This window comes from Bacillus pumilus (assembly GCF_038738535.1).
Classification (GTDB): Bacteria; Bacillota; Bacilli; order Bacillales; family Bacillaceae; genus Bacillus.
Window position 1 is genome coordinate 1,606,407 of sequence record NZ_CP046128.1, and the last position, 57,671, is coordinate 1,664,077.

Consider the following 57,671-nt stretch of genomic DNA (forward strand, 5'->3'; position numbering starts at 1 on the left):
AAAGACCATACAGACGTGTTTGAATGGATGTTTACAGGAAGCCGGTCGGGCATTCGAAAGCGCGCTGTGAAATACGGTCTGCATCACTTGCTCAATTTATTAAAAGAGAGTTAATTTTGTTTTTTGTTAGGTTTACTCCTTTATAAAAGAGTGTTTTTTCTAATAGAAATCACTCTTTTCTTAAAAATCTGCCAAGAAAAAATCGAATATGTGTTCGTTTTTTTCTTGGCAAATGACGTAAAACAAGGTATAGTATAGATAGTGGAATTGATAAAGGAGGAAACAATAGAATGAGTGATCGTCAAGCAGCCTTAGATATGGCTCTTAAACAAATAGAAAAACAGTTTGGTAAAGGCTCTATTATGAAACTAGGAGAGCAAACAGATACACGCATTTCAACAGTACCGAGTGGTTCGTTAGCACTTGATACTGCACTTGGAATAGGTGGATATCCTCGCGGCCGTATTATTGAAGTATATGGTCCAGAGAGTTCTGGTAAAACGACAGTAGCACTTCATGCCATTGCTGAGGTTCAGCAGCAGGGAGGACAAGCTGCATTTATCGATGCAGAGCATGCGCTCGATCCAGTTTACGCTCAAAAACTAGGTGTCAATATTGATGAGCTGTTACTTTCTCAGCCTGATACAGGAGAACAAGCACTTGAAATTGCAGAAGCTCTTGTCCGTAGTGGTGCAGTTGATATTGTTGTCATTGACTCAGTAGCTGCTCTTGTACCAAAAGCAGAGATTGAAGGGGACATGGGTGATTCACATGTTGGTTTACAAGCACGTTTGATGTCCCAAGCACTTCGTAAACTATCAGGTGCCATTAATAAATCGAAAACCATTGCCATCTTTATTAACCAAATTCGTGAAAAAGTTGGGGTCATGTTCGGTAACCCTGAAACAACGCCAGGTGGACGTGCGCTTAAGTTCTATTCGTCTGTTCGTTTAGAAGTGCGCCGTGCTGAACAGCTGAAGCAGGGCAATGACATTATGGGGAATAAAACGAGAATTAAAGTGGTGAAAAACAAAGTAGCACCGCCATTCCGTATTGCAGAAGTAGACATTATGTACGGTGAAGGAATCTCAAAAGAGGGAGAAATCATCGACCTTGGAAGCGAACTAGATATCGTACAAAAGAGCGGTGCTTGGTATTCTTATCAAGAGGAACGTCTTGGGCAAGGCCGCGAAAATGCGAAACAGTTCCTTAAAGAAAACAAAGATATTCTTCTCATGATTCAAGAACAAATTAGAGAGCACTACGGTTTGGACACAAACGGAGTGAAAGCAGCTGAAGAAGAAGAAGGACAAGAGGAATTGGAAATTTAAAGACTAAAAGACGCTGAAAAGCGTCTTAGATGGTTGACAAAGGGCTAAAATGATCTTTATTTTAGCCCTTTGTCTTCTTTTCAGCGTGATAGAAAACCTTTGAAGTCTAGGAAGGGCGAGTACCGGAGCGGAGCGAATTAAACATTCGTGAGCACCGGAGCGCAGACCTGACACCGAATGCGAGGGTTTGTCTACACGCTAAAGACGCTGAAAAGCGTCTTTTTTTTACATTTACATGACAGCTAGCAGGTCAAAAGTTCTGTCTTTGCTTGAAATAACGACTTACGCCTCAGTCTGACTAGCTTGACAAGTATTTCCGACACAATTACAATGGGAATGTATCACTTGTTTTTCTTAACATGATTGATAACTAATTTAAACTTGACAAGGGCAGTGAGGATCTCATTCCCTGTGAAGGCCCTGTATGTTGAGACACAAAACAATGTACATGCCGACACTTTATTTGTAAAACCAAGTTCATAGCAAGAGGAGGTGAAAATATGTCGCCTACGATGTTTACGATCATCTCCATTTTGCTGAGCCTAATCTGTTTAGTTGTTGGCTACTTTGTTCGTAAAACCATTGCAGAAGCAAAAATATCCGGCGCAAGAAACATGGCCGAACAAATTGTTGAGGATGCAAAGCGTGATGCGGAAGCATTGAAGAAAGAAGCGCTCTTGGAAGCGAAAGATGAAATTCATTCCTTTCGTGTAGAGGCGGAGCAAGAAGTTCGTGAAAGACGTAATGAGCTTCAAAGACAAGAAAACCGTTTACTTCAAAAAGAGGAAAATCTTGATCGCAAAGACGAATCTTTAGATAAACGGGAGTCCCTGTTGGAGAAGAGAGATCATTCTCTGAATGAACGACAACAACATATTGAAGAGATGGAAAGCAAAGTGGATGATATGATTCGTTTGCAGAAAGCCGAGTTAGAACGCATTTCTAGTTTAACTCGAGATGAAGCGAAACAAATCATTCTGGATCAAGTTGAAAATGAGCTTTCCCACGACATTGCAGTCATGACGAAAGAATCTGAAAACCGAGCGAAAGAAGAGGCTGATAAAAAGGCGAAAAACATTCTTTCACTTGCGTTACAGCGTTGTGCAGCTGATCATGTAGCTGAAACGACGGTATCTGTAGTCAATCTTCCAAATGATGAGATGAAAGGTCGTATTATCGGACGTGAAGGACGAAATATCCGTACGTTAGAGACGTTAACAGGTATTGACTTGATCATAGATGATACACCTGAAGCTGTTATCCTATCGGGCTTTGATCCGATTAGACGTGAAACAGCGAGGATAGCTCTGGACAAGCTAGTCCAGGATGGCCGCATTCATCCTGCACGAATTGAAGAAATGGTGGAAAAATCACGCCGTGAAGTCGATGATTATATCCGTGAGATGGGTGAGCAAACGACATTCGAAGTCGGAGTTCACGGTCTGCATCCGGATCTCATCAAAATTCTCGGTCGCTTAAAATTCCGTACAAGTTATGGACAAAATGTCCTGAAGCATTCAATTGAGGTTGCACATCTTGCAGGTCTCATGGCTTCAGAGCTTGGAGAAGATGCAAAGCTTGCAAAACGAGCAGGTCTTCTGCATGACATTGGAAAAGCCATTGATCATGAAGTAGAAGGAAGCCACGTAGAAATTGGCGTTGAGCTTGCGACGAAATATAAAGAGCATCCTGTTGTCATCAACAGTATTGCCTCTCACCACGGTGACCAAGAACCGACATCTATTATCGCTGTTCTTGTTGCGGCAGCAGATGCATTATCTGCAGCACGCCCTGGTGCAAGAAGTGAGACGCTTGAAAATTACATTCGGAGACTTGAGAAATTAGAAGATATCTCTGAATCTTATGAAGGTGTTGAAAAATCGTTTGCGATACAGGCTGGACGTGAAGTACGTATTATGGTGAAGCCAGATTCAATTAATGATCTTGAAGCTCACCGTCTAGCAAGGGATATTCGTAAGCGGATTGAGGACGAGCTCGATTACCCTGGTCACATTAAAGTGACGGTCATTCGAGAAACTCGCGCAGTAGAGTATGCAAAATAGAGCGGTGCGCTTAGCGCCGCTTTATTTTTTTGTGTAAATATGCAACACTGATAAGAAGTCAATTTATAAGAGAAAGGGTTCAAAGCGCATGAAAATATTATTTGTTGGAGATATCGTCGGTTCACCTGGACGAGACACACTGAAAGAATACTTGCCAAAGTTGAAGAAGAAATATCAGCCCCACTTTACCATTGTCAACGGAGAAAATGCTGCTCATGGGAAAGGGATAACTGAAAAAATCTATCATGAGCTGCTGCAAGCAGGAGCTGACGTGCTTACAATGGGCAACCATACATGGGATAAAAGAGACATTTTTGATTTCATCGATGACGCAGCCAACATGGTTCGTCCGGCGAACTTCCCAGAAGGCACACCTGGTAAAGGTCTTACGTTTATAAAAAAACAAGGAAAAGAACTGGCCGTCATCAATTTACAAGGACGCACTTTTTTACCGCCAATTGACTGCCCGTTTCAAAAAGTAGACGAGTTAATTGCGGAAGCATCCAAACGTACACCGTTCATTTTTATTGATTTTCATGGTGAAGCCACAAGTGAAAAGCAAGCGATGGGCTGGTATACAGACGGCCGTGCATCATGTGTCGTTGGAACGCATACACATGTTCAAACAGCAGATAACCGCGTTTTGCCAAAAGGAACTGCGTATATTTCAGATGTGGGAATGACAGGACCTTATGATGGCATTTTAGGTGTTGATCGGGAGACGATTATTAAACGATTCAAAACGAGTCTTCCAGTCCGTTTTGAGATTGCAGAAGGACGCACAACACTAAGTGCAGTAATCGTAGAAATTGACGAACAGTCGAAAAAAGCTGTCAAAATTGATCGAATTTTGATAAATGATGACCATATTTTCTTTGAATAAATGTTCACATATTTATTTCAGAAAAATATTAATCAGAAAGAAGGAATATGCGCCCTCTATCGTGAATATAGTAAAAATGGTAGGTAGCCTGCTATTTTTGAAAAACATTTTGGGGATGGATTTTCAAAAAATAGCATCATCTAACAAAGATTGTTCTAATGAACACTCACTTATCCATTGTAAATTTAAGGGGGAGCAGAAATGGAAATTTTAAAAGTTTCAGCAAAGTCAAATCCGAATTCAGTAGCAGGAGCATTAGCAGGCGTTTTACGTGAACGCGGTGCAGCGGAAATACAAGCAATCGGCGCTGGAGCGCTGAATCAGGCGGTCAAGGCTGTAGCCATAGCAAGGGGATTTGTTGCACCAAGCGGAGTGGATTTGATATGCATTCCAGCCTTTACTGACATTCTTATCGATGGAGAAGAAAGAACAGCAATCAAATTGATTGTTGAGCCGCGATAATTCTAATTTTATTATTTTCAACCTGCTTACATCATGTGAGCAGGTTGTTTTTGTTTACCACTATACATTTCTTATATAACATATTCAGTTCATGAAATAGATAAAAATGACATATTAGAGCTTGCATTTTTTCACCAGAATGATAAATTAAGATGAAGTTAAAAATACTTCATCAAAAATAAATATTTAAGTAGGTGAAATAATGATTGAAGCTTTTTTGAAAAGAGGAAAGCTTGTTTTTATTTTATTTTTTATTGTTCTCATTGCTGGCGGCTATTTATTCGCGCAGCTCCCTAAACGAGAACTGCCAGAATTCCAAGCGAATATCGTCACGATTTCCACCGTGTTTCCTGGTGCGGATGCAAAACAGGTGGAAAGTAATGTAACCAATAAGCTCGAATCAGCCATATCTGATATCAATGGTGTAGAGAAAACGAGCTCTGTTTCTGCCATTGGTTTTTCAAATATTGTGCTTGAAATTGATGATCAAGCCGACTTTCAAAAGGTGGCAAGTCAAATTAAGAATGAAACCAGGAGTGCTGCGTCGTCCTTTCCTAATGGAGTGATGGAGCCGGATGTAAAGGATGAGTTCGGCAACGTGCCGGTTGGTTCTTATATGGTTGTGGCGAGTCAATTAACGGACTTGGCAAAAAGTCAGGAATCGCTGCGTGCGTTGAAGGAAAAGGTTGAGGACATCAAAGGGGTAGACAGTGTCGTCATCAAAGGATTCAATGACAAACAAGCGGTATTAAACTTAGATTCAAGTAAATTGGAGGATGAAGGGTTAAATGTAACGGATGTCACAAATGCCATCAATCAGGAATTTGACACATCTCCACTAGGCGACATTCGGGCAGGCGGCGAGAAGGTTAAGCTGTCCATTGATGCCTATGACCGTTTGGATCAAGTGAAAAAGATTGAGCTTTTCTCCAAAACGAACCGTGAGCCGGTCACAATCAGTCAGCTTGGCAGCTTAAAAGAAGTAGAAAAAGAGAAAAGTGACATTGTGTCGTATAACGGAAAGCCCGCCTATTCATTTACAGTCAATATCAAACCCGGGCTGGATATTCCTAAAATGTACGACAAAGTCAGTGATGTTATTAAGAAAGAGAAGCAGCTTCCAAATGGTGTGGAGTGGGTAGACTACTATTCACAAAAAAGTGATGTGGATGCTATTTTTAATGATTTGATAAAAGAAGCCATTGTTGCGGTCATCGCTGTCATTATCGTCACCACACTTGGTCTTACCATTGGCGGTGCGTTCATCGTTTCACTTGCCATCCCATTATCGATCACAATCGGAACGATTCCGCTGCCATTTTTACAAGTAGACCTCAATCAGATTTCGATTATCGGCTTTATCATTGCCCTAGGAATACTTGTCGATGATGCCATTGTCGTCAACGATAATATTTTAAGGCAGATGAAAAAATACGAAAGTCCGCTTAAAGGAACGATTGCAGGTGTGAAAGAAGTTGCAGGGTCTATTTTGACTTCAACACTTGCGGTTGTGTTTGCTTTCTTGCCACTTGTTTTCTTATCAGGTGCAAACGGTTCATTTATACGAGCATTACCGTCTGTCCTAGTCACGACTGTACTTGCGTCTATGGTGATTTCTCTGACACTAGTGCCAGTCTATCAATATACCGTGAACCGAAAAAGAAAGAACAAGAAAATTCAAAAAGAGCCAGGATTCCTAGGCAAACCGTTAAAAAAATTAGCTGATTTTTATGCAGACCGTGTGCTGACGAACATTGTGGAGCGTCCGCTGCTTATTGGCCTAAGTGGTTTGCTCGTTGCAACGCTTGCCTTTTTACTGATTTTCGTCACACCATTTGAATTTTTCCCTGCAGCGAATAAAAAAGAAGTGGTTGTCACTGTCACTCTTCCAAGTGAAACAACATTAGACAAAACAAATGAAACATTAGAGAAAATAGAACAAGAGATGAAACAGCAGAAAGGCATTGAAGAGACGGCGATCTTTGCAGGCGGCGGTGTACCGAACCTGTTTAATGAAAGTATCTCAAATTCAAGTGATCATACTGGTCAAGTTGTCGTGAGAGTAGACAATGATCAAATGACGAGTAAACAATTGATAGATCGTATGACAGAGCCATTGCGTAAGAAATTCAAAGATGCTGATATTTTTATGAAAACCATTGTTCAAGGGCCGCCAACCGGTGCGCCTGTGACAGTAACCATTGCGGGTGACTCTTTTGCAAAGCTCATTAATATCAAAGAAACGCTCACAAGTGAAATGAAAGAAAAAGGAGCGAGCTTGATCACTGACGATGTCAATCAGCCGGTAAAAACCATCTCCTTTGAGTTAAACCGTGACCGAATGGCAGAGGATGGTCTCAGCGCTCAGTTTGTCAGCAAACAGCTCGGTCTAGTGACAGAAGGCATGCCATTAGGCAGCTTTAAACAAGGATCAAATGATATCGACCTAGTGGTCAAACAGGATATGGCTACACACCAAAATGGATTAAAGCTAAAAGAAATAAAAGTGCCTGTCAATTCAAATGAAGGTGGTATGCCTTCACTCGAGCCGCTTAGCCGATATGTAAAAGAAAAAGAAACAGAGCAGTACGAAAGCATTCCACATGAAAATGGAATTCCGACCATTACGCTGAAGGCGTACCCTGGCACGTCAGAGTCGTTTAAAGATGACATGAAAGAAGTCGTCAATCAAGTAGGAAAAACGGATGCAGCGAAGGAGCTAACCATTTCTCAAGGTGGAGAAAATGAAGATCAAACCCAGTTCTTTATTGAAATTAGTCTCTTATTTGGGGTTGTCTTGCTGCTCATTTATGTGACCATCGCTTTTCAGTTCAATTCATTGATGCTTCCATTGTTAGTTCTAGGTACGGTTTACTTAGCGATATCTGGAGCTGTAATAGGACTGTTTGTCACACAAACACCGTTCAGCTTCATGGCAACAATGGGAATTGTCTCATTAGCTGGTATCGTGGTCCGAAATGCGGTTGTCTTGTTCGAATTTATTGAGCAGCGGCGTAAGCAAGGATTCGATCAACAGACAGCTGTCATTGAAGCGGGAAGAGCTAGGATTAGGCCAATTTTACTAACAGCATTTACAGCACTGGTTGCCCTTATGCCTGTAGCATTAAGTAATGATCCGCTCTTTAAGCCGCTGGCAATCTGCATAGTTTCGGGTGTCTTTTTCTCAACGATTCTCACACTCTTCATTGTGCCAGCCTTATATATTGCCGTTTCAAAAAGACGGTGACGCAAAAAGCAAATCTCCTTCTCTACGGGGATTTGCTTTTTTTTTTAGAAAAATATCCAAAAAATATGTGGAGTGTTCATTTGTCTTTTTACAGTAGACAGTGGTATTTACGTCTAAAATAAGACGTGTTAAAATCTCATTGGGAGAAGTTTTTTAACAAAGGGGTTGTACGTCATGTGTGGAACGATGAAAGCAATTGTTAAAAAAGAAAGCGCTTACGGGGCGGTACTGATGGAAATGCCGATTCCAGAAATCAATGATCATGAAGTATTGATTCAGGTGAAAGCCACTTCGATATGCGGAACAGACGTGCATATTTATAACTGGGATGACTGGGCAAAGGGAAGAGTTAAAGCGCCCTACATTTTTGGACATGAATTTACAGGAGAAGTTGTCAAAGTAGGGAAGCAAGTCTCACGTGCAAAAGTAGGGGATTTTGTATCGGCAGAGACGCATGTTGTATGTAATCAGTGCTATATGTGTTTAACCGGTCAGCAGCATTTATGCAGTGAAACAAAAATTTTAGGGGTAGACATTGACGGCTGTTTTGCTGAATATGTCAAAGTACCTGAACAAAATGTGTGGCACAATCCAGCTCAAATGCCAGTAGAGCTTGCATCTATCCAAGAGCCGCTTGGAAATGCCGTTCATACAGTGCTGCATACACCTGTTTCAGGTAAGTCAGTGGCGATTTTTGGCTGCGGACCAATCGGTTTAATGGCGATCGCCGTCGCGAAAGCTTCCGGTGCTGTTCAAGTGTTTGCCGTCGATCAAAACGAATACAGGCTGGATCTTGCCCGAAAAATGGGGGCAGACCATATTGTGGATATTGGAAAAGATGATCCTGTTGAGGTGATTAAGCAGTTCACACGGATGGAAGGAGCAGATGTGATATGCGAGATGTCAGGACATCCAGTTGCCATTAATCAAGCTCTCGAAGCTTGTGCAAATGGAGGGAAAGTCAATATACTAAGCTTGCCAGAACGGCCAGTGACAATTGATATTACGAATCAAATTGTTTTTAGGGGATTAACCGTCCAAGGAATCACGGGGAGAAAAATGTTTGAGACGTGGCGTCAAGTATCTGAGTTATTAAGAACGAATACCATCGATGTCCAGCCAGTTGTCACCCATACGCTGCCATTTGAACAGTTCGAAAAGGGATTTGAACTCATGAGAAATGGTACGTGCGGAAAGGTCGTACTGATGATGGCATCAAATCAAAGGGGGAAGAAATGATGAAAGAATTCACGTATTTACAAGATGAATTGGAAACAATGAAGCAGCAAGGCACCCACCAAACATTGAAAGAGATCGACTCAAAACAATCATCCACTGTGACATTAAATGAACAATCTGTCATACAGCTCTCCTCAAATAACTACTTAGGCCTCACCTCACATCCAAGGCTGATGAAAGCGGCAAAAGAGGCAATTGATGAATTTGGTGCTGGCACAGGGTCTGTACGAACCATCGCCGGCACAATGACGATGCACGAACGTCTTGAAAAAAAGCTCGCTGCATTTAAAAAGACAGAGGCAGCCCTTGTGTTCCAATCAGGCTTTACGACCAACCAAGGGGTCTTATCAAGTATCCTGACAAAAGATGATATTGTTATTTCAGATGAACTGAATCATGCCTCAATCATTGACGGCATCCGATTAACAAAAGCAGATAAAAAGGTATACGGTCATTCCAATATGGAAGAGCTTGAGAAAATTTTAAAGAAATCTATGAATTACCGCGTGCGTCTCATCGTCACAGATGGTGTGTTCTCGATGGATGGAGATATTGCGCCACTTCCTGAGATTGTGAGGCTCGCAGAAGCATATGATGCATTTGTGATGGTAGACGATGCGCATGCCTCAGGCGTGCTTGGTGAAAATGGCCGCGGGACAGTCAACCATTTTAAACTCGACGGCAGAGTGCACATTCAGGTTGGGACACTTAGTAAGGCTGTCGGAGTGCTCGGCGGCTATGTAGCGGGATCAGCCGTTTTAATCGACTACTTAAAGCATAAAGCAAGGCCGTTTTTATTCAGCACCTCACATCCGCCAGCTGTGACTAGAGCCTGTGAAGAAGCCATTGAAGTGCTGTTAGATGAACCAGAGCGAATTAGCACACTCTGGGAAAACGCCGCCTATTTCAAAGAAAAAGTCGTCAGCCTTGGGTTTCAAGTTGCTCCGACAGAAACACCGATTATTCCAATTATGATTGGAGACGAAGCCCTTACTTTCCGCTTTTCAAAGGCTTTAATAGAGCGAGGCGTGTTTGCTCAAGGCATCGCCTTCCCAACTGTGGCAAAAGGAAAAGCGAGAATTAGAGCCATCATCACAGCAGAGCACACAAAAGAAGAACTAGACCGTGCACTGACGGTGATCGAAGAAGAAGCAAAAAAACTGAACATACTTGATTGAGAGAGCGCAGGCTCTCTTTTTTTGCACTATTCTTTCCATATTTCATCAAATCTACCGTTTGTTATGTATAATGTATGTAAAAAGATCTTTTGAGGTAAGTGATGAGAGAAATGTTATTTAATAAAGATGAGTTTTATAAGCAATTTTTAGATTATAAGAACAATGCAAGAACAGATAAGAATCACCCTTTTCACAAAATGTTTAATAAAGAAATACCAAACAAAATTCAATGTGAATTAGAAAAACGTCATATGAGGAATTTGGATAGGATCGATATTAAAGCATCTACAGGAAATGGAAAAGTTGCGGAGTCTATTTGGATAGCATTTCTAGACCAGCTCTTAACAAAGAATCAAAAAACAAATAAAACAACTACACAAAAAGGATTATATATAGTCATTTTATTCGCTAATAACGGCAAAGATTTTTATTTATCGATTGGATTAGGTACTGAAAATTTATCTCTCAAAAAGATTAAATATGAAGCAGAAGTTTGGCGAGAACGACTAAAACCACAATTGAAGACTAGTGCTAATTTAAATGGATTTGAAATAGGAGATTTTTATCTAGGAGAATCTGATAGACCTAAAAAGTATGCAGCAGGTTCATTGGTATTTAAAAGGTATAATATCAATACATTTAATCAACATAAATTTTTAAAAGATATATATAACTTGAATGAATTTTTTTATGATTTTATTTTCGAAATTTATTCGAGTCCTGATCTTCATATAGACACAAAAAATAAAAAAAGTATAAAAAGAAAAAGAATCATTCATAGAGATGTTTATAAACAATTAAGAGAAGAAAGAGCAAAGCAAAACGAAGAGACAGGTAGAATAGCTGAGAAATTTGTTTATCATATGGAAGTAGAGCAATTAAAAGCAGCGGGTCAGGAACAATTAGCGGAAGCTGTCAATTGGGTGGCTGAAACGGAAGATGGTCATGGATTTGATATCAAATCTTATTACCCCGATGGAAAAGAGAAACTCATAGAAGTAAAAGGATCTAAACTGACTCATCAAGACTTTCCATTTTTCTTATCTGAACAAGAAAGAATGGTAGCAGAAGAGGAAAAAGAATCATATGTGATTACTTTAGTTGAGAGTGTCGGTACAAAGCAGATGAAAATTGTCAAAGAAATACAAAACCCTTTAGGCAAAGACGATCTACATCTGAAACCTACTCAATATTCATGCAGAATTCGTGTGGATTGAAAAGTGATGGCACATATGAATTTATTTTCAATTCATCACAAAATAGTCTATACTGTAGGGTGGAGCTTGGTTTGAAAGGAGTACAAATTCATGAATGAAGAGCAGAGAAAAGCGAGCGGACAAGTAAGTTCATCGGACAAAAAATCCGAGAAGGACTACAGCCAGTATTTTGAAGCTGTGTACATTCCGCCTTCCTTAAAAGAAGCAAAAAAACGGGGTAAAGAAGAAGTCGAATACAATCAATTTCAAATTGACGAGCGGTTTCAAGGGTTAGGGAACGGCCGCAAGTTTTATATTCGCACATATGGCTGTCAAATGAATGAGCATGACACAGAAGTGATGGCTGGTATCTTTATGGCGCTTGGTTATGAGCCAACAAACTCAACGGAAGATGCAAATGTCATCTTATTAAACACTTGTGCGATTCGTGAAAATGCGGAAAACAAAGTGTTCGGAGAGCTTGGTCATTTAAAAGCATTAAAGCGTGAAAAGCCAGATTTAATTTTAGGTGTCTGCGGATGTATGTCGCAAGAGGAATCTGTCGTCAACCGTATTTTGAAGAAACATCCATTTGTTGATTTGATTTTCGGTACACACAACATTCACCGCCTGCCAGAGTTGTTATCTGAATGCTATCTTTCAAAAGAAATGGTCATCGAGGTTTGGTCAAAAGAAGGCGATGTAATTGAAAACCTTCCGAGAGCCCGCCAAGGAAAAATTAAGGGCTGGGTGAATATTATGTACGGCTGTGATAAATTCTGTACATACTGTATCGTCCCTTACACGCGCGGTAAGGAAAGAAGCCGCCGCCCGGATGAAATTATTCAAGAGGTCAGACGTTTAGCGGCAGAAGGATATAAGGAAATTACCCTTCTTGGTCAAAACGTGAATGCGTATGGAAAAGATTTTGAAGACATGGAATATGGTCTTGGACACCTAATGGATGAGCTGCGTAAAATCGATATTCCGCGTATCCGTTTTACAACAAGCCACCCGCGTGACTTTGACGATCACTTAATTGAAGTGCTTGCTAAGGGTGGGAACCTTCTCGATCATATTCATTTGCCAGTTCAATCAGGCAGTTCTTCTGTCTTGAAACTTATGGCGAGAAAATATGACCGTGAGCGTTATCTTGATCTTGTGCGCAAAATCAAAGAAGCCATGCCAAATGCTTCATTAACAACGGACATTATTGTTGGGTTCCCAAATGAGACAGATGAGCAGTTTGAGGAAACACTTTCCCTCTATCGTGAGGTTGAGTTTGATGCCGCTTATACGTTCATTTACTCTCCAAGAGAAGGAACACCAGCAGCGAAAATGCAAGACAACGTGCCAATGCATGTGAAAAAAGAACGTCTGCAGCGCCTGAATGCCCTCGTGAATGAAATTTCCGCGAAAAAAATGAAGGAATATGAAGGGCAGACTGTCGAAGTATTAGTAGAGGGTGAAAGTAAAAACAACCCTGAAATCCTAGCCGGATATACAAGTAAAAGCAAGCTTGTGAATTTTAAAGCACCAAAAGAAGCGATTGGCAACATCGTCAAAGTGAAAATCACACAAGCCAAAACTTGGTCTCTTGACGGAGAAATGGTTGGAGAAGCTATCGAGGTGAATTAAAATGACGCTTTATTCAAAAAAAGAGATTGTCGAGCGTGCAAGAGAGCTCGCTAAAATGATTTCTGAAACAGAAGAAGTTGATTTCTTCAAGAAAGCAGAAGCGCAAATCAATGAAAATACAAAAATTTCAACGATTATTAATCAAATTAAGGCGCTTCAAAAACAAGCTGTGAATTTAAAGCATTACGGCAAACATGAAGCCTTAAAGCAAGTGGAAGAAAAAATCGATGCCCTGCAAGAAGAACTGGATGAAATCCCGGTGATTCAAGAATTCAAAGAATCACAAGTGGAAGTCAATTCCCTGCTTCAGCTCGTAGCGCATACGATTTCTAATCAAGTAACAGATGAAATCATTCTTTCAACCGGCGGTGATCTCTTATTAGGAGAAACCGGTTCAAAAGTGAAAAACTCATCACCAAGTTGCTCCATTAAATGAGAAAACCCCGCAGATGCGGGGTTTTTATTATATAGAATATATGTAATTTGTATTTTGCTACTGCATCAACAACAAAATGTTGATGCAGTAGCCCTGTATTTCGTAAAAAATGTATTGATTTATTTATTCAAAATATTATAGTGATACGTTATAAACTAAAAATTAATTGATTTTACAGATTAAAAGATTTGAATTGAAGCTCAATGCTAAATCCAAAAATGTTTATTATAATATTAAATTGTTTCATAAGATCTCCTCCTTATATAAAGAAGGGCTACTATCTTTATTACATCAAATGACACCATTACAGTCAACCCCAAACTCTCACTCTCCAACTTTTCCAATTTTCAAGGCAAGTTTATGGGCGACCATGCATACACTGAAACAGAAATGAATTTAATTGAACATGAAGTTCAAAATCGTGACACACTAGACGAATGCCCAGCATAAGATAAAACGATCAAGAACAAGGAGGCATGCCGAAATGTCTGAATACAGAGAGATTATTACAAAAGCGGTGGTTGCAAAAGGGAGGAAATTCACCCAAAGCACACACACCATTTCTCCATCGCAAAAACCAACCAGCATCCTAGGTGGTTGGATCATTAATCATAAGTATGATGCTGAAAAGGTCGGTAAAACTGTTGAGATTGAAGGAACCTTTGATATTAACGTATGGTATTCTTACGCTGATAACACAAAAACAGAAGTCGTCACAGAACGGGTGAAATATGTAGACATCATCAAACTGAGATATAAAGATAAAAATTTCCTTGATGATGAGCATGAAGTGATTGCAAAAGTGCTGCAGCAGCCCAATTGCCTAGAAGTGACCATTTCACCAAACGGCAATAAAATTATCGTTCAGGCAGAGCGTGAATTCATTGCTGAAGTGGTAGGAGAAACAAAAATTGTTGTAGAGGTCAATTCAAGCTGGAAAGAAAAAGATGATCACGAGTGGGAAGAAGAGGTGGATGAGGAGTTAGAGGATATTCATCCAGAATTCCTAGCGGGTGATCCAGAAGAATAATTCATGACTAGGGCGCATATCCCCCTAGTTTTTTTGTGCCCTTATCTAGGAGAAAAAAGGTGATTTTTTATGCTATAATGGAAGATGGTATGAATTCGAATGTAGTATAGTGAGGGATTAGAAATATGGCAAGTTATACGCCCATGATACAGCAATATTTAAAGATCAAGGCAGAGTATCAAGATGCCTTTTTATTTTTTCGCTTAGGCGATTTTTATGAGATGTTTTTTGATGACGCAAAAGAAGCGGCACAAGAATTGGAAATTACGTTAACAAGCAGAGATGGCGGGACAATACCAATGTGCGGTGTTCCTTATCATTCTGCTTCTGCATACATAGAACAATTGATTTCAAAAGGCTACAAAGTCGCGATTTGTGAGCAGGTGGAAGATCCTAAAACGGCAAAAGGTGTAGTCAAAAGAGAAGTCGTTCAACTCATTACACCAGGTACGGTGATGGATGGTAAAGGATTAAGTGAAAATGAAAACAACTTCATTGCCTCTGTGACAAAGTTTGAAAATGGATATGGACTTGCACTTTCCGATTTATCTACCGGTGAAAACATGGCGGCGTTCATTGATCGATTAGATGAAGTCGTGTCTGAAATTTATTCTGTCGGTGCAAAAGAAATTGTGGTGTCAAAGCAGCTGGATGAAGAAACAGTCAAGACCTTAAAGGAACGGTGCCAAGCGACCATTTCATACGAAGATAGTGATGAATTGATCGATGAAGCTGAGCGACTCGTGTCCCGCCTGAGCGAGCAACTAAGATCGGCCTTTTTGACATTATATGCCTATTTAAGAAGAACGCAAAAAAGAAGTCTCGATCACCTTCAGCAAGTTCAAGTGTTTGAGCTCGAACAAACAATGAAAATTGATCTTTACTCAAAACGAAATCTTGAACTAACAGAGACGATCCGCTCAAAAAGCAAGAAGGGCTCTTTATTATGGCTGCTAGATGAAACAAAAACAGCGATGGGCGGAAGGCTGCTCAAACAATGGATCGACCGGCCGTTAATTCGCCTTTCGCAAATTAAAGAGCGTCAGGAAATGGTGCAAATTTTGATGGATCATCTCTTTGAACGAGAGGATCTGCGAGAACGGTTAAAGCAAGTATATGATCTCGAACGTTTAGCTGGCCGTGTCGCATTTGGCAACGTGAATGCCCGTGATCTCATTCAGTTAAAAGAATCCTTAAAACAAGTGCCAGCCATTAAAGAGCTTGTGCATTCATTGCCAGAGGAAATGGCGAAATCAAGAGCGAATGATATTGACCCTTGTGGTGACTTACTTGATTTATTAGAAGATGCGCTATATGAGAATCCGCCGATGACGTTAAAAGAAGGCAATTTAATTAAAGACGGCTACAATGCAAAATTAGATGAATACCGTGATGCCAGCCGAAATGGGAAGGACTGGATTGCACGGCTTGAACAGCAAGAAAGAGAATACACAGGCATTCGCTCCTTAAAAGTCGGGTTTAATAAAGTGTTCGGTTATTATATCGAAGTGACACGCGCGAATACGCATCTTCTGGAGGAAGGGCGTTATGAAAGAAAACAAACGCTTGCCAATGCAGAGAGGTATATTACACCTGAATTGAAAGAAAAAGAAGCGCTGATTCTTGAGGCAGAATCAAATATAAGCGAACTGGAATATGAACTATTCGCAGCTCTCAGGGAACAAGTGAAAGTCTATATTCCGAGATTACAGCTGCTCGCAAAACAAATGAGTGAGCTGGATGCCCTCCAATGTTTTGCGACTGTCAGTGAAAAGCGCCGTTATATCCGTCCGGAATTCTCAGAGGATGAGGTGGATGTCATAGATGGCCGTCACCCAGTCGTTGAAAAAGTGATGGATCATCAGGAGTATGTGCCAAATGACTGCCATATGGGAAAAGGCCGGCAAACCTTACTCATTACTGGACCGAATATGTCAGGGAAAAGTACGTATATGAGACAAATGGCGCTTATCTCAATTCTTGCGCAAATTGGCTGCTTTGTGCCGGCATCAAAGGCGACCCTTCCGATCTTTGATCAAATCTTTACACGCATTGGTGCGGCAGATGATTTGATTTCTGGTCAGAGTACTTTTATGGTAGAGATGCTTGAAGCAAAAAATGCGATGGTGCATGCAACGAAAAACAGCTTGATCTTATTTGATGAAATTGGACGCGGGACAAGCACTTATGATGGAATGGCTCTTGCGCAGGCAATCATTGAATTTGTTCACGATCATATTGGTGCCAAAACGCTATTTTCTACACATTACCATGAGCTCACAGTCCTGGAGTCTCAATTAAGCGAGCTGAAAAATGTCCATGTACGTGCTGAAGAGCATGAAGGCACGGTCGTTTTCTTACATCAAATCAAAGAGGGGGCAGCTGATAAAAGCTATGGTATTCATGTAGCTCAGCTTGCTGAATTGCCTGATGCCATCATCGATAGGGCCCAGACCATTTTGACGGAGCTTGAGAGCGGTTCACATGAAGTGACCCCGCACGTATCTGCAGCCCCAAAAACAGAAAAGACCGAGGAAAAACAGCAGCTTTCTTTCTTTGAAGTAGAAGAAAAACCGCAAACTAAACCAGTTCTAAAACAGAAAGATCAAGCGGTGATCGAGGAATTAAAGTCATTCAACCTAATGGACATGACCCCGCTCGAAGCGATGACAAAGCTATATGAATTGCAAAAGAAATTATAATATAAGGTGAGGTGAGCAAAATGGCAAAGATTATTCAGTTATCCGATGACCTATCCAATAAAATTGCTGCAGGTGAAGTAGTCGAGCGTCCGGCTTCTGTCGTAAAGGAGCTTATGGAAAATGCAATTGATGCAAGCAGTACAGTGATTGAAATCGATGTAGAAGAAGCAGGTCTTTCCTCTATTAGAATGATTGATAATGGTGTTGGAATCGATGCTGAAGATTGTAAGCTCGCCTTTCAGCGCCATGCAACGAGTAAAATCAAAGATGAAAATGATCTGTTCCGTGTCAGAACGCTCGGATTCAGGGGAGAGGCGCTGCCAAGTATCGCATCTGTCTCTCATCTAGAAATGAAAACAAGTACTGGTGAAGGAGCTGGAACGCACCTGGTACTGCAAGGCGGAAAGATCATTTCAGAGAAAAAAACCTCTGGCCGCCGCGGTACCGAGATTGTCGTTACCAACTTATTTTACAATACGCCTGCCCGCTTAAAATACATGAAAACCGTTCATACGGAGCTTGGCAATATATCGGATGTCGTCAATCGAATTGCGCTGGCTCACCCAGAAGTATCGATTCGCTTGCGACATCAAGGGAAAGTCCTGCTTCAGACGAATGGAAACGGGGATGTGCGGCATGTGCTTGCGGCCATTTACGGGACAGCTGTTGCGAAAAAAATGGTGCCGCTTCACGTGCAATCACTTGATTTTGAAGTGAAAGGATATATCTCCTTGCCAGAAGTGACAAGGGCATCACGGAATTATATGTCTTCTGTTGTAAACGGCAGATATGTTAAGCATTTTCCGCTCGTGAAAGCGGTCCATGAAGGGTATCACACCCTGCTGCCGATTGGCCGCCATCCGATTACATTTATTGAGATGAAGATGGACCCCATTTTAGTGGATGTGAACGTTCACCCTTCGAAGCTTGAAGTGAGACTAAGTAAAGAGCAGGAACTTCATGAGCTAATCAAACAAGGAATTAAGGAAGTATTTCAAAAGCAGCAACTCATTCCAAGTGCTTCGGTACCAAAGAAAGCACCAATGCCAGCTATCAAAAATGAGCAGCAATCCTTAACCTTTGATGCGAAAAAAATAAACACAAGCGTGTCGGAAACGCCGCTATCCTATCAGCCGGAGCCTCTCGAATCGGTTGTATACGAGACAAGTCAGACGGGTACATATGGGACGCCTGAGCAGGAAAAGACTGAGGCGTCATCACCCGTATTTTATGAAGATGCTCCATCTGAGCGTGTTCAGTTAGAGGAATCCGCCGCTTCACTAGAATATGAAGAGTCGGTACTGAGAGAAGATGTTGCAGAAACCATTTCAGAAAACGAACGTGTTCCAGTCATGTATCCCATCGGGCAAATGCACGGCACATATATTTTGGCTCAAAATGAACGAGGGCTTTATATTATCGATCAGCATGCGGCCCAGGAGCGAATCAAGTATGAGTATTATCGTGAGAAGGTAGGAGAGATCAAGCAGGAAGTGCAAGAAATGCTCGTCCCATTAACATTCCACTACTCGAAAAACGATATGCTGATTATTGAAGAGCATAAAGAGATACTAACGAAAGTGGGCGTCTTCTTAGAGCCTTTCGGTTCAGGAAGCTACATTGTTCGGTCGCATCCGCAGTGGTTTCCAAAAGGGGAAGAGGCTGAACTGATCGAAGAGATTATAGAGCAAGTGCTAGATGAGAAGCGTGTTGATATCAAAAAATTGAGAGAAGAAGCGGCGATCATGATGAGCTGTAAAGGTTCTATCAAAGCAAATCGCCATTTGCGTCATGATGAAATCAAAGCCTTATTAGATGAACTCCGGCAGACAAAGGACCCCTTCACTTGTCCGCACGGCCGGCCGATCATCATTCATCACTCGACATATGAAATGGAAAAAATGTTTAAACGGGTCATGTGATCAAATGAAAAAAAGACAAAGGGCTAAAATAAAAATCATTTTAGCCCTTTGTCACAATCTGAAGCGCTCTTATAAGAGCGCTTTTTTATTTAGCATCCACAAGGATTTGGCGGTGTGACCACAACTGGTCGTGTTTGAATATCAAGGGTGTCCTCTGCATAAAATTTAGAACCAATGCTAAGCGCACGGTTTTCTGCGCGGAACGTGTATGTACCTGCAGCAGGAAGTACTTTATGAGAAAGTTGTAATTTATATTGTGAAATTCCTAATAAATCGATTCTAGCTGGAATGCGGACAGTTTTTCCACTGTTCAAAATGTAGCTGTCTTTTAATGCTTTTCCATTGAAGATGTCTTTTGTTGTCGCTTGAAAGCCTGCAGGCAATGTGAACTCAATGGCACCGATACTTAAAACAGAATTTGGGCGGTATGTCAGCTCAATGTCAGAAAAAGACCATTCCTGCTTACTTGTACCTGTAATTTTTGCATAAAGTTCAGCTGGTCTTGCATTCGTTGATGCTTTGCCTTCCTCCGTTTTGACTCCTTCTGCGGATGCGGCAATCGGTACCGATAGTGCCATGACCAGTGTAAGCATTCCCATCATGATCATTGTCCATGTTTTTTTCATTTCTTCCTTCCCCCTTGTTGAATATAGGTAAATAATAGATGATTACACCCATTATTTACCTACAAGGTTACCATATTCCTATATGGTATTAAATGGTATATTATACCCTTATTTTGACACTTGTTTAGTAATAACGGGGGAAAAACGCATTTGGTTGGTTCATTCCATAACCATGGCCTGTCATTTGCTGATTTGGCATCATCATATGCATATCTTGATATCCGTATGGATGATATGGCATCATTCCGTATCCACCATAGTGGCCAAGATGATGGTGATCTTTCATTGGAACATGTGAAAAGGCATCATGCTGATTTGGAAACGGCGAATAGGTTGAATGATGATGCGGATAGTGTCCGCTGTACATATCTTTTTTACCGGTATGATCATGCTTTGGCATATTCATAGGATCCTGCATGTTTGGCGCGACCACATGCTCATGATTGGCTGTATACACATTCTCAAATGTATGATAGGGATTTTCTTGGTGATGATGATTCATTGGGCTATTCATATTGTTCATTTGATATCTCATCCTTTATGTCAGGTTGCCATATCCTATGAGCATGATCCGTTTCATGAGCCTATCCATATGAAAAAAACCGGCTTTTCAGCCGGGAAAACGAAAAACAGGTGAAAGCGTCAATTGCTAATATGAGAAGCCATGTCTTCTTCTACGACGCTTCTTACAGCTGCTGCAGACACTTTTAGGACAGTAATAGGGATCGTAGCTTCTAGAAGTATCCCAGAAATCGCTCTCAAACCATTTATCTTTTTTATGATGAAACTTTTTTTCTTTACATGGATCCTCATGGCAATGATCGTCATGCTTTTTATAACAGTTTGAGTGGGAATGTTTGCACTTGCACTTGCATTTGCACATTGTCATCCCTCCTAAATGTGACTCAATGCTAGTATATGCAAGAATAAGACAAGGGGACTGGATGATGGCGCTTTTTTTGTAAAAAAAGGCTTTTTCTGAAAAACTCAAATAAAAAGAATTGACTAGTGCTAAAATAACATGATAGAATATAAATTTTTATCCACCGATGAAATGTGTTATAATCATAATGTGAATACTTTCGGAGGTGGCGGATTTGTTTCAAATAGGTGATAAAATTGTTTATCCTATGCATGGTGCCGGTGTGATTGAAGGAATGGAAGAAAAAGAGATTTTAGGTAAGACGGAGGAATATTTTCTGATTCAAATGCCGAATATGCAGATGATGATCCCAAGAGGCAGAATCAATCAACTAGGTATACGTCCGGTAGCAGATCAAGCAACGCTAAAAGTTGTGATGAACAATTTTGCAGAAGAAACAAACGACGACACGCTTACTTGGAAGCAAAGATATGATGAAAATCTGAAAAAGCTAAAAACAGGTGCGATCGAAGATGGTGCAGACGTTGTCAAAGATCTGATGAGACGCAATCAGAAGAAAGCATTAAATTCAAGTGAAAAGAAGATGCTTGAAGATGCACGAGGCATGTTAGTGAGTGAGATTTCTCTTGCACAAGGACTGTCGCAAGATGAAGTCCTTTCAGCTTTAGAGAATGAACTAAGAGTTTAATGATGGATATACAGTAATTGGCTGTAAACAGAAGGGCATACCTTTTGTTTACGGCTTTTTTTGTTTGAAATCAGAAGAATATGTCCATTTTTGTAGGTGATTTTAACTAAAGCTAAAATAAGGTCATACGATGCAGTTTTTATTCAAGCAATGAATGATTCAAAGAAGTCAGAAATACCTAGGGCAGCATAAAAAACAGGTAAGTTCTCCTGATTCGTTCAAATGAGCCGGACAACCTTTGAATTCTGTTAGCCATTGATAGTAAAATAATGCGATAAGATGACACCTAAGAGAATGAAAAGGAGCGGTGAAATGAAAAGGCTACTGATATGTGGATTCATCTTTCTGATCCTGTGTGCTCTTTTAATGGTGAAATGCAGCCATTCTGTTCAAGAAAAAAAAGAGCAAAAGCAATATCAAGAAGAGGTAGAAAAGTATCAAAAAGAGCGAAAAAAAGGGGATCAATATGAAAGCTTTAAACAGCTTATCCGACATGAAAGAGAAGGCTATGAAATAGAATTTCACGAAAAGGGTGGAAGTGATTTACTCGTCTTTTCTCCTCATGGAGGGGAAATTGAACCAGGAACAAGTGAAATTGTAGAAGCATTTCAAGAAAAGTACTCTACGTATTTGTTTGAAGGAACAAAACAAGACAATAATCGTGATTTGCATATTACAAGCACCAAGTTTGATGAACCGATATTGGTTCAAATGATTAAAACGTACCCCTTCTCCATTTCCATCCACGGCTATAAAAGTGATAAAAGACACACGCTAGTTGGCGGGACAAACGAAAAAATGCAAAGAGCAGTTGTACGAGAATTAAAGGATCGAGGATTTTCTGCAGAAATGGTGCAAGAAGGCGAACGGCTTTCAGGAACAGATCCCAAAAATATTAATAATCGAAATGCGAGTGGTGAAAGTGTTCAGCTAGAAATTAGTACGGCGCAGAGGGAAGCCTTTTTTGACAATTTTGATACGAGAAAAGGAAAGAAAAAAGCATTCAGACGTTATATCAGTGCTTTAAAAGAAGTATTAAGAGAATTTGACCCATCTTCGTAGAAAAACCGTTTTGATGGGCAAAATTACTCCATTTAAACTTGGTAAAAAAGATAGAAATATGCGAAATGAACATAAATTATGTAATAACTTACAATTTGCCTTAAAAACATAAATTATGTAAAATAATAGTTATCAGTTTGATATGATAGAATGGGGCTGAAGTGGATGGCACACAAAATACCATCTTCCGAAGTAGGTGTAAAGATCAATCAATGGTACACGCATATTTGCAAATTTGAAGTCGAACAAGCAAACGATATGAAGCGCCTTGTTGAAGAAGAAATTCATGAGATGGAAGAGGATCAAGATTTACTTCTATATTATTCTCTAATGGATTTTCGCCATCAAATGATGCTTCAGCATTTAACGCCAGTCCATGCAGGGAGTGAAACGCTTCAAGCCGTGTCTTTTCCGAAAGAAATGGAAGATGGAGAAGATGAGATGACAGGCTTGCTCGGCTATTACTTTCATTTTTTCCATGGAATGTATGCGTTTATCCAGCGCCGGTATATCGAGGCTATTTCCTATTACAAGCATGCGGAACATCAACTGATCTTAGTGACAGATGAGATTGAAAAAGCGGAATTTTACTATAAAATCGCTGAAGTATACTATCATATGAAACAAACTTATTTCTCCATGCATTATGCTAAAAAGGCGAGAGACATTTATAAGAAACATCAGCTTTATGGAAAAAGAAGCATTCAATGTGATTTTGTCATGGCAGGTAATTGGATTGATGTGAGTCAGCACCAAAAAGCGCTTCCTTATTTAGAAAAAGCGTTAAAGGTCTGTGAAGTGATGGAACGGCAAGAATGCACATCTTATTTTAAAGCGATGGCTCTTAATAACTTAGGTGCTTGTCATTATAGTATGGGAACGTATCATACAGCGACTGTCTTTTTTGAACAAGCCATTTCCCTTTATCAAAAAGATCAAGCATCCACGATGATCAAATCATTATTTTCACTTGCCCTTACTTGTTTTAAACTCGGAGATATCCAGCGGGCGGGCGAGGCTATACGTAAAGGAATGAAAGAGGCTTGTTTATTGGAAGATGAAATTTATCAGTTGAAATTCCAATTTTTGCAGGCGCTTTATATAGAAAAAGACAGCTGTGAGCAATTAAGGTCGGCCCTTTTTGGTCTGCGAAGCAAAAAAATGTTTGCTGATTTAGAGGAATTAGCACTTGATGCGGCTAATTATTATAAGGAACGCGACATGTACAAGGAATCTTCCACTTTTTTTGAGATTGTGATCGAAGCGCGTACGCACATTCAAAAAGGAGATGAGATGTATGAGAACGAAGCATAACATGTCAGCTGCTCAAGTAGATGAAAGACTTCACACGTAATAACAGACAAACAACACCCTTTACGAATCAACGTAAAGGGCTTTTTTAATTTATTCTTTGATGGCCTTTTCTGCGTCAATGGCACCTGCTCCGTAAATCATCGGGTCATCTCCAGACCACTTACTTGTATTTTCTTTTAACAGGGTTTTGACATTATCGGGCGTTAAATCTGGTGAATGCTCTAAAAGAAGAGCGCAAATACCAGCACAAATCGGTGTTGCCATAGATGTGCCAGATAACGTCGTGTAATCGTCATCGACTCTGCTTGATTTATCGAGTTTATCTAGAAAGGACCTTGGTGATCTAAGAGAGACGATGTTTACTCCTGGTGCGAGAATATCAGGCTTTGTTTCACCATAAACAGTAGGGCCTCTGCTCGAAAATGGTGCCACGATATCATCGTTTGATTCTGGTGTATTCCGGTCATCAAAAGCGCCAACCGTAATAACTTTTTGACTGACGGCAGGGCTCGCAATCGTTTGGCTGTTAGGACCAGAGTTTCCGGCAGCGACGCATACAACAATGCCTTGATCCCAAGCAGCATTGACAGCGCGCACCATCGGATCGTCTTGTTCGTCATCATAACGCTGGGCATCTCCGCCTAGTGACATACTCATAATATGAATCGGATCATCAGGATGATCTTCATTGAACTGGATGCACCATTCAACCCCTTCTATAATAGTAGAAAGTGATCCAGCCCCTTGTTTATTTAACACTTTCACGCCAATTAAATTAGCTTTTGGAGCAGGTCCTTTGTACAAGCCATCTGAGGCAGCTCCGTCTCCAGCTACATCTCCAGCGCAGTGAGTGCCATGCCCGTTATCATCATAAGGCTTTGTTTTTTGCTTGACTAAATCCACAAAATCGCGAATTCTTCCTTCTAGATCTTCATGCGGATAAATCCCTGTGTCAATGACAGCGACCGTAATACCTTCCCCTGTTAAGGTTGTACCGTTTCGGATGACTTCATCAGTATGACTTGCTTGTGTGGCCACATCCAGAAGTGCATGAACTTTCCGGTCTAAATAAATTTTACGAATATGCTCACCATTCGCTAACAGCTCCTCTAAAGCAGCCGGTGTTAGGTCAGCAGCGCAGCAGTCGATATGTGAAAAGTGCCGTTTAATTTTTGTTTTTCTATTTTTTTTCATGAACTGTTTTGCGCTTTGAATACCTGCTTCGACCGCACCTTCCTTAAATTCAATGATCACACGAAGCTTCTTTCTCTTCTTTAATCTTCCTTCCAAGAAACGATGAAGAAAGCATGGCGTCCATTTAAAAGGTTTATAAAGGTGAAGGACGGTTTCTCTTAAAGGCTGATCCAGTTTACTAGCTTGTGTTCTGACCATTTGCACCATAGAAAATCCAAACATGTAATGCCCTCCATTCTAGCTATCCATTCTTGTACACTATTACGTTATGAGAATGAGAGCTGCTTGGTTCGGATTCATGCCCCTCCTTTTCTTCATATTGGCGGCTGACTGATTTCTCTTTAAAAAGAAAAGCGCTTACATTTTGTAAAATAATAGAAAAAGGTGAAAAACATGTAGAATCTGCCGATGATAGGTGGGAGAGTTCTTCAAAGAGAACCGGTGAAACAATCGATTTTGCAGAAAAAAGGGAGGGATAAACAGGGTCAATGCTCATACAAATGTGACTTGTCACAGAGGAAAAAAATCAAATCCATATAAATACAAGCCGAATTAAAGAAAACAGACTGGATAGAACTAGGCCATTTTAAACATAACTTCATTTGTCTGTCATACTATTCTAACTCTGTTTTCAAAGAGGAGAGGCGTTTCTGTGTATATAAATGCAATTATCTTATTTTTGAGGAATCTCATGATCTAGAGTGTTATGATCAAATTTGAAGAGAAAAAGTGGAAAAAATGAAAAGAAATGATGATTCAATATAAATCATAGAAACGGCTTAGAAATCTGTTAAAGGAGAACGGGAATGAAGAAGTTTTTTGCTTTGCTTCTCCTGCTTGCGATCGGATGGGGCGTTTATTATACAATGCAAGCACAGGAACATGATGAGCCAGTGTCATCAGGTGGGGAAGACGAAAGCGGTTCAAATGATATTTATCGCAATTTTAAAGAACTGGAAGAAAACGAATCAACAAGCAGCTATCAGATTACAGCCAACCCAGTGCCTGGAAGCCGTCTTCTAGTGATGTCACCCCATGGCGGGAGGATTGAAGGCGGCGTGAGCGAGATCGTCCATTTTTTCGATAATGATTTCTCTACGTATTTGTTTGAAGGCTTAAGAGAGAATGCGTCAGAACTTCATATTACAAGCACAAACTTTGATGAGCCAGTCGGCGTCGCGCAGGCAAAAGCACACGATTATATCTTAGCAGTTCATGGATACAAAGGTGAGGAAGGAATTGACCATACTCTCGTTGGCGGAACAGATTACGACCGTGCAGAAAAAATTGTGAACTCATTAGAGCGGAACGGATTTTCTGCTGAACTGGCTGTCGCACACGCAACCCTGAGCGGAACAAGCAATCATAATATTAATAATCTTACAAAAACAGGGCAAAGTGTACAGCTAGAGATTAGTAGAAGTCAGCGTGAAGCTTTATTTGACAGTTTTGACTTTCGGCGGCGGTCGAGTACAAAAAACGAGACGTTCTACCGGTATGTCAGGGCGATTCGGACAGTGCTGGATGAGGAATATACATAAAGATGGTGCACATGTTAAGACAAGCAGCGTGAATTCTTGTTACACTATAAAAAGTGATAATAAAAGGAGAGACGAATATGGCGCGTCATCATTTTCATCTTCAGGCGAGCTGGCCTGGTCTGCGTAACGATGTGGGTACAATCTCATGTGAACAGTTAAAAACGAAGATTTCAATTCCAAAAGAAATGGACGGTCCCGGCATTGGAACAAATCCAGATGAGATGCTCTTAGGTGCAGCGGCTACGTGTTATATTATTACACTTGCCGCTATGATGGAGCGGAGCCAATTAGAGAAAGAGGATCTAACGATGAGTTCTGAGGCTGTCGTAGATGTGACCAATGGTGTGTTTACATATGAAAAAATCATTCACCGGCCTGTCATCATCCTCAAACAATCCGCTTCCCCGCAAGATATTGAGCTGGCCCGCAAGCTCGCGCATAAAGCCGAAAGCTCATGTATGATCTCAAGAGCTGTTCAAGGAAATGTGGCCATTTCCTTAGAAGAAACCATTCAAGTTGGCGGGTAAAAACAAAAAAGTCATTTTCTCTTATTAAATGGAGAAAATGACTTTTTTTATGACGTCCATTCGGTTTGATCGATTTGTTCTTTGTTTTCTTCCTTTTGTTTTTTGGACAGGTTCAAGACAATCACGCCGCATATCACAAGTGCAAGGCCGATGAAGCCTTTTATGTGAATGGTTTCGTTAAACAGCACGAGTCCGATAAGAGCAGTGAGTGCTGTTCCAACGCCAGACCATGTCGCATAAGCAGACGAAAGGTCAATGGTTTTAAGTGCCAAACTGAGGAAGGTAAAGGCGCAGCCAAATCCGATCAGGACCCCAATACTCGGCAGCAGTTGCGAAAAACCTTGTGAAAGCTTCAGCATCGTACTGCCAAAAACCTCCGTCAAAATGGCTCCTGTTAAATAGAGCATTCCTTTCATGATCTCTCACATCCTTTATGACATATTTAAAAGTACGACTCCTGAGACAAGCATCGCCATCCCAATGACTGCTTTTTGGTTCAAGGTTTCTTTGAAAAAAAGCACGCCAAAAATAGCCGTGAGGATTGTACCAACCCCAGACCATGTTGCATAAGACATGCTAAGCGGAATGATATTCAGAGTCAATGACAGCATATAAAAGGCAAGTGTATACCCAGCAACAACGACAGCGCTCGGCTTAAAGCGAGTAAAGCCGTTGGAGAATTTTAACATCACGGCGCCAATCGCTTCTGAAAAAATCGCCACAGCTAGAAAAAGATATCCGAGGATCATTATGATCCCTCCTCTAATAGGTGTAAAATCCGATGAAGTAAAAGGGTTTTTTCCTCTCGGTTCAGCGGTTCAAGCTGAAACATTTCTGAAAACCATATTCCATCACAAGCAAGACGAATCAGCTGGCTCAATGTTGGGTCATTGATTTCATCAGCTGCTTTCGCTTTGAACTCTGCATAAAAATCACGCCAAGGGTTCAATAACACTTCATCAAATGACATAGTAGCAAGCATACTTGTACATAGCTGAGTCGTATTTTGATGATCAAGATCATGTAATGTGGCCGATATATATGCACGGACATAAGGCGCTTTTTCATGCTTGTAAGTTTCTTGATACGTTTCGAGCTGCTGACGAAAGCAAAGAATCGCATGCTCATTCATTTTTTGGATGAGCTCTTCCTTGCTTGCGAAATGATAAAGCAGGCCGGCTTTGGTCATATGTGCATGCTCTGCCACTTGCTGAAGGGTAAGCTGGCTTAATCCTTCTTCTAAGATCGTGCGGGCAGCTGCATCAAAGATTTGCTCTTTTTTGGTTTTAGACATAAAAAAAACACCTACTTTACTGAACGGTCGGTAAAGTAAATGTTAACCCATCAAAAACGAGTGTGTCAATCGATTCATTTGATTTCGCTAAATCGTCATATTTAATAATAAGGGTATGGTCCATATGGCGGGTACGGAGGCGGATAAGGGTACCCATAGCCATAGCCTGGCGCAAGCAGAGACCCAGCAAGCAGACCTCCAGCAAAACCACCTAAAAATGGAGGTCCGAAGAATCCGGGTCTACCATAACCGAATCCAGGTCTCCCAAACCCAAAACCCGGGCGTCCAAAGCCAAAACCAAAAGGTCTTCTCATGTCTTCTTGCATAAATGGCGGTGCATCAAAATAATTCATAAAAAAAGGCTCCTCTCACATAAAATCACTGTAACTGACATCAGTGTATTCGATTGGCCTATATGTGTTTGGGTGAACGCCTATTATAAGGAGGAATGTAAAAAATGGGCCTGTATCCATCTGATTGGGCAAAATGCCCGCCGCATGCTCATGCCTATAAAGCACGAACGGATGTAACAGAAGAGCATTATCATTTAATAGAAGGCATTTCTCAGCCTGTCAATGGAAGTAATACCGATCAGCATACTCATTTCTATCGCGGGATCACCTCTTTTGAGAGAGGGCATTTCCACAGATACTACGGCGTCACAGGGCCGGCAATTCCAAGATTGGATGGTACGCACTATCACGAGATTGAGGAAGTCACGTTTTCTGCCTATAACGATTCTGTCCCCATTCCGTACGGAGGAGTTGTCTATAGTCCGGACGAGGAGCGGCCGACGCATACGCACCGATTAAAAGGGAAGACATATGAAGTGGTCGGAAATGAACCACTCGGCTGGTGATAGGCCGTATATAGGAGAGAAAGAGAAGTTATGCTATACTGTAGGCAGTTTGTAAAAGAGAGTGATGTTATGAAAAAAACGAAACAACCAGTGATTGTATTAGTAGGACCGACGGCTGTCGGGAAAACAAAACTGAGCATTCATATAGCAAAAGCATTTAATGGAGAAATTATCAGTGGTGATTCTATGCAGATTTATAAAGGAATGGACATTGGAACAGCTAAAATCACCCCTGAAGAAATGGATGGTGTCCCGCATCACTTAATTGATATTAAAGAGCCGGACGAATCCTTTTCTACAGCTGAATTTCAGCAGCTGGTCCGTGTGAAAATCAAAGAGATTGCCGCTAGAGGGAAAACACCAATGATCGTCGGCGGAACAGGTTTGTATATCCAATCTGTTTTATATGATTACACATTTACCGATGAGAAAAGTGATCCTGCTTTTAGAGAAGAAATGGCGCTGTTTGAACAGCAGCATGGCCCCCTTCAGCTGCACGAAAAGCTAAAGGCATTAGACCCTGATGCTGCAAAAGCCATTCATCCGAATAATGTCCGCCGCGTGATCCGGGCGCTGGAAGTGATCCATACAACAGGTCAGAAAATGTCGGAGATGCAAAGTGGTCATCAAGAAGTTCCTCTTTATGATACAGCCTTCATTGGGCTGAAAATGGATCGAGAGCTTTTGTACGAGCGCATTCACCAAAGAATTGATATGATGATAGATGAAGGCTTAATTGAGGAAGTGAGCGCACTTTATCAATCTGGCTTGAAGGATTGTCAATCGGTTCAAGCGATTGGTTATAAAGAGCTGTATGCGTATTTTCAAGGTGACTGCTCACTTGATGAAGCTATCCAGCAATTAAAGCAAAATTCCCGCAGATATGCGAAGCGTCAGTTCACGTGGTTCCGTAATAAAATGGATGTCACTTGGTTCGACATGACACCGCCTTGCCACTTTTCAGACAAAAAAGAGGAAATTTTCGCATATATAGCAGGAAAGCTTGGACTTAAAGCGAAACTGTAGTTATCAGAATCAAGGAGGACGAAACATGAAACCGATTAATATTCAGGACCAATTTTTGAATCAAATTCGTAAAGACAATACCTTTGTCACAGTATTCTTACTGAATGGCTTTCAGCTTCGCGGTCAAGTGAAAGGATTTGACAATTTCACGGTGCTGCTTGAAACAGAAGGGAAGCAGCAGCTTATTTATAAACACGCCATTTCTACATTTGCACCTCAAAAGAATGTGAATCTAGAATTAGAATAGGATAGGATAGTTCCACCTAATAGCCCCATGCATCTGCGAATAAACCGGCCGGAACCCGCTACGTTTTTTGTCAGTGCAGAGGGGCTATTTTGCATGCCATGAAACTTTTCTGCCTATTCTGCGTATAATCCCTTATTGGATATGGAGAAAGGTGAGGGAAGCGATATGGAAAACGCAGAGCTTGAATTAAGAAGGATTAGGGTGATCCTTCTACTAATTGGGATTGTTGTCTTATTTGGATCGTGCGCCATTTCAAACATTGAATCCAGGCAGGAAAGCTGGCATAACTATTCTAATCAAGATGATCATGGACATATAGAAGGTCTTTTACAATCAGCTGTTGCTCTAAAAAATAATCACTTTGCTGTTGTGAAAGATGATGAAGTACATGTGTACCGGTTTGACGAAAAAGAGGGAGAACTGACTCTTATTAAAACAAAATACATAGATGAGTGGGACGAAGATTATGATGATGATGACGATTCTGTAGAAGAGTAAGCACGTGAATTTACAAATGAATGTGAAGTCGCTACACTATAATCATGCATCAGACATCTAGACAGAAAAGGATGAGTTCATGACACACAAAATTAAAATTAATCATTGGGAACAAACTTGTGAAGACGACTCCTGTTTCGAATATGGAACAAGCGTTTCTGTAAATGGGAAAGAATTAGTCAGAGAAGCTTCAATCGTCTCTGCGCTTGAAGCGGTGCTAAAAGAATTAGGTGTTGAAGTGGAAATTACAGAAGTGTCAGAAGATTTACAGTGCGATGCCTACAAAAAATAAAACAAAAAGTCTAGTCTACTAAGCGATTTTTTTTCGTGTTATGATAGATTTCGGTTTCAGTTGAATAGAGAGTAGAGCAGTCTATTTTTAGATCCTGTTCTGCTCTATTTATTTGAACGTACGAGTTCGGCTATGAATGTTCGGCCGGGTTGGTTGATTTTTTTCGTTTCGAACATCTATATGTTGTGTTTTGAAAAAACATAGTATACTATATATAGTGAATAACGAAATGATCAACAATACTAAAAACTAGGTCGTGATGGAATTGATTCAAATCGTATTTGATTCAAAAACAGGAAATGTTCAACGCTTTTTGGACAAGACCCCTTTTACAGACAAACGAAAATTGACTGGAGAAGAGTTTTTGGATACGCCGTTTATTCTCGTCACCTTTACGACAGGATTTGGACAAGTCCCTAGTACCACTCAATCCTTTTTAGAGAAAAATGCCCACCTTTTACTAGGTGTTGCAGTGAGTGGAAACAAAGTGTGGGGAGATAATTTTGCCAAAAGCGCCGATACGATTTCTAAACAATATCAAGTTCCTATTTTGCACACCTTTGAACTAAGCGGAACAAAAAGGGATGTTGAATTGTTTACACAGGAGGTAGAAAGAATTGTCACAAAATCAGGTTCCAAAGTGGATACAATTAAATAACGAGATTATGATTCAAAAAGAAGGAAAGTTTCAGTTTGATAAGGACAAAGAAGCTGTACATAGTTATTTCGTAGATTATATTAATCAAAACACGGTCTTCTTTCACAACTTAGAAGAGAAGATTGATTACTTAATAGAAAACGACTACTATGAGGAAGAATTTTTAAGACAATACAGCATGGCAGATATTAAAGAAGTATTCGAAGCTGCATATGCGAAGAAATTTAGATTCCCATCATTCATGAGTGCGTTTAAGTTTTACAACGACTATGCACTGAAAACAAATGATAAAAAGAAAATCCTTGAACGCTATGAAGACCGCATTTCAGTTGTAGCGCTTTTCTTTGCGGGCGGAGATAAAGAAAAAGCCCTTGAGTTTGTAGAACTGATGATCAATCAGGAGTACCAGCCAAGTACACCAACATTCTTAAACGCTGGACGTAAAAGACGCGGTGAGCTTGTGAGCTGTTTCTTGCTTGAAGTGAATGACTCATTAAACGATATTTCAAGAGCGATTGATATTTCAATGCAGCTTTCAAAACTAGGCGGCGGCGTCAGTTTGAACCTGTCAAAACTTCGTGCAAAAGGCGAAGCAATCAAAGATGTTGAAAACGCGACAAAAGGTGTCGTCGGCGTGATGAAGCTTCTTGATAATGCATTCAGATATGCAGATCAAATGGGACAAAGACAAGGATCAGGCAGTGCCTACCTCAATATTTTCCACAGAGATATCAATGATTTCTTAGATACAAAAAAAATCTCTGCTGATGAAGATGTTCGTGTGAAAACATTGTCCATCGGTGTTGTCATCCCGGACAAATTTATCGAGCTGGCAAGAGAAGATAAAACAGCTTACACCTTCTATCCACACACAGTCTATAAAGAATATGGACAGCATCTTGATGAGATGGACATGGAAGAAATGTATGATGAGCTTGTAGAAAACCCGAAAGTCAAAAAAGAAAAAGTCAATCCGAGAAAGCTTCTTGAAAAATTGGCTGTTCTTCGCTCAGAATCAGGCTATCCATATATCATGTTCCAAGATAATGTGAATAGAGAGCATGCATTAAACCATATTTCACGAGTGAAATTCTCAAACCTTTGCTCAGAAGTGCTTCAGGCTTCAGAGGTCTCTTCTTACACGGACTATGATCAAGAAGATGAAATCGGTCTTGATATTTCTTGTAATCTTGGTTCATTAAATATCATGAATGTCATGAAAAACAAATCGATCGAAAAAACGGTCAAACTTGCAACAGACTCACTAACACTTGTGTCTGAAACAACAGACATTCGCAATGCACCGGCTGTTCGAAAAGCGAACAAAGCGATGAAATCAATCGGACTTGGCGCGATGAACCTTCACGGGTATTTGGCTCAAAACCAAATTGCCTATGAAAGTGAAGAAGCAAGAGATTTCGCGAATACTTTCTTTATGATGGTGAACTATTATTCAATTAAACGCTCAAGTGAGCTTGCAAAAGAAAAAGGAGAAACATTCCATCGTTATGAAGGCTCTGGCTATGCAACGGGTGAGTACTTCAATAAATACGTGGAGAATGATTTCACACCAAAAACAGAAAAAGCAGCAGCACTATTTGAAGGCATGCACATTCCAACAAAAGAAGACTGGGCAGCACTCAAAGACTTTGTAGCGGAAAATGGCATGTACCATAGCTACCGCTTATGTATTGCACCAACAGGTTCCATTTCTTATGTGCAATCGGCCACAGCCTCTGTTATGCCAATTATGGAACGTATCGAAGAAAGAACATACGGCAACAGCAAAACCTATTACCCAATGCCAGGTCTTTCAGCGCAGAACTGGTTCTTCTATAAAGAAGCGTACGATATGGACATGTTTAAAGTGGTCGATATGATCGCAACGATTCAGCAGCACGTCGATCAAGGAATCAGCTTTACACTATTCCTGAAAGATACGATGACAACGCGTGACTTAAACCGTATCGATCTGTATGCACACCATAAAGGCATTAAGACACTTTATTATGCAAGAACGAAGGATACAGGGCAGGAAGGCTGTCTTTCTTGTGTTGTTTGATTAAAGGAGAGTTTAACGTGACAAAAATTTATGATGCAGCCAACTGGTCAAAACACGAAGACGATTTTACACAAATGTTTTACAACCAAAATGTGAAGCAGTTCTGGCTTCCTGAAGAGATTTCCTTAAACGGGGATCTCTTAACATGGAAATATTTAGGTGAAAAAGAGCGAGATACGTACATGAAGGTACTTGCTGGCCTGACTTTACTTGATACAGAACAAGGAAATACAGGGATGCCGATTGTGGCTGAACATGTAGACGGCCATCAGCGTAAAGCTGTATTAAACTTTATGGCGATGATGGAAAATGCGGTACATGCAAAATCATACTCAAATATCTTCATGACCCTCGCACCAACTGAAACGATCAGTGAAGTGTTTGAATGGGTCAAGAAAAATAAATTCTTGCAAAAGAAAGCAGATATGATTGTCAGTTTATACCGTTCGATTCAAAAGGACGATCCGATTTCCCTCTTTAAAGCAATGGTTGCTTCTGTTTATTTAGAAAGCTTCCTATTTTACAGTGGTTTTTACTACCCGCTTTATTTCTATGGACAAGGAAAGCTCATGCAAAGTGGTGAAATCATCAACTTGATTTTGCGTGATGAAGCGATTCACGGTGTGTACGTTGGGTTATTAGCGCAAGAAATTTACAACAAACAAACACCTGAAGTGCAAAAAGAGCTGTATGATTTCTCGATTGACCTCTTGAACGAGCTTTATGAAAATGAACTTCATTACACGGAAGATATATATGACCAAGTCAATTTATCACATGATGTGAAAAAGTTCATTCGTTACAATGCCAATAAAGCGTTAATGAACCTTGGATTTGCCCCTTACTTTGAAGAAGAAGAGATCAATCCAATTGTATTGAACGGACTCAATACAAAAACAAAGTCGCATGACTTCTTCTCAATGAAAGGGAACGGCTACAAAAAAGCAACTGTAGAGCCGTTAAAAGATGATGACTTCTTCTTTGGAGATGAATCATAAGTAAGGCGTAAAAGTCAAAACGCATCACTCGTTTTGGCTTTTTGCCATTTCATACAATGCGTTACATACTGGAGGTTACCGAGCATGGGAAAAATGGATGAAATCATACTAGTTGCACCGCGCACACGCGTGTTCCAAAACGAAACGCTTGCGTTTAATGGTGTGAATAGTGAAGAGAAAACAATCAACACCATTATGAAAGAAATCGAAGAGCACTTCGAGCAGATGCGCAGAGGCGATGCGGAAGAAAATCCTGACTTCAAGCAGCCGATTCCTTATGTCGTGATTAAGCGTGAGGACGAAGTGTATGTATATGAAAGGCTTCAAGGCGGGGGAGAGACTCGATTGCATCATAAGTTGTCTCTTGGCTTTGGTGGTCACATGAATTTCATCGAAGGGAAAAACTTTGTTGAAATTCTAAAGGAAAATACGGATCGTGAGCTGGACGAGGAACTTTCTATTCAAGAAGAAGACAAGCTTGAGATGAAAACCCTTGGTTTAATTAATGATGATGACAACAGTGTCGGCCGTGTGCACATTGGCCTGTTATCAGCACTTGAATTAGCGCCGGGTGCTCATGTAGAAGTGAAAGAAACAGATCAAATCTCAGGAAAATGGATGAAAGCATCCGATTTGAAAAAGCCCGAATACTTCGATCGACTTGAAACATGGTCTCAATTTGTCGTGAACATTTTAGCATAAATGAATAAATAACAAACCGGCTCAGCAGCAGACTTGAGCCGGTTTGTTTCGTTATAACAGCTTCAGCTTATTGGAAAACGAATGCGTCGTGACCGGCCTGCTTTAGTCTTGCGACGAGGTCATCCGCATTTTGTTTTGTGCGGAAAGCCCCAGCTTGCACTCGGAACATACCTCCCTCTAATACAACGAAGGCGTCAAAGCCTTTGGATTTAAGTGTGGCTGCTAATTCATCCGCATTGGCTTTCACCTTGAAAGCCCCAGCCTGTACTTTATAAAGATTACCTGCTTTTTTTTTCAGCTGAAAGGCTTTCTCTAATCCAGTGGCATGAGCGCGAGCGATGCCTTGAAGGAAGGTCGCGTTGCGGAGCTTATTGGCATCAGCTGTCGTATCGATGAAACCATTCTCTGTTAAAATAGCGGGCATAGAAGTTTCTCGAAGAACGTGGAAGTTCGCTGTTTTCTTGCCGCGGTTGGCAAAATCCACTGAGCGAACAATTTCATCATGAAGGGCATTGCGATACGTGGTGGTCGGTGCTGAAACGCCAGGATACACAAAGCTTTCAAAACCTGTGCCCCCGCCTGCATTAATATGAATAGACACGAAATAGTCAGCTCCCCAGCTGTTTGCCGCATTTGTACGCTGGGCCAAAGTGACGGACTGGTCAATTGAACGACTTAAGCGGACAGAAACGTCATCATAATCACTAATCAACATATCTCTCAGTAAAATCGCGATTTGCAGTGTTATATTTTTCTCCAAAAGTCCATTTGCAGCAGCTCCAGAATCTGTTCCTCCGTGGCCAGGATCAATAAAAATTTTCACCATCTATTCATCACCTCGTCTTTATTTTATGAGAAAATAGAAGAATTGCCTGTACAATATTGAGACTCTTTTCTGCACAATTTGTGATGAGAAAGCTACATTTTTCTAAGAAAAAACAAATTGTTGGTTTGTCCGCCTAAATTGGATGAATACAATGGAAATAGCACATCATTTCCTGGGAAACCGCAGAAATCCCTACAATATTCGGTATCTCGGGTCATTTTGACAGCAAACTTGGGCTTAAGCGGGCGATTGTCACGATTACAGCTCCACCCGAATAGAATAAAGAGAGAAGAGCGAGAGGTGAATACGTTGGAGCGAGCTGTCACATATAAAAACAACGGCCAAATCAATATTATACTTAACGGACAAAAGCAAGTATTGGTTGATGCAGATTCAGAGGCAGAATACTTAGAAGCCTTGCAGAAAAATGAGGCAAAGCACAGCATCTTACGGGAAATAGAGCGTGAAATGAACAGCCTTGTCGGTATGGATGAAATGAAACGAAACATAAAAGAGATTTATGCTTGGATCTTTGTCAATCAAAAAAGGCAGGAACAAGGGTTAAAGGTAGGCAAACAAGCGCTTCATATGATGTTCAAAGGGAATCCAGGCACAGGGAAAACAACGGTTGCAAGACTTGTCGGGAAGCTTTTCTTTGAAATGAATGTCCTCTCAAAGGGGCACTTAATTGAAGCGGAACGCGGAGATCTTGTCGGAGAGTACATTGGTCATACTGCGCAAAAAACAAGGGAGTTAATTAAAAAATCACTAGGCGGCATTTTGTTCATCGACGAAGCCTATTCTCTTGCCCGCGGAGGCGAAAAGGATTTTGGGAAAGAAGCGATTGATACCCTAGTAAAACATATGGAGGACAAACAGCACGAATTCATTCTCATTCTTGCTGGCTACTCTAAGGAAATGGATCATTTTCTATCATTAAACCCTGGGCTGCAATCCAGATTTCCAATCAATATCAGCTTTCCTGATTATACCGTCGATCAGCTCATGGACATTGCCAAACGAATGATGGCTGACAGAGAATATATATTTACCCAAGAAGCTGAATGGAAGCTGCGAGATTACTTAATGCACATTAAAAGCACCACGAGTCCTGCAAAATTCAGCAACGGCCGCTTTGTGCGAAACACGATTGAAAAGGCCATTCGAACCCAAGCGATGAGACTCCTGCTTGTGGATCATTATGATAAAAAAGATTTGCTCACGATTAAAAGTCACGATCTGCAAATGAAAGAGGATACGCCTACTTAAAATGGCGTATCCTTTTTATAAAGAGATACTAAAATAAACCAGCCGAATAGTGGTATACGTGTGATGTGTTTGGTATGATGGTACTACTGAAAACTTAAGTACAGAAAGGAAACAACTGACGTTGAATGAACATGAAATGACAGAAAAAGCGATCCTTGTCGGCTGTCAATTGCCGCATGTCACGGATGAACGCTTTCAATACTCAATGGAAGAATTAGCTTCCTTAACCAAAACGGCTGGCGGTGAAGCTGTCAGCGTAATGACGCAGAAGAGAAATAGACAAGACAGCGCAACATATATCGGTAAAGGGAAAGTAGAAGAGCTTGAAGTGCTTTGCGAGGAATTCGAATGTGATGTCATTATTTTTAACGATGAACTGTCTCCAAGTCAGCTGAAAGCTTTGGCAACTGCCTTAGATGTGAAAATTATCGATCGTACACAATTGATTTTAGACATCTTTGCAAAAAGAGCTCGGACAAGAGAGGGGAAGCTGCAAATAGAGCTTGCCCAGCTTCAGTATGCCTTGCCAAGACTAAGCGGACAAGGGATCAGCCTCTCAAGACAAGGCGGCGGAATTGGCGCAAGAGGTCCAGGTGAAACAAAACTTGAAACAGATAGACGCCATATTCGAAACCGTATTCACGAAATTAATGGGCAATTATCTACAGTCAAAGAACACCGTACAAGATACCGGGAACGCCGGAAGAAAAATGGGGTGTTCCAAATTGCCATTGTCGGATATACGAATGCCGGAAAATCTACTTTGTTTAACCAATTAACAGATGCAGATAGTCATGAAGAGGATCTGCTGTTTGCGACACTTGATCCAATGACACGTAAGATGACATTAGCATCTGGCTACAGTGTGCTGATTTCAGATACCGTTGGTTTTATCCAAGACCTTCCAACAACACTCATTGCGGCATTTCGTTCCACTCTTGAAGAAGTGAAGGAAGCTGATTATTTGCTTCACGTCATTGATTCTTCTAATGAGGATTACGAAGGTCACGAACGGACGGTTCATGAGCTTTTAGAGGAATTAGAAGCAGATCGTATTCCAATGCTGACGGTTTATAACAAAGAAGATCAAATCAGACCGGATTTCATCCCATCTTCAAAGCATCGTCATCTGTTAATCAGTGCGAGACACGAAGAAGATGTGAAACGATTAAAAGCGGATATTATGGCAGAACTGAAACAAAACTTTTTAAAGCCATATCATGTGAAGATTCCAGCGTATGAAGGAAAGCTCATCTCCGCATTAAAATCAGAAACGCTTGTAGAATCACTAGAATTTCAAAAAGAAGCAGAACTTTATGACATCACCGGGTTTAGTGGTGAGGAGCAGACCATATTAGGTCAAATCAAGAAGTATATGTTGTAAGAAAGGAATTAAATCAAGATGTTTCATACATTAAAACACGGCAGTATTTTAGAAAAAGTAGCAGCAGAAACAGAACAAGACATTTTACACATGCATCAGCAAATTGATCAAAAGAGCGAACAAAATGAGTGGCGGGTGCTTGAAAGCTACCGAAAGCATAAAGTCAGTGACTCTCACTTTAACCCGACAACTGGATATGGCTATGATGATATGGGAAGAGACACGTTAGAAAAGATCTACGCAGATGTCTTCGGAGGAGAAAGCGGCCTTGTGCGTCCGCAGATCATTTCCGGCACACATGCGATTTCCATTGCGTTATTTGGTGTGCTGAGACCTGGCGATGAATTGATCTATATGACAGGAAAACCATACGATACGCTAGAAGAAATTGTAGGGATCCGCGGCAAAGAAGGGACAGGCTCATTAAAAGATTTCCAGATTGATTACAAGGCCATTGATTTAAGACAAGATGGATCCGTCGATTATGACAAAGTAAAAGAGTCAATCTCCTATAAAACAAAAATGATCGGCATTCAGCGTTCGAAAGGCTATGCGTCAAGACCCTCCTTTACAATAGAAGAAATCGAGCAAATGATCTCATTTGTAAAAGAGATCAATGAAGAAATCATTGTGTTTGTGGACAACTGTTATGGTGAATTTACTGAATTACAAGAGCCATGTCATGTGGGAGCGGATCTTATGGCAGGTTCCCTTATTAAAAATCCAGGCGGCGGCCTTGCCAAAACAGGCGGCTACATCGTTGGAAAAGAAAAATGGGTAGAAGCTTGCTCTTATCGAATGACATCTCCGGGCATCGGCAGTGAAGCGGGTGCATCGCTGTATGCGCTCCAGGAAATGTATCAAGGATTTTTCTTAGCACCGCATGTTGTGGCTCAAAGCTTAAAGGGCGCAGTGTTCACGGCTCGTTTTCTTGAGAAGCTCGGATTCCAAACGAACCCAGCGTGGAATGCGAAAAGAACGGATTTGATTCAATCAGTCGAATTTGGCGATCCTAACAAAATGATTGCGTTCTGCCAGGCGATTCAATATGCATCTCCGATCAACAGTCACGTCACACCGCATGCGAGCTATATGCCGGGCTACGAGGATGATGTCATCATGGCAGCGGGCACCTTCGTCCAAGGAGCTAGTATCGAATTGTCAGCCGATGGACCGATCAGACCGCCTTATACAGCCTACGTTCAAGGCGGACTCACGTATGCCCATGTGAAAAATGCGATTTGCAGTGCTGTAGATGCCTTATTAGAACAAGGTTTTATCGACATACCTGCTCAATAAAAAAATCCATGTTAATATTCCTAACATAGTGTTGACACATAATATAACATGAGATATAATAAATTTAAGCAAAGAGGAGGAGACAGTTGAGATGAGTGATAACATTCGCCGCTCAATGCCTTTATTCCCAATTGGGATTGTCATGCAGCTAACAGAATTATCTGCAAGGCAAATTCGCTATTATGAGGAAAATGGATTAGTATTTCCAGCAAGAAGTGATGGGAATCGCCGATTATTTTCTTTCCATGATGTTGATAAATTACTAGAAATTAAAAACCTCATCGAACAAGGTGTAAACATGGCAGGAATCAAAAAACTTTTTGCCAAAGCTGAGGCAGAAAATCCAGCGTCTGACACAAAGACCGAGGAGAAAACCACAGCCAAGCACAACTTGACAGATGATGAACTCAGGAAGCTACTGAAGAAGGAACTCATTCAGGCTGGACGTTTCCAACAAGGAACGACCTTTAGGCAGGGGGATATGTCAAGGTTCTTCCGTTAACGAATTAGCAAAAGCATTGCTATACAATTTTACCTTTTGTAGGGGAGGAGTTTTACGAAATGGCAAAATACACAAGAGAAGATATCGTAAAATTAGTAAATGAGGAAAACGTAAAGTACATTCGTCTGCAATTTACAGACATTCTCGGAACGATTAAAAATGTTGAAATTCCTGTGAGCCAGTTAGAAAAAGCTCTCGATAACAAATGTATGTTTGACGGTTCATCTATTGAAGGCTTCGTACGTATTGAAGAATCAGATATGTATCTATACCCAGATCTCAATACATTTGTTATTTTCCCTTGGACAGCAGAAAAAGGTAAAGTTGCACGCTTTATTTGTGACATTTACAAGCCGGACGGGACGCCATTTGATGGAGACCCACGTAATAACTTAAAGCGTGTCTTAAAGGAAATGGAAGAACTAGGATTTAGTGATTTCAACCTTGGGCCTGAGCCAGAATTCTTCTTATTTAAATTAGATGAAAAAGGCGAACCAACGCTTGAACTAAACGATAAAGGCGGATACTTTGACCTTGCACCAACAGATCTAGGCGAAAACTGCCGCCGTGATATCGTGCTTGAGCTTGAAGAAATGGGCTTTGAAATTGAAGCATCTCACCACGAAGTAGCACCTGGACAGCATGAAATTGATTTCAAATATGCTGGCGCTATCCGTTCTTGTGATGACATTCAAACGTTCAAACTCGTTGTCAAAACGATTGCGAGAAAGCACGGTCTTCATGCGACATTCATGCCAAAACCATTGTTCGGTGTAAACGGTTCTGGTATGCACTGTAACCTATCATTATTCAAAAATGGCAAAAACGCATTCTTTGATGAAAAAGCAGATTTACAATTAAGCGAGACTGCTAGACACTTTATCGCAGGTATCGTCAAGCACGCAACAAGCTTTACAGCGGTCACAAACCCAACGGTTAACTCTTACAAGCGTCTTGTACCTGGTTATGAAGCACCTTGCTACGTTGCATGGAGTGCACAAAACCGCAGTCCATTGATCCGTATCCCTGCATCACGCGGCATCAGCACACGTGTAGAAGTGCGCAGCGTTGACCCATCTGCAAACCCATACCTTGCACTAAGCGTATTACTTGCAGCAGGTCTAGACGGAATCAAAAATAAACTAGCCGCACCAGCACCAATCGACAGAAACATTTATGTCATGGACAAAGAAGAGCGCCTTGAAAACGGCATCTCTGACCTGCCTGCAACACTTGCAGAAGCACTTGAGTTACTGAAATCAAACGAAGTCATGATCAACGCACTAGGCGATCACCTATTCGAACACTTCATCGAATCAAAAGAAATCGAATGGGATATGTTCCGCACCCAAGTGCACCCATGGGAACGCGATCAGTATATGTCTCAGTATTAATAAAGAAAACCCCTTGGAACCAATGGTTTCAGGGGTTTTTATTTTGGTCAAATTATATTCAGAAAAGAAGAAAACGATGTGTAAACCTATGTTTAAAAAGAGAATTAGTGTTCCTAAAGAAACTGTTTTAAAGTTATTTCTACGCCACCAACTTCAATATCACTTCTAAGCAATTCTTTATGTTTTGAAGCAGCAACTTGCGCTTCTTTTTGTACTAAATTCACCTTTAGAAAGCTCTGTTACTTCTTGTGTTACAGGATCCATATGTTTAATTCTGTACTGCCATGTCGTTCCTCTTTTAATGCACTCTACATAAAACATACCTTTTATAGATAAGTATTTTTGCATTTTGCGGGATACCGAAAACTTTTAAAATGAACACTTCGACTTTACATATGTTGTAAATGCCATGTTAAAATTATACAAAGTAAATGATAGCAAGGGGGTAATGGGATGTCAGGTTTGATCTCCTCTGTAGATGTAGCAAACACACTCAACAAATGGTATTTACATATTAAAAAGAGGGAAGTTTCACAAGCAGTAGAGTTGAGGGATGAGATTCAAGAAATGTTAGGCGAAATGGAAGAAAATCAAGATGTTTTACTCTATTTCAATATTCTTGATTACAGATTTAAGGTACTTATGGAAGATTTAGTGAGGCAACCAACAATAACAGAAAGTGAAAGAGTCAAAACAGATGACATGCTAAGGTTTTACTTTTATCTTTTCAAAGGTATGTATGAGAGTGCAAAGAATAACTATTCAGAAGCTCTAGTCCTATTCAGAGTAGCTGAGAGACAATTGGACAAGGTACATGATGAAATTGAAAAGGCTGAGTTCCATTATAAAATTGGCACACTCTACTATTTCAACAAGGTCACGCTCCTTTCTCACCATCATCTACAAACAGCCAAGGATATCTACAAAGGTCATGAAGGCTACAGCATACAGACCATAAACTGTAATATGTTGTTGGCACTGAATTTGATTGATGATGGTAGACTAGACAAAGCTGAAAGAATGCTTTTGGAGTGTGTCGATAGACTGATTGAGAAGAATGATAAGAGATTGTTAGCGTTGGCTTATTATGATTTAGGATTTCTCAAAATTCAGGATGACCACCATATAGAAGCAATTGAATATTTCAACAAAGCAATTTCCGCAGATGATCTAAAACAGTCAGCTCCTGTTTCTTACTTACAATGTGCGTATGAATTTGCAAGATCAAGCTATAAATCAAATCAGTTGGATCAGGCAATAAGTTGGGTTGCTGAGGGGAAAACCTTTTCTAAAGAACAGCAGAACACAAACTTTATTTTGAAATTCAATATCCTTGAGAAATGTTATACAACACCACGGGAAAGCTATGAGGACATCAAGAAAGGGCTATATCTTTTGGAAGAAAGAAAAGCATATGTTGATTTAGAGGCATTAGCTCCTGATGTTGCCTCCATATATAAAAAGTTAAATCTTTATGAAGAAAGTAACTACTTCTTGGAATTGGCTTTAAAATCTTGTACGCTTATAGGAAAGGAGGTCATATGATCATGAAAAAAATAATGGTGATTATTACTACTGCTTTGCTGATAGGTACAATACTTGGAATGCCTATTTTACAACATACCCAGGCAGATGCTAAAAGTGATATAGTGTTACTTTCCTCAAGAGGTGCAGGATCATAAAATCAACCTCTACAGACCAGCTCCGGGGTTGAATGGTTAAAAATAGATAAATTGGATTAAAGTATAAGACTCCTTATGGTATTCTAGTAAATGAATACGCCATAAAAGGAGTCTTTTTTATATGAAAATATTAGATGCTCCATCTTTACTATCAGCTGTAGAACAAAGGTCAAAGGCCTATCATGAGCTTCAAGAAGAAATGAAACTTGTGAAAAAAGCATTAAAAAGTGTATCGGGATTAGGTGACGAGTTTACTGGAAAAGGTGCAGATAATATCAAAGCTTTTTATAATGATCTTGCACTATACACGGACACTTATCTTGATTTTATCGATATGCAAAAGGCTTTTTTAGATGGAGTGAAAGGAAAGCTTGATGATGAATCATTAGGCGGTAGTACATTTATTGACGAGCACTTCTTAGACGCTCAATTGAAGCAGGGCATTCAGAACAATAAAGATATGGTGAAGGAACAAAAAGAAGCCCTTACGGCTATTTTTGACGATATTAGTGATTTGATTGAATTGCAGACATTTTCCAGCAAAGAGGTAGACGAGCACTTAGATGATGCGAACAAAAAAAGAAAAGATGCAATTGAGGCTGTACATACATTAGATCATGCCCTAAAAACAGAATACGCAAAATCAGAAGCGATTGAGAAACATCTTGCAACTTTTTATACAAAAATGATGGCTGCTACAGGAAAAGGAAAGAACGCTCAGCCCATGTATTATGATGCAAAAGCATTTCATGAGACAGATGTGTACAAGAATCATGATAAAATCGATGCTCAAGTGAAAGCATATTTAAAATTAAAAAAAGAAGAAAAAGAGAAACGAAGAATCAAAGAATTGAAAGAAAAGCTCAATGATCCATCAAACATGTCAGTGGATCAATACTTTGAGATTGTAGACGAAATTGGATATGAAAATCTTTCTTACGATCAAAAAATGTATTACAGCCAGCTGCTTCAAATTAAAGCGCAGGAAGAAGCATCAGAGGTATTCGTTGATAGTGTAAAAGGTGCTGCAGTGGGTCTATATGATGTGGCCAAAGATACAGTAGTTGGCATCTACGATCTTGTAACAGACCCTGGGGGTGCCGTTGAATCGGTCGTAACGGCTGTTTCTCACCCAATTGAAACATCGAAAGCAATTGGAAAATCAATTTCAGACTCATTCCAAAAAGAAGTCATAGATGGTGATGCGTATTCTCGGTCACACTGGTTTGCCTATGCGACTGGTTCACTAGCAGAAATCGTCTTTGGTTCTAAAGGGGCAGGAGTCATCACAAAAACGGGGACAACAGCGGCCAAAACTACGGTGAAGAAAGGGCTTGAACAAGGAGCAAAATCATTAGACAGAGTCTCCATTCCTAGCCTATTGCCATATTCACCAAAGTTTCAAATGGCTGGCGGACCCAAGCTGCCGTACAATGTATTTGACGGAGAAAATCTTAAAAATAAACTCCTCTCCATGGCAAAGCGTCTAGACAACAACTCAGGATACGGAATCTCTAAGACAGGCAGACGATTACCAGCACCAAAATCACCGCCAACCGTTGTCAGTTACGGAGATCACTATGTGAGATGGAAACGTAAAAAAGTATTAAAACCCAATGTCGTTTATTCAACAAAGCAAGGGTACACCTACACAACCGACCACTACGGAAGGATTGTCAAAGTCGAAGCAAGTGATTTAAAATACGGAGAGATCAAAAGAAACCAATATGCCCAATCCAATTCAGGGAAGCCTGACAGATTACTAGATGATGATGGTGGGCATTTAATTGCTTCAATTTTTAAAGGATCTGGAGATATTGATAATCTTGTGCCGATGAATGGGAATTTAAACAAAGGTGAGTGGAAAAAGCTTGAAAATACTTGGGCTGATGCTCTTCAAAATGGTGATGAAGTTAAAGTGAAGATTACACCTAACTATAAAGCGGATTCTCTACGCCCAGAAACTTTTGATATTAAATATAAAATCGGTGATGATGAATGGGAAATCAAAAGGTTCGACAATGTGTATGGAGGTAAAAAGTAATGAATGAAGAAAAAATAGAACATTTATATAAAGAGATAGTTGATGTTGTAGTGGGAACAATACCAATTGAATGGGGAAAGGTGTATTTATATGGTGAGGTAGTTAAAGGTTCTCAAACTGTTTACTTTTATTTTTCATCTAAAGAAAATGAGGGTAAACTGGTATATAGTCATGAGATCACTGAACTTTTTGAAGTGAGTGAACATGAATACAAAGAAAGATGGCATCAATTAGTTGACTGTATCCAAGAACTTAAGAGAGAGTTTGAACAAAATGGTCAAGAACCTTGGACAAACTTCACAATGATATTTGATGAAACGGGGCATTTTAATATAGAATTTAATTATGATGACCTTTTGAATACAAACCCTCATGAAAGAAAAACTATTTGGAAATATAATCATCTAGGTATTATACCTAAAAGTAATTCTGGTAAAAAACATTTAGAAAAATACTTCTCTACATTGGAGTAACTTTTAGAGATGTTATAAAATTCGTTTTGATAGATTAAAGAAATAAAGACTAGAGAACATATTGAGAGCATCATTCCAAGCTGAAATGGTGCTCTTATTCAATAATGCCCCCTATTAATCAATAACAAAACAGACACACTTAGCAACAAAATAAAAATCAATACATATGGAATCAACTGTGTATTGATTAGCATGTCAAAGAAACCGATTCACGAAAGCAAAAATATCGAAAAACACAATATTCTTTTCTAATTAAATCTTTCTTTTCACTTTATCGAAACCAATAAACCGTCACTTCACAATCACCCAATACCTCTTCAATCATGTCTTCCACAATCGTCCAATCGCCGCCCGCCAATCCGCAGCCGATCCCGTAAGGAATGGCGATGGAAGTTTGGTTTTTCTTTTCATTTGAATGGGTTACTGTGTCTTTTAGGCTTTGTAAGCAGCTGCGTAAGGCATCGTAGTCCGTTTGCATTCTTTTTCTACCGTATCCAGTTTGAGCAAATAAGTTGGCAATTGTTTTTCCGTCATTAGTTGTGATGAGTTGAACGGAGCTTAACAAGTCATCTCCTTGTTCTGTACATAATTGTTTATAATCTTTGTATATATTGGGGTATTTGCTTTTGATTTGTTTGGCTAATCCAGCGCCCATGACCCCTTTACAGTTCACCTGATGACAGAGATGTCTTCACTTGCCTCTAAAATGTTACCATCCACTGTTTTGATCACATCAAGTAACCCCTTTTTAATAAAATGCAAACTTATGTTCTATTTTATCAGTTTTGATCAAATTATTTAATAGCAAAAATGCTTTTTATGAGTTTCGTTTATTTGAAGACACTTCACAACAACTTGATTGTCAAAGCAGGTGCATGTCATCTAAAATATGGAGAGACTAGAAAACACGAAATGATGCAAAGAGGAGTCATTTATGAATCAATTAGAAACGAATCGTTTAATTCTTAGACCGTTTTGCGATGAAGATGCGGCAGGGATGCTGGAGTACTTGTCTAATCCAAGAGTAAATTGTTTTCTTAGTGATCGAATTTTTTCATTAGAAGAAGCTGTGGCTAAAGTGCAAAAGAGAAAAGAAGATCATTCATATGTAGCGGTTTGTTTAAAAGAAAGTCAACTAATTATCGGTGAGTTGTTTCATTTAAAAGAGGAGCCTGATACGTATTCAATCGGCTGGAATTTCAATGCAGCATATGAAGGAAAGGGGTATGCACGTGAGAGTGCTGAAGCATTCTTGACCTATTTATTTGTAGAAAAGGGAGCAAGGCGGCTTTATGCCTATGTAGAAGATGATAATGTCCGTTCACAGGCATTATGTGAGCGATTAGGCATGCGGAAAGAAGGCCTTTTTCTTGAGTTTATTTCATTTACTACTTATGAGGACGGCACCCCTAAATATGAAAATACGTATCAATATGCTTTGCTAAAAAAGGAATGGGAGCAGCATCACTCTCTATAGAGCACTCAGTGAATGATGTGCAGGTGACAGCAAAGTGACAAACATGTCATATGATTCCATGGTTTGTTCGTTCGATCGATGGAGCGGTCATCTCATTTCAATTATCCTTGTCATAAATCGAGGAAAAAGGGATGAAATGAGATGCAGGGATTTAATGAAAATTTATTTAGGTGGGTGAATCAGCTCAGTATCGATCATGGTTACTTGAATCCGTTATTCATTGGACTAGCTGAATATACAGTGCTGTTAGCAGCGCTCATGTGTCTGTTCATATGGTTTCAAAATCGGAGCAGAACCAATAGGCAGGTGGTCGTATCTGCCGGATTTACTTTCATATTGGCAGAGTTAATTGGCAAAATTGCAGGAATTTTTTATTCCAACCAGCAGCCCTTTGCCGAAATGAGCCATGTCAATCTTTTGATTCAAAAGGAAGTAAATAACTCTTTTCCGAGTGATCATACCATCTTTATTTTTTCTGTTTGTCTGATCTTTTGGCTTTTTCACAAACGCCATGTTTATTGGCTGATCATTGCGTGCGCCGTTGGTTTTTCAAGGATTTGGGTAGGTGTCCATTATCCATTTGATGTCTTAGCAGGTGCTGTCATGGCGTGTTTAACAGCGGTCGCTGTTGTATATTTGCCGATATGCCAAAGGAGCGTTAATACCATTTTGTCATGTTATGAGTGGCTTGAGCAGAAAGTTGTAAGGAAGAGAACAAAATAACATGTTGCAGCAAAATACCCCGGTCTGTTAATGGCTCAGATCGGGGTGCTTTTTATTTTCGCCAAAACGTTGAACAATCCGCTTTGTCTTCGATATTAAATTCGATGATTTTTTTTAGGAGAGGATAATCAACTGGCAAGCTTTCCTTCATGCGAAACATCTTTTTTCCATGATCGTAACCCGCTTGTACAATGTCAGCTGAAAAGTGATCGATTCCTTTACCTTCTGGTGCGACAGAAATGTGATGTTTTGCTACGCTAAACCCAATAATAAATGTGCCGTGGTCTGTGAACATGGGCTGATTCCAAGCAATTCTTGGCTCTAATTGAGGGAATGTGTCTAAAATCCATTGTAAAATGTCTTGTGTGCGCTGCTTCAGCTTTGGATTACCGATATTGCTTACATATTCTTCAAACACATGCATGATGTTTTATCCTCCAATTCCATCGACCTAATAAGCCTCAGACGGGATTCGAACCCGCACTCCTTTCGTAAGCATAGGCTAGGGGCAACACGCTTCCCTACGGAATTTCACCGACAGGAATTTCACCTGTCTCAGCTCGTGTGCTTTTCGGTGCTTCTGAAACCCTTGCCTTGCGACCCGCCAGCTACAATTTGTTTTACGGCGCTCTTCCCTTCTAGAGCTACTGAGGCGCGGAAGTTATTGATCATATGATATATAGTAAAATGCTAATAGGGTTATTGTAAAGGAAAATCTAAAGGAAGAGATGATCCTTAACCATTAAAAGATAAATAATGAAATCAGTATGAGTGAAAGATTGTATACATGTTAAAAAAGACTTACCTAAACCTAGCTTACGCTCTCAATGAGGTTTTATATAAAGCTCCCGTTTAGAAGAATTTTTTTACTTTATAGTAAAAAACGACCCCAAAATTGGAAGTCGTTTTGTAAATATTTTTATTTTGAAACAAAGCATTTTCCGTTAGATAATACTTCGCATTTTACAAGGAAATAACTGTTACTACTTGTCCAAACTTGAGTGTAACTTACCCCATTTTGTTTAATTAATACGTAATCCCACTGATCAGGATAAGCATCTCTGACCCACTCTAACGGAGCAGCACTTGCAGTATTCATAGAAAATAACATTGTTGCAGAAAAGGCGATAGATAATACAGCTTTTTTTAATGTTGATTTTTTCAAACAAAACAACTCCTTAATTTGAATTAACCTATTATTTGTAAATAGGTTAATTCAATAGTATCAAAGAGAAAAAGCATTTTGTGTCGAATTTTGTAAAAATACCTTAAATTTACCTATTTATATAAGGTGATAATTTTCACAATGTATGAATAAACCTTTTAACACTTTTAAAGCTTTATTGATTTGTTTTTTTATTTGCGTATAACTGGCGTCGTTTTTGGCGGAGCATGACGTAATATCGTAATAGATGAATTGAACAGCTTTTAAAAGTGACTTTTCGTTCGGTAAATTTTGCGATTAGTTCCATGGGTTCTCTTTCTGCCGCTGATCTTTACGCGAATCGCACAAAATAGTCAAAGGCACATATGATAAAAGACCATATGGATTTGTATACAGCATTGAATTGGGCTGATAGAAAGTGACAAACCTGTTGATGAGTAAACTGAAAGAGATAATTAATCAAACAAAAAATGAAGGCTTTACTCACAAACGTTCAATGAGTTCTCCTTTTTTGCTCATCATGGAAAATGGGGAACCTTTCTACTCCTGGGTGTTCGTTGAAAGAAGTGTGTTTAATACTTGCTATTTTTCTTTGATTTCCATCAATGAAGAACAGAATTGTGTGGTGTTAGAGCTCCTTGTTCCATGCTGCATGAGGTCGACTTGCTGTCAGAAAGTCTTGTATCGATCCAGTTCAAAGATCCTTGTTGATCTTTCTTTTTTATGCGGAATGATTGAAGCAGAGCTGCCAGTATATGATGCGCTCATTTTAAAGAACATAGAACCTCACCACCTCCTTCTTGATTTTTCAACATCCCCCAGTTCGGTTGAAATCTGGCGTAATGGAACAAGATTACTAAATACAGCAACAGTGGTTTTGCATCATCATGATGATCAAGAAGTGCCAGTTTCTATTACCATTCAAACAAAAAAAGCATGTCATGACATATGTGTCCAAAAAGGAGAAAGTCGATCGATTACTGTAAAAGATATGATGTTGATTTTAAAGAAACAAGCCACTGAAAACGTGCAAGCGCGCTTAGACATTCAATTAAACATGGTACAAAGGAAAAAAATAAGGCTTTGAGTCTGGGATAATCGCACAATCTTCATAGAACACTAGATCATAGTCTATCAAGAATAGGTTGAAGGAGGGTTAAAATGGCTATTTTAGGCGGGTGTAGTAATGAGCAAACAGGCTTTGTGAATGATGCGGTATGCTTCACAGTCGATTTAGCAGCAGCAGCGGATCCAGTTGTCGTCTGGACGGATGGAACACCATTTGTCATAAACGGGACCATTATGGTGGAAAACAACGGAATCGTGGCTGTAGCACCAACTGTGACATTAGAGGTCAACGGTGCGGCTGTTCCAGATTTCACTGTACCTCCAGGAGAGAGTCGATCCATTACGCTCAGTGATCTTAACTCCATTGGGATTGTAGCTACTGGCGGGACCTCGACTGGAAGTATTGTCGTTTCTTTTTCTCTCAATTATCAGTATTAGTGTGTATGTCTTAAAGATTCCACAGTTTGAAAGAAGTGAGAGGCATGTGCGCCCAACTTAATATGTGTGGAGGAATAACAGGTCCAACGGGAGCAACCGGCCCGACCGGAGCAACAGGTCCAACAGGATCAACCGGCCCAACAGGTCCAACAGGATCAATGGGATCAACCGGCCCGACCGGAGCAACAGGTCCAACGGGAGCAACCGGAGTAACCGGAGTAACGGGTTCAACAGGAGCAACCGGCCGGACCGGAGTAACGGGTTCAACAGGAGTAACAGGTCCAACAGGAGTAACAGGTCCAACGGGAATAACCGGAATAACGGGTCCAACCGGAGTATCCGGAACAACCGGATCAACCGGCCCGACCGGAGTAACCGGAACAACAGGATCAACAGGCCTGACCGGAGTAACGGGTCCAACCGGAGTAACCGGCTCGACCGGAGTAACGGGAACAACCGGATCAACGGGCCCAACAGGAGTAACAGGTCCAACGGGAGCAACAGGATCAACCGGCCCAACCGGATCACCAGGAGTAACAGGTCAAACCGGCACAATTGTGACCGCTAACTCAATGTACGCGTCCAATACGTCGGGAAGTACAGTGCTTGTTGTCTTAGGCGGGACAGCGGTTTCCTTGCCTAATAATCAGAGCTTAGATGGTTTTACGGCAAGTGGTGGAAATACGATTTTTACAGTGCCTGTCTCAGGCCGCTATTTCATCACATATCAAGTGAACACAAGTGTAGCGCTGCTTGCCGGAACAAGGATCATTAACAGCGGATCTGCCATTCCTGGTTCTATATTAACACCCGCTTTATCGGCATCTACCTACAACGTATCACTCATTACAACACTTGCAGCAGGTAACCAGATTTCTCTCCAAATTTTCGGTTTAGTCGCAGCAATAGTGTTACTTGGGGGAGGATCGGTTGGAGCGGCACTTACTATTATACGATTGGAATAAGGACAAAAAGCCCCCAAAAAAGGGCTTTTTCATTTCATTACGAGATGATTGGTTACTTTAAAACCGAAAAAAGGCGGAATTTTTACACAAACATCATTGACTAGAAGAAAGAAACGCATTTTCAATGGAAACGGTTATTGAAGATTCGAGAGATTCATATTAAAATGATCTCAAATGGACTTAATTAGCAATTGCTAATAGAAGTTCCATATTTAGTGAAATCATGTGATGCAGCTGAAGGTGATTGGGGGTGTAGAATGAGCAAGATTCCTGTTGCGGAATTGGCATCATTATTAAATGACTGGAACATGGAAATCAAAAAAGATCATGCAGATGAGGCAGAACGGTTATTTGCTAAAGCGAAACAAGCGGTAGAGGAAATTGACGATGCGGACATCCTTATGTACTATTCTCTTCTTGAGAAGAGGCATCACATTCTCATGTACAATTTAAGAGGGCAAAAGGGCAGTGTTTCAACGAGAAGTATAGAAGGTCATCACGGGAAAAAAGAGGATGACTTGTCTAACCGACTTGCCTACTATTTTGATTTTTATGAGGGTGTGTATGAGCAGCATCAAGGAAATTACGAGGTTGCATTGCAAATGTATCAAAGTGCTGAAAAGCTCTTAGATAAAATTCCAAGTGAGATCGAACGTGCTGATTTCGATTTTAAGGTGGCCTGGCTTTACTACCGGCTTAGTCATATCATGCTCTCATTAAGCTATATCCGCAGAGCACTTCACGTCTATAAACGGCACAAGCATTATGAAAGAAGAACAGCCCTTTCATACTCTCTCATTGCGGCGAATCAAACAGAGATCGGCCGGTATGAAGAGGCGCTTGAAAATTATCGCCTGGCGGAAGAGGTTTTGACAAGCGAGCAGGATGACTTTATGCTGGCTCAGCTCCATCACAATGTAGCCATTTTATATTCATTTTGGAACAAACCGAAAGAATCAATACGTCATCTTGAAAAAGCACTGTCCCATCAAGAATATTATGAGTCGGATTTCTTTTTCCATTCTACGTATCTGATCAGCCGGGAACTCTGTGTGATTGGTGAAAAGCAGCGTGCAAGCCAATATATAGAGGCTGCGTATGCCAGAATAAAAGATGCTTCTCATGAAGTGTTTCAGCTGAAAATAGGCATCGTCCATGACCTTTACTTAACGAATGCACCACAAAGATTTCAGCAAATTGATGAGAAATTAAGAAAGTTAGAAGAGAAGAATGAATATCATGAAGTAAAAGAGCTTTCACATTTTGCTGCTAAGTATTGTGAAAAGCAAGCACTTTATGAGCAGTCTGTTTTTTACTTGAACAAAAGTTTAGAAGCGGATTTACATATGAAAAGAATGGGGTTGATTTAAGATGAAAACAGGTTTAAAAGTATTATTCGTTGTAGGTTTAGCGATCGCTGCGTCAGTTCTGACTCAAAACGTTGCGGGTTCTTTCGAAGTAGCAGAAAAAATCATTGGTGGTTAATCCACCATTTATCTCTCGCCCTTGTTGATCATCGTCAGCAAGGGTTTTTTGTATGTTGTTAATAGGCTCTTCTTATTAAACGCTACAAGAACGTTTAATAAGAAGAATTCGCAACAAAGGGGGTGTGCAAATTTGTTACCTGCCCCATTATTCTAAATAAACATAGGGCAGCGCAACAAGTTAAAAAGGTCACCTTTCTTTGCTTAATTTAATTTTTTGCAGGACTTTTCATTCACATTTTATCAAATTGGTCTATTGTACATAGAAGTAAAAGAAAAAGTCGGAACACCGCTCCATTTGTCATGCATATGATGTGATGAGTTGTTAGACGAAAGCAGGTGATTGTATGTATCCACGAGTTTATGGAGGTTTTCATGGAGGCGGTTTTAGCGGTGGGGGAGCACATATCGGATCGGTTGGTTCTCATATCGGCTTTGGCGGGTATTATGTGAGCTCTGGTGTGTTTTCTGGTTTAGGCGGTTTCCCTGGATACGGGGGATTCGGGACATTTTCTGGATATCCGTATGGCTCCACGTTCATTATGGGGCGTCCTCCTGGTTTTTATGTGAGAAGTTATGAGTGAACGTTGAAATAGCCATCTAACGATTGGCTATTTCAATTGGTGAAAGTGCTTCAATGCAGCAGTGATCACAATCACCCCAAGGATAGAGATAGGCAGCCAAATGATGATAAACGGGTCGTACGCATCTGTGTATGCCGCTAAAGCGGCACCTAGGCAGTAAAAGACAATAGAGCCTATTCGCATGAAACTGACATGCTGTATAGGAGCTTTTCTTTTTTCCCGGTGTGAAATGCGCTGAGCCAAATCTTCAAATAGGTTAGCGAGTGTACTCGTTAGAACCGTTGTGGAAATGCCAGCCACATTTAATTTGCGGGCGGCCGCTGTCTGCAGGCCCATGGCCATACTTAAAAGGATAATGAGCATAAAATAAGCACCTTGTGTATAAGGGAAAATGGTCATGAGAGCAAATAGAAGTAGTATCATGACTTCTATGATAAAGATACGTGTAACGGCTTTTGGCCAAAACGTTTTCTCATGCTTTCCGCCTATCACAACAGCAAGTAAAACCCCTAGAACGAATCCACTCAGTGCAGTGATGGAATGAAGGGCTGTTAGCTGCAAGGAGCTTCCTGCTGCAATGCCAAGCAGCACAATATTACCTGTCATATTGGCTGTAAACACATGCCCTAGGCTCAAATAGCCAATCACATCTACAATACCTGCGGAAAGGCACAAGAAGATTAGTGCTGTATTTCGAAATGAATGTGCGGTCAAAATGGTCATCCCTTTCTTACTCTCTAATGAATAAGTGTAACGCTTAATGACCGCGTATGTCCATCTTATGTGCCGGTATAATGTCTTCAAGCCGATGTAAGACTTGTCTGAAAGTGTCATCATTTACAAGATGCCTCATACGGCGGAATGGATCTCCTTTTTCCTTTAGACGCTCTATAACAGCTGGCATGGTAAACAAAGAAGGATGAAGGCCATCGTGATGGAGTTCGCCCCATTCAAGCGGTGTCGCTACAAGTCCAAGCTCATTTCCTCTTGGTGAATAGGGCGCGATGATTGTTTTTCCAGCATCGTGCTGAATATAGTCTAAATACAAGCGATTGCCGCGTTTTTTCTTAAGACGTTCTAAAGTAAATAGCTCAGGAGCTTGTTCACATAAAAATTGGCATATAAACGCGGTGAATGATCTCGTTTCTTCGTATGTGAAGGCATTTTTCTTTAATGGAATATACACTTGCAGTCCTTTACCGCCGCTTGTTTTAATAAAGGCTGTAAGAAAGAGCCCGTCTAAAAGCGCTTTGATTCGCTTGGCAGCTTCTATGGCTAGATGAAACTCGTTAACAGATGGCGGGTCTAAATCAAAGACGATTTCGACCGGCCGGTCCGTATCCCTTGTTTCAAAAGGAATATGAAATTCCATCGCAAGCTGGTTACCGAGCCAAAGAAGCGTCTGAGGGTCATTACAGACCGTGTAAGCAATATCATCAACTTGATCGGTCAACACAAAATCTGGTGCATAATCAGGTGTCGACTTTTGATAAAAGAATTCATCCCCAGCGCCATGGGGGAACCGAATTAAAGTAAGTCGTCTTTCACGTAAAAAGGGCAAGAGATAGGGAGCCGCTTGTCTCAAATAAAGTAAGTAATCTGCCTTGTTCAGATGAAGAGCCGGCACAATCGGTTTTTCAGGATGAGTGACGTCAATCACGGCAGGGAGCGGATACAGCTGTTTGAGCATTTGCTGAAACGTACACGCTGCTGGGTCAGTATCTAGTAAAAAGGAAGAAAAACGCGGCTCTCTTAAGGCGGATCCATCAAAGGATATACAAGCAATGCTGGCGACGATAGAAGGAGGGATTTCATATCCTGATGCTCCTTTTAGCTGGCCTTTTGTTTGAAAGAGTGTACGCAGCGTTTGTTCTTCTTCTTTAGAAAACCCATGCTTGAATTGGACAACCTCGGTGAGATGATGATCTTGATAAATACAGCCTTGGAAATAGCCATTTTCTTTATCAAAACGAGTCACAATGACAGAGACATAGCGCCAGTTTTTGACTTTCAGCCATTCTTTTGACCGGGTATTGTCGTGCCATTTACTCGTCTTTTTTTTCGCAACGAGTCCTTCTGCTAAATACGTCGTCATCAGCTTTTTCATATATTCATGATTTGTGTCTGTATGAATAAGTTGAAGAAGGGAAGGGTGCTCCAGCTGAACAGTTGGCGGAAGTTTTGCTTCTTGGAAAACTTGCTGTAACTGTTTTTTCCTATCCATCAACGGTAAATCAACAAGGGATCTCCCTGTGCATCTTAATAGATCAAATGCAATCAAATGACATGGAAACCGCTCAGCCTGCAGCTTAATAGCCTCTTTGTTTTTCAGCCTGCCTCTTTGCTGAACCCTCGCAAAATCGCTTTGCTGTTCATCCAGTAAAAAGACCAATTCCCCATCAAACGTAAGTGGTAAAAAAGGAGCAAACTGGTCCCTTAATTGTTCGCACTGTTCAATAACCTCAGGAAACTGTTCGTTTAATCGTTTTCCGGCTCTACTTTCTAAAAGAATCTCGTTTTCCTCCCACATCAGGATGGTCCGAAAGCCATCATATTTTAATTCATACACCCAGTCTGAACCGGTAGGAATATCATGTGCCGCCGTTAATCGCATAGGTTTCATTGTCATGTCACTTCCTCATATGATGTGTTCTTAGAGTGGGATGAAATTTTCATTCGCATACATAAGTCTAACGAAAACATTGCATAGTAAGGAGAAAAGAACGGAGGCGACGCGATGCATACAGTTTGGAAAGGCGGCATTAGCTTCGGATTGGTCAATATTCCAGTTAAGCTGTTTACCGCTACAGAGAACAAAGATATTAAGTTAAGACAGCTGCATAAAGAGTGTCACACGCCCATTAACTATAAAAAGGTTTGTGCCAACTGCGGGGAAGAGGTGGCACCAGAACAAATCGTCAAAGCGTACGAGTATGCGAAAAATAAATTTATTGAATTAGACGAGGAAGAGCTTGAAAAACTGCGAAAAGAAAATGAAGAAAAAGCGGTTGAAATCATTGATTTTGTGAAAATAGAAGAGATTGATCCAATCTATTATGAAAGAAGTTACTTTTTATCACCAGATACTGGCGGAGC

58 protein-coding genes (2 of these 58 cut by a window edge) are annotated in these 57,671 nt (G+C 40.5%); 45 read left to right on the forward strand and 13 right to left on the reverse strand.

All coding sequences use genetic code 11. The annotated features are described in order from the left end of the window. The 14 genes from GKC25_RS07925 to mutL form a co-directional block, all read left to right on the forward strand. Nucleotides 1–114, forward strand: partial view of a competence/damage-inducible protein A gene (locus GKC25_RS07925; protein ID WP_034662214.1) — the final stretch only. 1,137 nt of this gene lie to the left of the window's left edge; the window shows 114 of its 1,251 coding nt (coding positions 1,138–1,251); its start codon lies beyond the left edge, outside the window; it ends in the stop codon at nt 112–114. A gap of 176 nt (nt 115–290) precedes the next feature. Beyond that, complete coding sequence (gene recA / locus GKC25_RS07930) at nt 291–1,331, forward strand: recombinase RecA (protein WP_034662211.1); 1,041 nt, start codon at nt 291–293, stop codon at nt 1,329–1,331. Nucleotides 1,332–1,831: 500 nt separating this feature from the next. After that, a complete protein-coding gene (gene rny / locus GKC25_RS07935) occupies nt 1,832–3,394 on the forward strand; it encodes a ribonuclease Y (RefSeq protein WP_003211958.1) in 1,563 nt (520 codons plus the stop codon). Between the two features lie 88 nt (nt 3,395–3,482). Then, nucleotides 3,483–4,277, forward strand: coding sequence for a TIGR00282 family metallophosphoesterase (locus tag GKC25_RS07940; RefSeq protein WP_034662209.1), 795 nt, complete (start codon nt 3,483–3,485; stop codon nt 4,275–4,277). A 201-nt stretch (nt 4,278–4,478) separates the two neighbouring features. Further along, nucleotides 4,479–4,739, forward strand: a complete 261-nt coding sequence (spoVS, locus tag GKC25_RS07945) for a stage V sporulation protein SpoVS (protein ID WP_003211281.1) — start codon at nt 4,479–4,481, stop codon at nt 4,737–4,739. A gap of 202 nt (nt 4,740–4,941) precedes the next feature. Next, a complete protein-coding gene (locus GKC25_RS07950) occupies nt 4,942–7,986 on the forward strand; it encodes an efflux RND transporter permease subunit (protein WP_342689957.1) in 3,045 nt (1,014 codons plus the stop codon). Between the two features lie 174 nt (nt 7,987–8,160). After that, nucleotides 8,161–9,225 carry an L-threonine 3-dehydrogenase gene (gene tdh / locus GKC25_RS07955; protein WP_342689958.1) on the forward strand — a complete coding sequence of 355 codons (1,065 nt, stop codon included), beginning with the start codon at nt 8,161–8,163 and terminating at the stop codon, nt 9,223–9,225. Continuing rightward, nucleotides 9,222–10,403, forward strand: coding sequence for a glycine C-acetyltransferase (locus tag GKC25_RS07960; RefSeq protein ID WP_268495167.1), 1,182 nt, complete (start codon nt 9,222–9,224; stop codon nt 10,401–10,403). The genes tdh and GKC25_RS07960 overlap by 4 nt, the downstream gene beginning before the upstream one ends. Nucleotides 10,404–10,504: 101 nt before the next feature. After that, the gene (locus tag GKC25_RS07965) at nt 10,505–11,620 is read left to right on the forward strand and encodes an MrcB family domain-containing protein (RefSeq protein ID WP_262417202.1); all 1,116 of its coding nucleotides are present in this window, start codon (nt 10,505–10,507) and stop codon (nt 11,618–11,620) included. A 90-nt stretch (nt 11,621–11,710) separates the two neighbouring features. Then, a complete protein-coding gene (gene miaB / locus GKC25_RS07970; RefSeq protein ID WP_060596336.1) occupies nt 11,711–13,237 on the forward strand; it encodes a tRNA (N6-isopentenyl adenosine(37)-C2)-methylthiotransferase MiaB in 1,527 nt (508 codons plus the stop codon). Nucleotide 13,238: 1 nt separating this feature from the next. Beyond that, nucleotides 13,239–13,673: a RicAFT regulatory complex protein RicA family protein gene (locus GKC25_RS07975; protein WP_003211238.1), complete on the forward strand. Its 435-nt coding sequence runs from the start codon at nt 13,239–13,241 to the stop codon at nt 13,671–13,673. Between the two features lie 484 nt (nt 13,674–14,157). Beyond that, nucleotides 14,158–14,703 carry an outer spore coat protein CotE gene (cotE, locus tag GKC25_RS07980; protein ID WP_003212450.1) on the forward strand — a complete coding sequence of 182 codons (546 nt, stop codon included), beginning with the start codon at nt 14,158–14,160 and terminating at the stop codon, nt 14,701–14,703. 125 nt (nt 14,704–14,828) lie between these two features. Further along, a complete protein-coding gene (gene mutS, locus GKC25_RS07985; protein WP_187704514.1) occupies nt 14,829–17,405 on the forward strand; it encodes a DNA mismatch repair protein MutS in 2,577 nt (858 codons plus the stop codon). Nucleotides 17,406–17,425: 20 nt separating this feature from the next. Beyond that, a complete protein-coding gene (mutL, locus tag GKC25_RS07990; protein WP_034662188.1) occupies nt 17,426–19,327 on the forward strand; it encodes a DNA mismatch repair endonuclease MutL in 1,902 nt (633 codons plus the stop codon). An 89-nt stretch (nt 19,328–19,416) separates the two neighbouring features. Here mutL and bslA read toward each other — a convergent pair whose 3' ends face one another. Then, on the reverse strand, nt 19,417–19,953 hold the full coding sequence (gene bslA / locus GKC25_RS07995) for a biofilm surface layer hydrophobin BslA (protein ID WP_034662185.1): 537 nt from the start codon (nt 19,951–19,953) through the stop codon (nt 19,417–19,419). 124 nt (nt 19,954–20,077) lie between these two features. Further along, on the reverse strand, nt 20,078–20,476 hold the full coding sequence (locus GKC25_RS08000) for a hypothetical protein (RefSeq protein WP_034662180.1): 399 nt from the start codon (nt 20,474–20,476) through the stop codon (nt 20,078–20,080). A 574-nt stretch (nt 20,477–21,050) separates the two neighbouring features. On the opposite strand from GKC25_RS08000, the gene GKC25_RS08005 reads away from it, so the two are divergent. The 3 genes from GKC25_RS08005 to GKC25_RS08015 all read left to right on the forward strand — a co-directional run bounded on the left by GKC25_RS08005 (nt 21,051) and on the right by GKC25_RS08015 (nt 23,900). Next, nucleotides 21,051–21,524 carry a CarD family transcriptional regulator gene (locus GKC25_RS08005; protein ID WP_034662177.1) on the forward strand — a complete coding sequence of 158 codons (474 nt, stop codon included), beginning with the start codon at nt 21,051–21,053 and terminating at the stop codon, nt 21,522–21,524. Nucleotides 21,525–21,836: 312 nt separating this feature from the next. Continuing rightward, nucleotides 21,837–22,586 carry a poly-gamma-glutamate hydrolase family protein gene (locus tag GKC25_RS08010; protein WP_034662173.1) on the forward strand — a complete coding sequence of 250 codons (750 nt, stop codon included), beginning with the start codon at nt 21,837–21,839 and terminating at the stop codon, nt 22,584–22,586. A 165-nt stretch (nt 22,587–22,751) separates the two neighbouring features. Then, on the forward strand, nt 22,752–23,900 hold the full coding sequence (locus tag GKC25_RS08015) for a Rap family tetratricopeptide repeat protein (RefSeq protein ID WP_187704515.1): 1,149 nt from the start codon (nt 22,752–22,754) through the stop codon (nt 23,898–23,900). Between the two features lie 90 nt (nt 23,901–23,990). Here the strand turns inward: GKC25_RS08015 and GKC25_RS08020 are convergent, their stop codons facing one another. Then, nucleotides 23,991–25,316 carry a S8 family peptidase gene (locus tag GKC25_RS08020; protein ID WP_187704516.1) on the reverse strand — a complete coding sequence of 442 codons (1,326 nt, stop codon included), beginning with the start codon at nt 25,314–25,316 and terminating at the stop codon, nt 23,991–23,993. 584 nt (nt 25,317–25,900) lie between these two features. Between GKC25_RS08020 and GKC25_RS08025 the strand changes: the two genes are divergently transcribed. Both GKC25_RS08025 and GKC25_RS08030 read left to right on the forward strand, forming a co-directional pair. After that, nucleotides 25,901–26,635 carry a poly-gamma-glutamate hydrolase family protein gene (locus GKC25_RS08025; protein WP_034662166.1) on the forward strand — a complete coding sequence of 245 codons (735 nt, stop codon included), beginning with the start codon at nt 25,901–25,903 and terminating at the stop codon, nt 26,633–26,635. A gap of 77 nt (nt 26,636–26,712) precedes the next feature. Further along, complete coding sequence (locus tag GKC25_RS08030) at nt 26,713–27,162, forward strand: OsmC family protein (protein WP_034662163.1); 450 nt, start codon at nt 26,713–26,715, stop codon at nt 27,160–27,162. Nucleotides 27,163–27,209: 47 nt separating this feature from the next. Here the strand turns inward: GKC25_RS08030 and GKC25_RS08035 are convergent, their stop codons facing one another. The 4 genes from GKC25_RS08035 to GKC25_RS08050 all read right to left on the reverse strand — a co-directional run bounded on the left by GKC25_RS08035 (nt 27,210) and on the right by GKC25_RS08050 (nt 28,809). Next, on the reverse strand, nt 27,210–27,578 hold the full coding sequence (locus GKC25_RS08035) for a DMT family transporter (protein WP_034662159.1): 369 nt from the start codon (nt 27,576–27,578) through the stop codon (nt 27,210–27,212). Nucleotides 27,579–27,593: 15 nt separating this feature from the next. After that, nucleotides 27,594–27,911: a DMT family transporter gene (locus GKC25_RS08040; RefSeq protein ID WP_034662156.1), complete on the reverse strand. Its 318-nt coding sequence runs from the start codon at nt 27,909–27,911 to the stop codon at nt 27,594–27,596. Further along, the gene (locus tag GKC25_RS08045; protein ID WP_095285193.1) at nt 27,911–28,456 is read right to left on the reverse strand and encodes a TetR/AcrR family transcriptional regulator; all 546 of its coding nucleotides are present in this window, start codon (nt 28,454–28,456) and stop codon (nt 27,911–27,913) included. The genes GKC25_RS08040 and GKC25_RS08045 overlap by 1 nt, the downstream gene beginning before the upstream one ends. A 101-nt stretch (nt 28,457–28,557) precedes the next feature. Continuing rightward, nucleotides 28,558–28,809 carry a hypothetical protein gene (locus tag GKC25_RS08050; RefSeq protein ID WP_012010040.1) on the reverse strand — a complete coding sequence of 84 codons (252 nt, stop codon included), beginning with the start codon at nt 28,807–28,809 and terminating at the stop codon, nt 28,558–28,560. Between the two features lie 104 nt (nt 28,810–28,913). Between GKC25_RS08050 and GKC25_RS08055 the strand changes: the two genes are divergently transcribed. The 9 genes from GKC25_RS08055 (at nt 28,914) to GKC25_RS08095 (ending at nt 35,798) form a co-directional block, all read left to right on the forward strand. Beyond that, nucleotides 28,914–29,315 carry a YmaF family protein gene (locus tag GKC25_RS08055; RefSeq protein ID WP_095285194.1) on the forward strand — a complete coding sequence of 134 codons (402 nt, stop codon included), beginning with the start codon at nt 28,914–28,916 and terminating at the stop codon, nt 29,313–29,315. Between the two features lie 69 nt (nt 29,316–29,384). Next, nucleotides 29,385–30,341: a tRNA (adenosine(37)-N6)-dimethylallyltransferase MiaA gene (gene miaA / locus GKC25_RS08060; RefSeq protein WP_034662145.1), complete on the forward strand. Its 957-nt coding sequence runs from the start codon at nt 29,385–29,387 to the stop codon at nt 30,339–30,341. A 25-nt stretch (nt 30,342–30,366) separates the two neighbouring features. Beyond that, nucleotides 30,367–30,588 carry an RNA chaperone Hfq gene (gene hfq, locus GKC25_RS08065; RefSeq protein ID WP_003211269.1) on the forward strand — a complete coding sequence of 74 codons (222 nt, stop codon included), beginning with the start codon at nt 30,367–30,369 and terminating at the stop codon, nt 30,586–30,588. 165 nt (nt 30,589–30,753) lie between these two features. Next, nucleotides 30,754–31,086, forward strand: a complete 333-nt coding sequence (locus GKC25_RS08070) for a YmzC family protein (protein WP_034662143.1) — start codon at nt 30,754–30,756, stop codon at nt 31,084–31,086. A 79-nt stretch (nt 31,087–31,165) separates the two neighbouring features. Continuing rightward, the gene (locus GKC25_RS08075) at nt 31,166–31,378 is read left to right on the forward strand and encodes a hypothetical protein (protein ID WP_003212415.1); all 213 of its coding nucleotides are present in this window, start codon (nt 31,166–31,168) and stop codon (nt 31,376–31,378) included. 265 nt (nt 31,379–31,643) lie between these two features. Further along, nucleotides 31,644–32,036 (forward strand): class Ib ribonucleoside-diphosphate reductase assembly flavoprotein NrdI, encoded by a 393-nt coding sequence (gene nrdI / locus GKC25_RS08080; RefSeq protein ID WP_008360380.1) that lies wholly within the window; start codon nt 31,644–31,646, stop codon nt 32,034–32,036. After that, entirely contained in the window at nt 31,996–34,098 is a 2,103-nt protein-coding gene (gene nrdE / locus GKC25_RS08085; RefSeq protein ID WP_034662140.1) for a class 1b ribonucleoside-diphosphate reductase subunit alpha, read from the forward strand. The genes nrdI and nrdE overlap by 41 nt, the downstream gene beginning before the upstream one ends. Nucleotides 34,099–34,115: 17 nt before the next feature. Then, nucleotides 34,116–35,096, forward strand: a complete 981-nt coding sequence (nrdF, locus tag GKC25_RS08090) for a class 1b ribonucleoside-diphosphate reductase subunit beta (protein ID WP_034662137.1) — start codon at nt 34,116–34,118, stop codon at nt 35,094–35,096. 84 nt (nt 35,097–35,180) lie between these two features. Continuing rightward, nucleotides 35,181–35,798: a hypothetical protein gene (locus tag GKC25_RS08095; RefSeq protein ID WP_034662134.1), complete on the forward strand. Its 618-nt coding sequence runs from the start codon at nt 35,181–35,183 to the stop codon at nt 35,796–35,798. 67 nt (nt 35,799–35,865) lie between these two features. Here the strand turns inward: GKC25_RS08095 and GKC25_RS08100 are convergent, their stop codons facing one another. Next, nucleotides 35,866–36,624: an N-acetylmuramoyl-L-alanine amidase gene (locus GKC25_RS08100; protein WP_034662131.1), complete on the reverse strand. Its 759-nt coding sequence runs from the start codon at nt 36,622–36,624 to the stop codon at nt 35,866–35,868. A gap of 309 nt (nt 36,625–36,933) precedes the next feature. Between GKC25_RS08100 and spoVK the strand changes: the two genes are divergently transcribed. The 9 genes from spoVK to GKC25_RS08145 all read left to right on the forward strand — a co-directional run bounded on the left by spoVK (nt 36,934) and on the right by GKC25_RS08145 (nt 46,671). Beyond that, nucleotides 36,934–37,893, forward strand: coding sequence for a stage V sporulation protein K (spoVK, locus tag GKC25_RS08105; protein WP_034662129.1), 960 nt, complete (start codon nt 36,934–36,936; stop codon nt 37,891–37,893). A gap of 121 nt (nt 37,894–38,014) precedes the next feature. Next, the gene (gene hflX, locus GKC25_RS08110; protein ID WP_034662126.1) at nt 38,015–39,277 is read left to right on the forward strand and encodes a GTPase HflX; all 1,263 of its coding nucleotides are present in this window, start codon (nt 38,015–38,017) and stop codon (nt 39,275–39,277) included. A gap of 18 nt (nt 39,278–39,295) precedes the next feature. Continuing rightward, nucleotides 39,296–40,576, forward strand: coding sequence for an aminotransferase class I/II-fold pyridoxal phosphate-dependent enzyme (locus tag GKC25_RS08115; RefSeq protein WP_342689959.1), 1,281 nt, complete (start codon nt 39,296–39,298; stop codon nt 40,574–40,576). Between the two features lie 91 nt (nt 40,577–40,667). Further along, nucleotides 40,668–41,078, forward strand: coding sequence for a MerR family transcriptional regulator (locus tag GKC25_RS08120; protein WP_034662120.1), 411 nt, complete (start codon nt 40,668–40,670; stop codon nt 41,076–41,078). A gap of 59 nt (nt 41,079–41,137) precedes the next feature. Beyond that, entirely contained in the window at nt 41,138–42,472 is a 1,335-nt protein-coding gene (glnA, locus tag GKC25_RS08125; RefSeq protein ID WP_034662117.1) for a type I glutamate--ammonia ligase, read from the forward strand. Between the two features lie 453 nt (nt 42,473–42,925). Then, the gene (locus GKC25_RS08130; protein ID WP_034660747.1) at nt 42,926–44,017 is read left to right on the forward strand and encodes a Rap family tetratricopeptide repeat protein; all 1,092 of its coding nucleotides are present in this window, start codon (nt 42,926–42,928) and stop codon (nt 44,015–44,017) included. Nucleotides 44,018–44,019: 2 nt separating this feature from the next. Beyond that, on the forward strand, nt 44,020–44,154 hold the full coding sequence (locus GKC25_RS08135) for a hypothetical protein (protein WP_262417204.1): 135 nt from the start codon (nt 44,020–44,022) through the stop codon (nt 44,152–44,154). 121 nt (nt 44,155–44,275) lie between these two features. After that, nucleotides 44,276–46,198, forward strand: coding sequence for a T7SS effector LXG polymorphic toxin (locus GKC25_RS08140; protein ID WP_342689960.1), 1,923 nt, complete (start codon nt 44,276–44,278; stop codon nt 46,196–46,198). Next, on the forward strand, nt 46,198–46,671 hold the full coding sequence (locus tag GKC25_RS08145) for an antitoxin YezG family protein (protein ID WP_034660749.1): 474 nt from the start codon (nt 46,198–46,200) through the stop codon (nt 46,669–46,671). The genes GKC25_RS08140 and GKC25_RS08145 overlap by 1 nt, the downstream gene beginning before the upstream one ends. A gap of 271 nt (nt 46,672–46,942) precedes the next feature. Here the strand turns inward: GKC25_RS08145 and GKC25_RS08150 are convergent, their stop codons facing one another. After that, complete coding sequence (locus tag GKC25_RS08150; protein ID WP_223251470.1) at nt 46,943–47,326, reverse strand: macro domain-containing protein; 384 nt, start codon at nt 47,324–47,326, stop codon at nt 46,943–46,945. Between the two features lie 279 nt (nt 47,327–47,605). On the opposite strand from GKC25_RS08150, the gene GKC25_RS08155 reads away from it, so the two are divergent. Both GKC25_RS08155 and GKC25_RS08160 read left to right on the forward strand, forming a co-directional pair. After that, entirely contained in the window at nt 47,606–48,148 is a 543-nt protein-coding gene (locus GKC25_RS08155; protein ID WP_187704519.1) for a GNAT family N-acetyltransferase, read from the forward strand. Between the two features lie 141 nt (nt 48,149–48,289). After that, nucleotides 48,290–48,871: an undecaprenyl-diphosphatase gene (locus GKC25_RS08160; protein ID WP_034660751.1), complete on the forward strand. Its 582-nt coding sequence runs from the start codon at nt 48,290–48,292 to the stop codon at nt 48,869–48,871. A gap of 52 nt (nt 48,872–48,923) precedes the next feature. On the opposite strand, the gene GKC25_RS08165 is transcribed toward GKC25_RS08160, so the two are convergent. Beyond that, nucleotides 48,924–49,295, reverse strand: a complete 372-nt coding sequence (locus GKC25_RS08165; protein WP_034660752.1) for an iron chaperone — start codon at nt 49,293–49,295, stop codon at nt 48,924–48,926. A 495-nt stretch (nt 49,296–49,790) separates the two neighbouring features. Then, nucleotides 49,791–50,036, reverse strand: a complete 246-nt coding sequence (locus GKC25_RS08170; protein WP_034660753.1) for a hypothetical protein — start codon at nt 50,034–50,036, stop codon at nt 49,791–49,793. Between the two features lie 433 nt (nt 50,037–50,469). Here GKC25_RS08170 and GKC25_RS08175 point away from each other — a divergent pair, with 433 nt between their 5' ends. The 5 genes from GKC25_RS08175 to GKC25_RS08195 all read left to right on the forward strand — a co-directional run bounded on the left by GKC25_RS08175 (nt 50,470) and on the right by GKC25_RS08195 (nt 54,575). Next, nucleotides 50,470–51,123 carry a CotZ-related putative spore coat protein gene (locus GKC25_RS08175; protein WP_034660754.1) on the forward strand — a complete coding sequence of 218 codons (654 nt, stop codon included), beginning with the start codon at nt 50,470–50,472 and terminating at the stop codon, nt 51,121–51,123. A 74-nt stretch (nt 51,124–51,197) separates the two neighbouring features. Beyond that, nucleotides 51,198–51,542, forward strand: a complete 345-nt coding sequence (locus GKC25_RS08180) for a DUF3992 domain-containing protein (protein WP_034660755.1) — start codon at nt 51,198–51,200, stop codon at nt 51,540–51,542. Nucleotides 51,543–51,586: 44 nt separating this feature from the next. Further along, entirely contained in the window at nt 51,587–52,507 is a 921-nt protein-coding gene (locus GKC25_RS08185; protein ID WP_342689961.1) for a BclA C-terminal domain-containing protein, read from the forward strand. A gap of 257 nt (nt 52,508–52,764) precedes the next feature. Then, the gene (locus GKC25_RS08190) at nt 52,765–53,877 is read left to right on the forward strand and encodes a tetratricopeptide repeat protein (protein ID WP_060596408.1); all 1,113 of its coding nucleotides are present in this window, start codon (nt 52,765–52,767) and stop codon (nt 53,875–53,877) included. Nucleotides 53,878–54,338: 461 nt separating this feature from the next. After that, nucleotides 54,339–54,575, forward strand: a complete 237-nt coding sequence (locus GKC25_RS08195) for a hypothetical protein (protein WP_095285201.1) — start codon at nt 54,339–54,341, stop codon at nt 54,573–54,575. Nucleotides 54,576–54,602: 27 nt separating this feature from the next. Here GKC25_RS08195 and GKC25_RS08200 read toward each other — a convergent pair whose 3' ends face one another. Next, nucleotides 54,603–55,298: a YoaK family protein gene (locus GKC25_RS08200; RefSeq protein WP_095285202.1), complete on the reverse strand. Its 696-nt coding sequence runs from the start codon at nt 55,296–55,298 to the stop codon at nt 54,603–54,605. A gap of 34 nt (nt 55,299–55,332) precedes the next feature. After that, a complete protein-coding gene (locus tag GKC25_RS08205; RefSeq protein ID WP_342689971.1) occupies nt 55,333–57,198 on the reverse strand; it encodes a DNA ligase D in 1,866 nt (621 codons plus the stop codon). A 114-nt stretch (nt 57,199–57,312) separates the two neighbouring features. Here GKC25_RS08205 and GKC25_RS08210 point away from each other — a divergent pair, with 114 nt between their 5' ends. Beyond that, nucleotides 57,313–57,671: the 5' portion of a Ku protein gene (locus GKC25_RS08210; protein ID WP_003211891.1), read on the forward strand. 490 nt of this gene lie beyond the right edge of the window; 359 of the gene's 849 nt are visible here — the first part of the coding sequence; its start codon is at nt 57,313–57,315; the stop codon falls past the right edge of the window.

What these genes read in the sequence shown, in the direction of transcription:
- GKC25_RS07960 (WP_268495167.1), top strand. Translation starts at nt 9,222, where the DNA reads ATGATGAAAGAATTCACGTATTTACAAGATGAATTGGAAACAATGAAG.
- GKC25_RS08025 (WP_034662166.1), top strand. Translation starts at nt 25,901, where the DNA reads ATGAAGAAGTTTTTTGCTTTGCTTCTCCTGCTTGCGATCGGATGGGGC.
- GKC25_RS08015 (WP_187704515.1), top strand. Translation starts at nt 22,752, where the DNA reads ATGGCACACAAAATACCATCTTCCGAAGTAGGTGTAAAGATCAATCAA.
- GKC25_RS08095 (WP_034662134.1), top strand. Translation starts at nt 35,181, where the DNA reads ATGGGAAAAATGGATGAAATCATACTAGTTGCACCGCGCACACGCGTG.
- GKC25_RS08165 (WP_034660752.1), bottom strand. Translation starts at nt 49,295, where the DNA reads ATGCATGTGTTTGAAGAATATGTAAGCAATATCGGTAATCCAAAGCTG.
- GKC25_RS08145 (WP_034660749.1), top strand. Translation starts at nt 46,198, where the DNA reads ATGAATGAAGAAAAAATAGAACATTTATATAAAGAGATAGTTGATGTT.
- GKC25_RS08050 (WP_012010040.1), bottom strand. Translation starts at nt 28,809, where the DNA reads ATGAATTATTTTGATGCACCGCCATTTATGCAAGAAGACATGAGAAGA.
- GKC25_RS08100 (WP_034662131.1), bottom strand. Translation starts at nt 36,624, where the DNA reads ATGGTGAAAATTTTTATTGATCCTGGCCACGGAGGAACAGATTCTGGA.
- GKC25_RS08120 (WP_034662120.1), top strand. Translation starts at nt 40,668, where the DNA reads ATGAGTGATAACATTCGCCGCTCAATGCCTTTATTCCCAATTGGGATT.
- GKC25_RS08150 (WP_223251470.1), bottom strand. Translation starts at nt 47,326, where the DNA reads ATGGGCGCTGGATTAGCCAAACAAATCAAAAGCAAATACCCCAATATA.
- bslA (WP_034662185.1), bottom strand. Translation starts at nt 19,953, where the DNA reads ATGAAAAAAACATGGACAATGATCATGATGGGAATGCTTACACTGGTC.
- GKC25_RS08020 (WP_187704516.1), bottom strand. Translation starts at nt 25,316, where the DNA reads ATGTTTGGATTTTCTATGGTGCAAATGGTCAGAACACAAGCTAGTAAA.
- GKC25_RS08045 (WP_095285193.1), bottom strand. Translation starts at nt 28,456, where the DNA reads ATGTCTAAAACCAAAAAAGAGCAAATCTTTGATGCAGCTGCCCGCACG.
- mutL (WP_034662188.1), top strand. Translation starts at nt 17,426, where the DNA reads ATGGCAAAGATTATTCAGTTATCCGATGACCTATCCAATAAAATTGCT.
- GKC25_RS08040 (WP_034662156.1), bottom strand. Translation starts at nt 27,911, where the DNA reads ATGATCCTCGGATATCTTTTTCTAGCTGTGGCGATTTTTTCAGAAGCG.
- GKC25_RS08070 (WP_034662143.1), top strand. Translation starts at nt 30,754, where the DNA reads ATGGAAAACGCAGAGCTTGAATTAAGAAGGATTAGGGTGATCCTTCTA.
- GKC25_RS08115 (WP_342689959.1), top strand. Translation starts at nt 39,296, where the DNA reads ATGTTTCATACATTAAAACACGGCAGTATTTTAGAAAAAGTAGCAGCA.
- spoVS (WP_003211281.1), top strand. Translation starts at nt 4,479, where the DNA reads ATGGAAATTTTAAAAGTTTCAGCAAAGTCAAATCCGAATTCAGTAGCA.
- GKC25_RS08195 (WP_095285201.1), top strand. Translation starts at nt 54,339, where the DNA reads ATGTATCCACGAGTTTATGGAGGTTTTCATGGAGGCGGTTTTAGCGGT.
- GKC25_RS08155 (WP_187704519.1), top strand. Translation starts at nt 47,606, where the DNA reads ATGAATCAATTAGAAACGAATCGTTTAATTCTTAGACCGTTTTGCGAT.
- miaB (WP_060596336.1), top strand. Translation starts at nt 11,711, where the DNA reads ATGAATGAAGAGCAGAGAAAAGCGAGCGGACAAGTAAGTTCATCGGAC.
- GKC25_RS08000 (WP_034662180.1), bottom strand. Translation starts at nt 20,476, where the DNA reads ATGAACAATATGAATAGCCCAATGAATCATCATCACCAAGAAAATCCC.
- GKC25_RS08175 (WP_034660754.1), top strand. Translation starts at nt 50,470, where the DNA reads ATGAGTAAACTGAAAGAGATAATTAATCAAACAAAAAATGAAGGCTTT.
- GKC25_RS08190 (WP_060596408.1), top strand. Translation starts at nt 52,765, where the DNA reads ATGAGCAAGATTCCTGTTGCGGAATTGGCATCATTATTAAATGACTGG.
- hfq (WP_003211269.1), top strand. Translation starts at nt 30,367, where the DNA reads ATGAAACCGATTAATATTCAGGACCAATTTTTGAATCAAATTCGTAAA.
- GKC25_RS08055 (WP_095285194.1), top strand. Translation starts at nt 28,914, where the DNA reads ATGGGCCTGTATCCATCTGATTGGGCAAAATGCCCGCCGCATGCTCAT.
- GKC25_RS08205 (WP_342689971.1), bottom strand. Translation starts at nt 57,198, where the DNA reads ATGAAACCTATGCGATTAACGGCGGCACATGATATTCCTACCGGTTCA.
- GKC25_RS08140 (WP_342689960.1), top strand. Translation starts at nt 44,276, where the DNA reads ATGAAAATATTAGATGCTCCATCTTTACTATCAGCTGTAGAACAAAGG.
- tdh (WP_342689958.1), top strand. Translation starts at nt 8,161, where the DNA reads ATGTGTGGAACGATGAAAGCAATTGTTAAAAAAGAAAGCGCTTACGGG.
- glnA (WP_034662117.1), top strand. Translation starts at nt 41,138, where the DNA reads ATGGCAAAATACACAAGAGAAGATATCGTAAAATTAGTAAATGAGGAA.
- GKC25_RS08075 (WP_003212415.1), top strand. Translation starts at nt 31,166, where the DNA reads ATGACACACAAAATTAAAATTAATCATTGGGAACAAACTTGTGAAGAC.
- recA (WP_034662211.1), top strand. Translation starts at nt 291, where the DNA reads ATGAGTGATCGTCAAGCAGCCTTAGATATGGCTCTTAAACAAATAGAA.
- GKC25_RS07965 (WP_262417202.1), top strand. Translation starts at nt 10,505, where the DNA reads ATGAGAGAAATGTTATTTAATAAAGATGAGTTTTATAAGCAATTTTTA.
- miaA (WP_034662145.1), top strand. Translation starts at nt 29,385, where the DNA reads ATGAAAAAAACGAAACAACCAGTGATTGTATTAGTAGGACCGACGGCT.
- GKC25_RS07975 (WP_003211238.1), top strand. Translation starts at nt 13,239, where the DNA reads ATGACGCTTTATTCAAAAAAAGAGATTGTCGAGCGTGCAAGAGAGCTC.
- GKC25_RS08200 (WP_095285202.1), bottom strand. Translation starts at nt 55,298, where the DNA reads ATGACCATTTTGACCGCACATTCATTTCGAAATACAGCACTAATCTTC.
- GKC25_RS07950 (WP_342689957.1), top strand. Translation starts at nt 4,942, where the DNA reads ATGATTGAAGCTTTTTTGAAAAGAGGAAAGCTTGTTTTTATTTTATTT.
- GKC25_RS08135 (WP_262417204.1), top strand. Translation starts at nt 44,020, where the DNA reads ATGAAAAAAATAATGGTGATTATTACTACTGCTTTGCTGATAGGTACA.
- mutS (WP_187704514.1), top strand. Translation starts at nt 14,829, where the DNA reads ATGGCAAGTTATACGCCCATGATACAGCAATATTTAAAGATCAAGGCA.
- GKC25_RS08185 (WP_342689961.1), top strand. Translation starts at nt 51,587, where the DNA reads ATGTGCGCCCAACTTAATATGTGTGGAGGAATAACAGGTCCAACGGGA.
- GKC25_RS08180 (WP_034660755.1), top strand. Translation starts at nt 51,198, where the DNA reads ATGGCTATTTTAGGCGGGTGTAGTAATGAGCAAACAGGCTTTGTGAAT.
- GKC25_RS07940 (WP_034662209.1), top strand. Translation starts at nt 3,483, where the DNA reads ATGAAAATATTATTTGTTGGAGATATCGTCGGTTCACCTGGACGAGAC.
- GKC25_RS08035 (WP_034662159.1), bottom strand. Translation starts at nt 27,578, where the DNA reads ATGAAAGGAATGCTCTATTTAACAGGAGCCATTTTGACGGAGGTTTTT.
- GKC25_RS08130 (WP_034660747.1), top strand. Translation starts at nt 42,926, where the DNA reads ATGTCAGGTTTGATCTCCTCTGTAGATGTAGCAAACACACTCAACAAA.
- GKC25_RS08010 (WP_034662173.1), top strand. Translation starts at nt 21,837, where the DNA reads ATGAAAAGGCTACTGATATGTGGATTCATCTTTCTGATCCTGTGTGCT.
- GKC25_RS08160 (WP_034660751.1), top strand. Translation starts at nt 48,290, where the DNA reads ATGCAGGGATTTAATGAAAATTTATTTAGGTGGGTGAATCAGCTCAGT.
- GKC25_RS08030 (WP_034662163.1), top strand. Translation starts at nt 26,713, where the DNA reads ATGGCGCGTCATCATTTTCATCTTCAGGCGAGCTGGCCTGGTCTGCGT.
- cotE (WP_003212450.1), top strand. Translation starts at nt 14,158, where the DNA reads ATGTCTGAATACAGAGAGATTATTACAAAAGCGGTGGTTGCAAAAGGG.
- rny (WP_003211958.1), top strand. Translation starts at nt 1,832, where the DNA reads ATGTCGCCTACGATGTTTACGATCATCTCCATTTTGCTGAGCCTAATC.